General features: G+C 72.2%; 50 protein-coding genes (2 of these 50 running past the window's edge). 15 read left to right on the forward strand and 35 right to left on the reverse strand.

What is annotated here, in order from left to right; genetic code table 11:
* The 12 genes from murC to mraZ form a co-directional block, all read right to left on the reverse strand.
* A protein-coding gene (murC, locus tag AC4BGB_RS06110; RefSeq protein ID WP_490545684.1) for a UDP-N-acetylmuramate--L-alanine ligase crosses the window boundary here: on the reverse strand, positions 1–839 show its 5' portion. The gene continues 595 nt to the left of window position 1, outside the view; only the first 839 of its 1,434 coding nucleotides appear in the window; the start codon lies at positions 837–839; the stop codon falls past the left edge of the window.
* Positions 836–1,951, reverse strand: coding sequence for an undecaprenyldiphospho-muramoylpentapeptide beta-N-acetylglucosaminyltransferase (gene murG, locus AC4BGB_RS06115; RefSeq protein WP_490545686.1), 1,116 nt, complete (start codon positions 1,949–1,951; stop codon positions 836–838). The genes murC and murG overlap by 4 nt, the downstream gene beginning before the upstream one ends.
* Entirely contained in the window at positions 1,951–3,231 is a 1,281-nt protein-coding gene (ftsW, locus tag AC4BGB_RS06120) for a putative lipid II flippase FtsW (RefSeq protein ID WP_490545688.1), read from the reverse strand. The genes murG and ftsW overlap by 1 nt, the downstream gene beginning before the upstream one ends.
* Positions 3,232–3,249: 18 nt before the next feature.
* Positions 3,250–4,725, reverse strand: coding sequence for a UDP-N-acetylmuramoyl-L-alanine--D-glutamate ligase (murD, locus tag AC4BGB_RS06125; protein WP_490545690.1), 1,476 nt, complete (start codon positions 4,723–4,725; stop codon positions 3,250–3,252).
* Positions 4,707–5,777 carry a phospho-N-acetylmuramoyl-pentapeptide-transferase gene (gene mraY / locus AC4BGB_RS06130; protein WP_490545691.1) on the reverse strand — a complete coding sequence of 357 codons (1,071 nt, stop codon included), beginning with the start codon at positions 5,775–5,777 and terminating at the stop codon, positions 4,707–4,709. Before mraY ends, murD begins: the two co-directional genes overlap by 19 nt.
* Positions 5,774–7,186: a UDP-N-acetylmuramoyl-tripeptide--D-alanyl-D-alanine ligase gene (locus tag AC4BGB_RS06135; RefSeq protein ID WP_490545692.1), complete on the reverse strand. Its 1,413-nt coding sequence runs from the start codon at positions 7,184–7,186 to the stop codon at positions 5,774–5,776. Before AC4BGB_RS06135 ends, mraY begins: the two co-directional genes overlap by 4 nt.
* Positions 7,183–8,772: a UDP-N-acetylmuramoyl-L-alanyl-D-glutamate--2,6-diaminopimelate ligase gene (locus AC4BGB_RS06140; RefSeq protein WP_490545694.1), complete on the reverse strand. Its 1,590-nt coding sequence runs from the start codon at positions 8,770–8,772 to the stop codon at positions 7,183–7,185. Before AC4BGB_RS06140 ends, AC4BGB_RS06135 begins: the two co-directional genes overlap by 4 nt.
* A gap of 9 nt (positions 8,773–8,781) precedes the next feature.
* The gene (locus AC4BGB_RS06145; protein ID WP_490545695.1) at positions 8,782–10,533 is read right to left on the reverse strand and encodes a peptidoglycan D,D-transpeptidase FtsI family protein; all 1,752 of its coding nucleotides are present in this window, start codon (positions 10,531–10,533) and stop codon (positions 8,782–8,784) included.
* 65 nt (positions 10,534–10,598) lie between these two features.
* The gene (gene ftsL, locus AC4BGB_RS06150; protein WP_490545697.1) at positions 10,599–11,234 is read right to left on the reverse strand and encodes a cell division protein FtsL; all 636 of its coding nucleotides are present in this window, start codon (positions 11,232–11,234) and stop codon (positions 10,599–10,601) included.
* On the reverse strand, positions 11,231–12,199 hold the full coding sequence (rsmH, locus tag AC4BGB_RS06155; RefSeq protein ID WP_490545698.1) for a 16S rRNA (cytosine(1402)-N(4))-methyltransferase RsmH: 969 nt from the start codon (positions 12,197–12,199) through the stop codon (positions 11,231–11,233). Before rsmH ends, ftsL begins: the two co-directional genes overlap by 4 nt.
* 11 nt (positions 12,200–12,210) lie before the next feature.
* On the reverse strand, positions 12,211–12,345 hold the full coding sequence (locus tag AC4BGB_RS06160; RefSeq protein ID WP_490545700.1) for a hypothetical protein: 135 nt from the start codon (positions 12,343–12,345) through the stop codon (positions 12,211–12,213).
* Positions 12,346–12,588: 243 nt separating this feature from the next.
* The gene (gene mraZ / locus AC4BGB_RS06165) at positions 12,589–13,017 is read right to left on the reverse strand and encodes a division/cell wall cluster transcriptional repressor MraZ (RefSeq protein WP_490545702.1); all 429 of its coding nucleotides are present in this window, start codon (positions 13,015–13,017) and stop codon (positions 12,589–12,591) included.
* A gap of 360 nt (positions 13,018–13,377) precedes the next feature.
* Between mraZ and AC4BGB_RS06170 the strand changes: the two genes are divergently transcribed.
* The 3 genes from AC4BGB_RS06170 to AC4BGB_RS06180 are packed head-to-tail and all read left to right on the forward strand — an operon-like array spanning position 13,378 to position 17,897.
* Complete coding sequence (locus AC4BGB_RS06170) at positions 13,378–14,349, forward strand: AAA family ATPase (RefSeq protein WP_490546792.1); 972 nt, start codon at positions 13,378–13,380, stop codon at positions 14,347–14,349.
* A gap of 21 nt (positions 14,350–14,370) precedes the next feature.
* The gene (locus AC4BGB_RS06175; protein WP_490545704.1) at positions 14,371–15,582 is read left to right on the forward strand and encodes a DUF58 domain-containing protein; all 1,212 of its coding nucleotides are present in this window, start codon (positions 14,371–14,373) and stop codon (positions 15,580–15,582) included.
* The gene (locus AC4BGB_RS06180) at positions 15,579–17,897 is read left to right on the forward strand and encodes a transglutaminase TgpA family protein (protein WP_490545706.1); all 2,319 of its coding nucleotides are present in this window, start codon (positions 15,579–15,581) and stop codon (positions 17,895–17,897) included. Before AC4BGB_RS06175 ends, AC4BGB_RS06180 begins: the two co-directional genes overlap by 4 nt.
* 193 nt (positions 17,898–18,090) lie before the next feature.
* Here the strand turns inward: AC4BGB_RS06180 and AC4BGB_RS06185 are convergent, their stop codons facing one another.
* The 6 genes from AC4BGB_RS06185 to AC4BGB_RS06210 form a co-directional block, all read right to left on the reverse strand.
* The gene (locus AC4BGB_RS06185; RefSeq protein WP_490545708.1) at positions 18,091–18,567 is read right to left on the reverse strand and encodes an SCO2097 family morphological protein; all 477 of its coding nucleotides are present in this window, start codon (positions 18,565–18,567) and stop codon (positions 18,091–18,093) included.
* A 178-nt stretch (positions 18,568–18,745) separates the two neighbouring features.
* The gene (dinB, locus tag AC4BGB_RS06190) at positions 18,746–19,945 is read right to left on the reverse strand and encodes a DNA polymerase IV (protein WP_490545709.1); all 1,200 of its coding nucleotides are present in this window, start codon (positions 19,943–19,945) and stop codon (positions 18,746–18,748) included.
* Between the two features lie 18 nt (positions 19,946–19,963).
* Positions 19,964–20,701, reverse strand: a complete 738-nt coding sequence (locus AC4BGB_RS06195) for a methyltransferase (protein WP_490545711.1) — start codon at positions 20,699–20,701, stop codon at positions 19,964–19,966.
* A gap of 40 nt (positions 20,702–20,741) precedes the next feature.
* Entirely contained in the window at positions 20,742–24,461 is a 3,720-nt protein-coding gene (locus AC4BGB_RS06200; protein WP_490545713.1) for a DNA polymerase III subunit alpha, read from the reverse strand.
* Positions 24,462–24,470: 9 nt separating this feature from the next.
* Complete coding sequence (locus AC4BGB_RS06205) at positions 24,471–25,001, reverse strand: SAV_6107 family HEPN domain-containing protein (protein ID WP_490545714.1); 531 nt, start codon at positions 24,999–25,001, stop codon at positions 24,471–24,473.
* A gap of 28 nt (positions 25,002–25,029) precedes the next feature.
* Positions 25,030–25,425 carry a DUF6504 family protein gene (locus tag AC4BGB_RS06210; protein ID WP_490545716.1) on the reverse strand — a complete coding sequence of 132 codons (396 nt, stop codon included), beginning with the start codon at positions 25,423–25,425 and terminating at the stop codon, positions 25,030–25,032.
* 194 nt (positions 25,426–25,619) lie between these two features.
* Between AC4BGB_RS06210 and AC4BGB_RS06215 the strand changes: the two genes are divergently transcribed.
* The 3 genes from AC4BGB_RS06215 to AC4BGB_RS06225 are packed head-to-tail and all read left to right on the forward strand — an operon-like array spanning position 25,620 to position 27,857.
* A complete protein-coding gene (locus AC4BGB_RS06215) occupies positions 25,620–26,165 on the forward strand; it encodes a YbaK/EbsC family protein (RefSeq protein ID WP_490545718.1) in 546 nt (181 codons plus the stop codon).
* Complete coding sequence (locus AC4BGB_RS06220; RefSeq protein WP_490545720.1) at positions 26,165–26,524, forward strand: ArsC/Spx/MgsR family protein; 360 nt, start codon at positions 26,165–26,167, stop codon at positions 26,522–26,524. Before AC4BGB_RS06215 ends, AC4BGB_RS06220 begins: the two co-directional genes overlap by 1 nt.
* A 22-nt stretch (positions 26,525–26,546) precedes the next feature.
* Positions 26,547–27,857, forward strand: coding sequence for a phytoene desaturase family protein (locus tag AC4BGB_RS06225; RefSeq protein ID WP_490545722.1), 1,311 nt, complete (start codon positions 26,547–26,549; stop codon positions 27,855–27,857).
* Between the two features lie 16 nt (positions 27,858–27,873).
* On the opposite strand, the gene metF is transcribed toward AC4BGB_RS06225, so the two are convergent.
* Positions 27,874–28,761, reverse strand: coding sequence for a methylenetetrahydrofolate reductase [NAD(P)H] (gene metF, locus AC4BGB_RS06230; protein ID WP_490545724.1), 888 nt, complete (start codon positions 28,759–28,761; stop codon positions 27,874–27,876).
* A gap of 31 nt (positions 28,762–28,792) precedes the next feature.
* Here metF and AC4BGB_RS06235 point away from each other — a divergent pair, with 31 nt between their 5' ends.
* Positions 28,793–29,878 carry a polyprenyl synthetase family protein gene (locus AC4BGB_RS06235; protein ID WP_490545726.1) on the forward strand — a complete coding sequence of 362 codons (1,086 nt, stop codon included), beginning with the start codon at positions 28,793–28,795 and terminating at the stop codon, positions 29,876–29,878.
* Between the two features lie 89 nt (positions 29,879–29,967).
* On the opposite strand, the gene AC4BGB_RS06240 is transcribed toward AC4BGB_RS06235, so the two are convergent.
* Positions 29,968–30,339: an Rv2175c family DNA-binding protein gene (locus tag AC4BGB_RS06240; protein WP_490545728.1), complete on the reverse strand. Its 372-nt coding sequence runs from the start codon at positions 30,337–30,339 to the stop codon at positions 29,968–29,970.
* A gap of 6 nt (positions 30,340–30,345) precedes the next feature.
* On the opposite strand from AC4BGB_RS06240, the gene pknB reads away from it, so the two are divergent.
* Together pknB and AC4BGB_RS06250 are read left to right on the forward strand one after the other, a co-directional pair.
* Positions 30,346–32,418, forward strand: a complete 2,073-nt coding sequence (gene pknB / locus AC4BGB_RS06245; protein WP_490545730.1) for a Stk1 family PASTA domain-containing Ser/Thr kinase — start codon at positions 30,346–30,348, stop codon at positions 32,416–32,418.
* Positions 32,419–32,540: 122 nt separating this feature from the next.
* Complete coding sequence (locus AC4BGB_RS06250; protein ID WP_490545735.1) at positions 32,541–33,410, forward strand: lytic transglycosylase domain-containing protein; 870 nt, start codon at positions 32,541–32,543, stop codon at positions 33,408–33,410.
* Between the two features lie 73 nt (positions 33,411–33,483).
* On the opposite strand, the gene AC4BGB_RS06255 is transcribed toward AC4BGB_RS06250, so the two are convergent.
* Both AC4BGB_RS06255 and AC4BGB_RS06260 read right to left on the reverse strand, forming a co-directional pair.
* Complete coding sequence (locus AC4BGB_RS06255) at positions 33,484–34,494, reverse strand: threonine aldolase family protein (protein ID WP_490545737.1); 1,011 nt, start codon at positions 34,492–34,494, stop codon at positions 33,484–33,486.
* Complete coding sequence (locus AC4BGB_RS06260) at positions 34,491–35,144, reverse strand: TetR/AcrR family transcriptional regulator (RefSeq protein WP_490545742.1); 654 nt, start codon at positions 35,142–35,144, stop codon at positions 34,491–34,493. Before AC4BGB_RS06260 ends, AC4BGB_RS06255 begins: the two co-directional genes overlap by 4 nt.
* Positions 35,145–35,218: 74 nt before the next feature.
* Here AC4BGB_RS06260 and AC4BGB_RS06265 point away from each other — a divergent pair, with 74 nt between their 5' ends.
* Positions 35,219–36,040: an alpha/beta fold hydrolase gene (locus tag AC4BGB_RS06265; RefSeq protein WP_490545744.1), complete on the forward strand. Its 822-nt coding sequence runs from the start codon at positions 35,219–35,221 to the stop codon at positions 36,038–36,040.
* A gap of 193 nt (positions 36,041–36,233) precedes the next feature.
* Here AC4BGB_RS06265 and AC4BGB_RS06270 read toward each other — a convergent pair whose 3' ends face one another.
* The 4 genes from AC4BGB_RS06270 to AC4BGB_RS06285 form a co-directional block, all read right to left on the reverse strand.
* Complete coding sequence (locus tag AC4BGB_RS06270) at positions 36,234–36,626, reverse strand: pyridoxamine 5'-phosphate oxidase family protein (RefSeq protein WP_490545747.1); 393 nt, start codon at positions 36,624–36,626, stop codon at positions 36,234–36,236.
* 5 nt (positions 36,627–36,631) lie between these two features.
* Positions 36,632–37,972, reverse strand: coding sequence for a class II 3-deoxy-7-phosphoheptulonate synthase (locus AC4BGB_RS06275; protein ID WP_490545751.1), 1,341 nt, complete (start codon positions 37,970–37,972; stop codon positions 36,632–36,634).
* 43 nt (positions 37,973–38,015) lie between these two features.
* Complete coding sequence (locus AC4BGB_RS06280; protein WP_490545753.1) at positions 38,016–39,473, reverse strand: APC family permease; 1,458 nt, start codon at positions 39,471–39,473, stop codon at positions 38,016–38,018.
* 74 nt (positions 39,474–39,547) lie between these two features.
* On the reverse strand, positions 39,548–40,576 hold the full coding sequence (locus AC4BGB_RS06285; RefSeq protein ID WP_490545755.1) for a 6-phosphofructokinase: 1,029 nt from the start codon (positions 40,574–40,576) through the stop codon (positions 39,548–39,550).
* 96 nt (positions 40,577–40,672) lie between these two features.
* Between AC4BGB_RS06285 and glpK the strand changes: the two genes are divergently transcribed.
* The 3 genes from glpK to AC4BGB_RS06300 all read left to right on the forward strand — a co-directional run bounded on the left by glpK (position 40,673) and on the right by AC4BGB_RS06300 (position 45,820).
* Entirely contained in the window at positions 40,673–42,181 is a 1,509-nt protein-coding gene (glpK, locus tag AC4BGB_RS06290) for a glycerol kinase GlpK (protein ID WP_490545757.1), read from the forward strand.
* A 165-nt stretch (positions 42,182–42,346) separates the two neighbouring features.
* Positions 42,347–43,231 carry a universal stress protein gene (locus AC4BGB_RS06295; RefSeq protein ID WP_490545759.1) on the forward strand — a complete coding sequence of 295 codons (885 nt, stop codon included), beginning with the start codon at positions 42,347–42,349 and terminating at the stop codon, positions 43,229–43,231.
* Positions 43,232–43,249: 18 nt separating this feature from the next.
* Positions 43,250–45,820, forward strand: a complete 2,571-nt coding sequence (locus AC4BGB_RS06300) for a cation-translocating P-type ATPase (protein ID WP_490545761.1) — start codon at positions 43,250–43,252, stop codon at positions 45,818–45,820.
* A gap of 48 nt (positions 45,821–45,868) precedes the next feature.
* Here AC4BGB_RS06300 and AC4BGB_RS06305 read toward each other — a convergent pair whose 3' ends face one another.
* The 5 genes from AC4BGB_RS06305 to AC4BGB_RS06325 all read right to left on the reverse strand — a co-directional run bounded on the left by AC4BGB_RS06305 (position 45,869) and on the right by AC4BGB_RS06325 (position 50,761).
* Positions 45,869–47,038, reverse strand: a complete 1,170-nt coding sequence (locus AC4BGB_RS06305) for an LLM class flavin-dependent oxidoreductase (RefSeq protein ID WP_490545763.1) — start codon at positions 47,036–47,038, stop codon at positions 45,869–45,871.
* A gap of 26 nt (positions 47,039–47,064) precedes the next feature.
* Positions 47,065–48,102, reverse strand: coding sequence for an ABC transporter substrate-binding protein (locus AC4BGB_RS06310; protein WP_490545765.1), 1,038 nt, complete (start codon positions 48,100–48,102; stop codon positions 47,065–47,067).
* Positions 48,099–48,890, reverse strand: coding sequence for an ABC transporter ATP-binding protein (locus tag AC4BGB_RS06315; RefSeq protein WP_490545767.1), 792 nt, complete (start codon positions 48,888–48,890; stop codon positions 48,099–48,101). The genes AC4BGB_RS06310 and AC4BGB_RS06315 overlap by 4 nt, the downstream gene beginning before the upstream one ends.
* Positions 48,878–49,585 (reverse strand): ABC transporter permease, encoded by a 708-nt coding sequence (locus AC4BGB_RS06320; RefSeq protein WP_490545769.1) that lies wholly within the window; start codon positions 49,583–49,585, stop codon positions 48,878–48,880. The genes AC4BGB_RS06315 and AC4BGB_RS06320 overlap by 13 nt, the downstream gene beginning before the upstream one ends.
* A 264-nt stretch (positions 49,586–49,849) precedes the next feature.
* Positions 49,850–50,761, reverse strand: a complete 912-nt coding sequence (locus AC4BGB_RS06325; RefSeq protein ID WP_490545771.1) for a hypothetical protein — start codon at positions 50,759–50,761, stop codon at positions 49,850–49,852.
* Positions 50,762–50,951: 190 nt separating this feature from the next.
* Here AC4BGB_RS06325 and AC4BGB_RS06330 point away from each other — a divergent pair, with 190 nt between their 5' ends.
* Positions 50,952–51,872, forward strand: a complete 921-nt coding sequence (locus AC4BGB_RS06330; protein ID WP_490545773.1) for a hypothetical protein — start codon at positions 50,952–50,954, stop codon at positions 51,870–51,872.
* Here AC4BGB_RS06330 and AC4BGB_RS06335 read toward each other — a convergent pair.
* On the reverse strand, positions 51,765–52,811 hold the full coding sequence (locus AC4BGB_RS06335; protein WP_490545775.1) for an EamA family transporter: 1,047 nt from the start codon (positions 52,809–52,811) through the stop codon (positions 51,765–51,767). The two genes, AC4BGB_RS06330 and AC4BGB_RS06335, sit on opposite strands and share 108 nt — an antisense overlap.
* Positions 52,812–52,889: 78 nt before the next feature.
* Between AC4BGB_RS06335 and AC4BGB_RS06340 the strand changes: the two genes are divergently transcribed.
* Positions 52,890–53,444 carry a CGNR zinc finger domain-containing protein gene (locus AC4BGB_RS06340; RefSeq protein ID WP_490545777.1) on the forward strand — a complete coding sequence of 185 codons (555 nt, stop codon included), beginning with the start codon at positions 52,890–52,892 and terminating at the stop codon, positions 53,442–53,444.
* Between the two features lie 43 nt (positions 53,445–53,487).
* Here the strand turns inward: AC4BGB_RS06340 and pgsA are convergent, their stop codons facing one another.
* The 3 genes from pgsA to AC4BGB_RS06355 form a co-directional block, all read right to left on the reverse strand.
* Positions 53,488–54,132, reverse strand: a complete 645-nt coding sequence (pgsA, locus tag AC4BGB_RS06345) for a CDP-diacylglycerol--glycerol-3-phosphate 3-phosphatidyltransferase (RefSeq protein ID WP_490545778.1) — start codon at positions 54,130–54,132, stop codon at positions 53,488–53,490.
* Positions 54,132–55,580 (reverse strand): 30S ribosomal protein S12 methylthiotransferase RimO, encoded by a 1,449-nt coding sequence (gene rimO / locus AC4BGB_RS06350; protein ID WP_490545780.1) that lies wholly within the window; start codon positions 55,578–55,580, stop codon positions 54,132–54,134. The genes pgsA and rimO overlap by 1 nt, the downstream gene beginning before the upstream one ends.
* An 85-nt stretch (positions 55,581–55,665) precedes the next feature.
* Positions 55,666–56,470 carry the end of a helix-turn-helix domain-containing protein gene (locus AC4BGB_RS06355; RefSeq protein ID WP_490545782.1) on the reverse strand. It continues 974 nt past the right edge of the window, so only the last 805 of its 1,779 coding nucleotides appear in the window; the start codon falls outside the window, past its right edge; the stop codon is at positions 55,666–55,668.

Here is a 56,470-nt window from a genome sequence, read left to right on the forward strand (position 1 = left end):
CCCAGGCGGATGCCGCGGTCCACCACGGTGAACGTCGAGGTGGCCCCCTCGAACCGCACCTCCTGTGCCCGCACCTCGGCGTCGGAGCTCTCGCCCACGCGGACGACCGTGCGCCCACGGGCAACCGCGGTGCGGCCCAGCGCGTCGGCGCCGGGGTCGTCGGCGCACACGACCATGAACCCCTCGGGCGAGACCCGGTCGACGAAGGTGTCGAACGCGGCCCGGTAGTTCTCCTCGGTGCCGTAGTTGTCGAGGTGGTCGGCCTCGACGTTGGTGACCAGGGCCGCGTACGGCGAGTAGACGAGGAAGGCGCCGTCGCTCTCGTCGGCCTCGGCCACGAACAGCTCACCGCTGCCGTCGTGGGCGTTGGAGCCGGTCTCGTTCAGGTCTCCGCCGATCGCGAACGAGGGGTCCGCGCCGCAGTGCTGCAGCGCCACGGTGAGCAGCGAGGTGGTCGTGGTCTTGCCGTGGGTGCCCGCGACCGCCACCACCGTGCGTCCCTGCATCACCGACTCCAGGGCAGCCGAGCGCGGCAGCAGCCGGAGCCCGCGGCGGGTGGCCTCGACCACCTCCGGGTTCGTCTCCCGCACCGCGGTGGAGACCACGACGGTGTCGGCGGAGCCGAGGTTGGCCGCGTCGTGGCCCACGTGACACGTGGCCCCGAGCGCGCGCAGGGCCTCCAGCGTGCGGGACTCCTTGGCATCGCTGCCCGAGACCTCGATGCCCCGGGCGAGCATGATCCGGGCGATGCCGGAGAGCCCGGCGCCGCCGATGCCGACGAAGTGGACCCTGCCGAGCTGGTCGGCGGGCAGCAGGACGTCGGGGACGGGGACCCTCATCTGCGCGGCCCCCGCTCGGCGGCGGCCTGCAGGATCATCTCGGCCAGCTTGTCGTCGGCGTCCAGCGGGATCACGTCACGGGCGGCGGCCGACATCGCTGCCAGCCGGGCGGGGTCGGTGAGCAGGCCGGGGACCTCGCTGCGGACCCACTCGGGCGTCAGGGCCGCGTCGGAGACGAGCAGCCCGCCGCCGGCGTCGACCACCGGGCGGGCGTTGAGCGCCTGCTCGCCGTTGCCGATCGGCAGCGGGACGTAGATCGCGGGCAGGCCCACCCCGGAGACCTCGGTCACGGTGTTGCTCCCCGAGCGGCACAGCACCGCGTCGGCAGCGGCGTAGGCCAGGTCCATCCGGCTCACGAACGCCTCGATGACGTACGCCGGGCCGCCGGCCGTGACCTCGGGGGACGCCTCGCCCTTCGGCCCCACGATGTGCAGCACCTGCACCCCGGCGGCGGCGAACGCGGGCGCGGCCGCGGCCACCGACTGGTTCAGCCGGCGGGCCCCCTGGGAGCCGCCGGTGACCAGCAGCGTCGGCCGGTCGGAGGCCAGGCCGAAGAACTCACGGGCCTGGTCGCGCAGGGCCGCCCGGTCCAGGGTGCTGATCATCCGGCGTACGGGCAGCCCGAGGTAGCGGGCGTGCGGGAGGGCGGTGCCGGGGAAGCTGGTCGCGACGTGCTCGGTGAACCGGGCCCCGAGCTTGTTGGCGATCCCGGGGAGCGCGTTGCCCTCGTGGACCACGAGCGGGAGCCTGCGCTTGCGGGCGGCGAGGTAGGCCGGCACCGAGACGTAGCCGCCGAACCCGACCACCACGTCGGGACGGAGCCGGTCGACGACCTCCAGTGCCGCCAGCCGCGCTGCGCGCAGCCGGTTGGGGGTGGCCAGCAGGTCGCGGTTGACCCGTCGGGGCAGCGGCACCGGCGGGATCAGCTCGAGGGGGTAGCCCGCCTCGGGGACCACCCGCGTCTCCAGGCCCCGGGCCGTGCCGAGGGCGGTGATCTCGATGTCGGGGTGGATCCGGCGCAGGGCGTCGGCGGTGGCGAGCAGCGGCGAGGTGTGGCCGGCACTGCCGCCGCCGGCCAGCAGGACCCGCGGCGGAGACTGGTGGGGAACCATCAAGGACGCCTCGAGCGGGCGCTGCCCGCAGAGGTCGCACCCGGGAACGTGCCGCCGGGGCGGCCCTTGCCCCTGCGGGCCCCGTGCCGGGCCTGGAGAGCGGCGGCCGCCTCCGGCTCCGCACGCGCGAACCCGACGAGCAGGCCGAGCGCCACCAGCGAGGGCACCAGCGCGGAGCCGCCGTAGGAGACGAGCGGGAGCGGAATGCCGATCACGGGGAGCAACGTGAGCACCATGCCGACGTTGATGAGCATCTGGGACATCAGCCAGATGGTGACACCCGCGGTGAAGTAGCGGACGAAGGGGTCCTCGGTGTTGATCGCCAGCCGGATCGCGGCGTACGCGATCGCCCCGAACAGGACCAGCACCAGCAGGGTGCCGACCAGCCCGAGCTCCTCGCCGAGCACCGCGAAGATGAAGTCGGTGTGCGCCTCGGGGAGGCTGCCCCACTTCTGCTGGCTGGCGGAGAGGCCCTTGCCGAAGATGCCGCCGCTGGCCATCCCGAGCAGGCCGTGCCCGGCCTGCCAGCCCGAGCCCTGGAAGTCCTTGAACGGGTCGATGAAGCTCAGCAGCCGCTCGCGTCGCTCGGGGTTGGAGGCCGCGAGGTAGAACGCGACCACCCCCACCAGCGAGAGCGCGATGCCGAACAGCCGGGCGGGGAGGCCGACCACCCACAGCAGCCCGAGCAGCAGCGCGAACAGCACCAGCGCCGTGCCGAGGTCGCGCTGCACGACCACGAGCAGCGAGATCATCGCGACGACGGGCGCCACCGGGAGCAGCGCGTGCACCGGCTTGGCGAGCAGCCGCTCCTTCTTGGCGTAGACGTCGGCCGACCACAAGATGATGGAGAGCTTGGCGACCTCGGAGGGCTGGATCGTCAACGGGCCGAGCGCGAGCCAGTTGCGGTTGCCGTTGACCTCGAAGCCGAGGCTGGTCTGGGTCAGCGCGAGCAGCACCACCGCCAGCAGCACCGAGGGCCAGGCCAGGAGGCGCAGCAACCGGCGGTTCATCCGGCTGGCGACCCAGGCCGCGGGCAGGCCGATCATCACCCAGGTCAGCTGCTTGAGGAAGATGTGGTAGCTGCTGTCGTGGACCCGGTAGGAGTACACGCTGGAGGAGCTGAGCACCATCATCAGCCCGATCGCGAGCAGCATCGTGGCGCCGCCGAGCAGCAGGTAGTACGACGTCAGCGGCCGTTCCATGTTGGCGCGCAGCGCAGCGACCTTCTGGCCGATCCACCCGGTCCCGGAGGTGTTCCGCGTCTGACTCGTGACGCTCACAGTTCCTCCTCCTCGCCGTCAGTCCTGCCTGCGTTGCACCGCCGCCACGAAGGCATCACCGCGGGCGCCGTAATTGGCGAACATGTCCATGGAGGCGCATCCCGGTGCCAGCAGCACCGTGTCTCCGGGACGAGCCAGGCTCGCCGCCCCGGCGACGACGCGGTCCATGGGTTCTCCGTGTTCAGTCTCGCCGTCGGTCACTTCGATCACGGGCACATCGGGCGCGTGTCGCGAAAGCGCCGCCCGGATCACACCGGCGTCGCGACCGAGCAGCACCACTCCGCGCAGCCGGTCGCGGACGCGGACGACCAGGTCGTCGAAGCTCGCTCCCTTGGCCAGTCCCCCCGCGATCCAGACCACGTGCTCGTAGGCCTGGAGCGAGGCCAGTGCCGCGTGCGGGTTGGTGGCCTTGGAGTCGTCGACCCAGGTGACCTCGTCGAGCACGGCCACCTCGGCGATGCGGTGGCCGTCGGGGCGGAACTCCCGCAGCGCGCGGCGCACGGCGGCGGCGGAGACCCCGTGGGAGCGGGCGAGCGCGGCGGCCGCCAGCGCGTTGGCCACGTAGTGGGGGGCGTTGCTGGCGAGGTCCGCGAGCGTGGCGAGCTCGGCCGCGGAGTTCTCGCGGTCCTCCACGAACGCGCGGTCCGCGAGCATGTCGTCGACCAGGCCCACCATCCCGACCGCGGGGGTGCCCAGGGTGAACCCGATCGCCCGGGCCCCCTCGGTCACGTCCGCGTCCCGGACCAGCTGCTCGGTGACCGGGTCGGCGACGTTGTAGACGCAGGCGCGCTCGACGCCTTCGTAGATCCGGCCCTTGTCGGCGGCGTACGCCGTCATGCCGTCCTCGCCGGGGTACCAGTCGAGGTGGTCCTCCGCGACGTTGAGCACGGCGGCGGACTGCGCCTTCATCGAGGAGGTGTAGTGCAGCTGGAAGCTGGAGAGCTCCACGGCGAGGACGTCGTAGGGCTCCGGGTCCATCACGGCCTCCACGATCGGCAGGCCGACGTTGCCGCACGCCACGGTGCGCAGGCCGTCCGCGCGCAGCATCGCCTCGAGCATCTGCACGGTCGTGGTCTTGCCGTTGGTGCCGGTCACGGCCAGCCACGGCGCCGGGCGGGCCGGGTCGCGCAGCCGCCAGGCCAGCTCGACCTCGCCCCAGACCGGGATCTCGCGTTCCCGCGCCTGCGCGAGCAGCGGGGCCGAGGGTGACCAGCCGGGTGAGGTGACCACCAGGTCCACCTCGTCGGGCAGGGTCGCAGTCGACCCGGGTCCCAGCAGCACGGTGGCTCCCAGGCTGTTGAGCAGGTCGGCGCGCTCACGGCGGTCCCCCGCCTCGGACTCGTCGAGCGCGGTCACCTGGGCACCCAGGAAGGTCAGGTTGTCCGCGGCGGCGTACCCGGAGACCCCGAAGCCGGCCACCACGACCCGGACGCCGCTCCAGTCGCTGGTGCGGCCCAGGGAGTCGATCACCGTGGTCATACCCCGGCGACCCACTCCCCGTAGAAGACCCCGAGCCCGGCGGCGACGAAGATGCCGGCGATCAGCCAGAACCGGATCACCACGGTGATCTCCTCCCACCCGAGCATCTCGAAGTGGTGGTGCAGTGGTGCCATCCGGAACAGCCGTTTGCCCTTGGTGGCCTTGAAGTAGCCCACCTGGAGGATCACCGAGAGCGTCTGGATCACGAACAGCCCGCCGAGCAGGACCAGGAGGAGCTCGGTGCGGGTGAGCACGGCGAAGCCCGCGAGCGCCCCGCCGAGCGCGAGCGAGCCGGTGTCGCCCATGAAGATCTTGGCCGGGGACGCGTTCCACCACAGGAAGCCGAAACACGCCCCGGTGATGGCCGCCGCGACCACGGCGAGGTCGAGCGGGTCGCGCACGTCGTAGCACTTGGGCCCGGCGTCGCGGCCGCACCACTGGTTGTTCTGCCAGATGTTGACGATCGTGTAGGCCCCGAAGGTCATCACCGACGCCCCGGCGGCCAGCCCGTCGAGCCCGTCGGTGAGGTTCACCGCGTTGCTGGCACCGGCGATCATCACCCAGATGAACAGCACCAGCACGACCGAGGGCAGGACCAGGTCGCGCGGCTCCCGGATGAACGAGATCGCGTGCCCGGCGGGCGTCCGGAACCGGTCGTCCTCGAGCCAGGGTGAGATCGCGAGGGCGCCGAAGACCAGGGCCACGAACGTCTGTCCGATGAACTTGGCCCGGCTGCGCAGGCCGAGGCTGCGCTGCCGCGAGATCTTGATGTAGTCGTCGAGGAAGCCGACCGTGCCCAGCCCCACGAACAGGAAGAGCAGCAGCAGCGCCGAGGCGCTGGGCCTGTTCCCGGTGACGAAGGTCGCGATGAAGTAGCTGGCCACCGAGGCGAGGATGATCACCAGCCCGCCCATGGTGGGCGTGCCGCGCTTGGTGTGGTGCGTGGTCGGACCGTCGTCGCGGATCAGCTGGCCGTAGCCCCGCTCGGAGAGGACCCGGATGGCGTACCTGGTCCCGATCAGGGTGAGCACCAGGGACAGGCCGCCGGCCAGCAGGATCGCTCTCAACTCACCGACCCCCCTTCCGCCTCGATGAGCATGTCCGCGACCCGTTCCAGCCGCTCGCCCCGCGACGCCTTCACGAGGACGACGTCGGGACCCGCCACATTCTCGCGCAGCCACTCCGCGGCCTGTGCCGTGGTCTCCACCTGGCGCGTCGCCTCCCCCTCGCCACGGGCCTCGACGAGCGCCTCGTGGATGCCTCCGGCACCGGCTCCGACCACGACGACGACGTCGATGCCGAGCCTGTCGGCGAGCAGGCCGACCTGCCGGTGCTCCTCCTCGGCGTCGCCGCCGAGCTCGCGCATCTCCCCCAGCACCGCGACCGTGCGGCGCCCGGCCCCGCGGCCCATCCGGGCCAGGGTCTCCAGCGCGGCACGCATCGAGTCGGGGTTGGCGTTGTAGGCGTCGTTGAGCACGGCCAGGCCGTCGGCCCGCTCGTGCAGCTCCATTCGCCACTTCGAGAGCCGCTCGACGGCGCGCAGGGTGGTCGCCACCTCCGCGAGCGTGAGACCGGCCGCGAGCGCAGCGGCAGCCGCTGCGGCCGCATTCATCGCCTGGTGCTCGCCGAGCAGGCGCAGCGAGACGTGCTCGGAGTCTCCTCCGTGGACCAGGTCGAAGGACGCCCGGCCCAGGTCGTCGACCTCGACGCCCGCGAGCCGCACGTCGGCTCCCTCGGAGCGCCCGAAGCTCCACACCGTGGCCCGGGTGCGCGAGGTCATCGCGGACACGAACGGGTCGTCGAGGTTGAGCACCGCTGCCCCGGTGGGCGGCAGCGCCTCCACCACCTCGCCCTTGGCCAGGGCGATCCGCTCCTGGGAGCCGAACTCGCCGATGTGGGCCTTGCCCACGTTGAGCACCATCGAGATGTCGGGTGGGGCGATCGAGCACAGCTCGGCGAGGTGGCCCACTCCGCGCGCGCCCATCTCGAGGACGAGGAAGCGGGTGTGCTCGTCGGCGCGGAGCACGGTCAGCGGGAGGCCCAGCTCGTTGTTGAACGAGCCCGTGGTGGCCACCGTGGCACCGGCGGCCGCGAGCACCCGGGCCAGCATGTCCTTGACGGTCGTCTTGCCCTGGGATCCGGTGAGCGCGATCACCTGCAGCTGCGGACCGGCCTGGCGCAGCCGCACCAGCACCTCCCGGGCCAGCGCCTGGAGCGCGTGCTGCGCGTCGGTGACGAGCACCGTCGGCACGCCGGTCGCCCCGGTGCCGAGCACGGCCGCGGCACCGCCCCGGACAGCGCCGGGCGCGTAGTCGTGGCCGTCCACGTGTTCGCCGGCGAAGGCGACGAACAGGCCGCCGGGCTCGGGGGTCCGGCTGTCCAGGAAGGCGGGGCCGGTGACCTCGAGGTCCTCGGGACCGTCGACGACCTCGCCGCCGACGATCCGGGCGATCTCCCCCAGGGTGAGCCGGATCATCGCTCTCCCCCGGCGTGCGCGAGGGCCTGCAGCTCGGAGAGCAGCTCGGCACGGTCGTCGAAGGGGTGCACCACGCCGTCGATCTCCTGCCCGGTCTCGTGCCCCTTGCCCGCGATCACGACGGTGTCGCCCGCGGAGGCCATCGAGACGGCCTGCCGGATCGCCGTACGACGGTCGCCGATCTCGAGGATCTCGGCGGTGGTGCTGTCGCGGTCGACACCGGCGAGCACGGCGGCCCGGATGGCGGCGGGGTCCTCGCTGCGGGGGTTGTCGTCGGTGACGACGAGCACGTCGGCCAACCGGGCACCGATCTCGCCCATCAGTGGGCGCTTGCCCGTGTCCCGGTCGCCCCCGGCGCCGATCACCAGCACCAGCCGGCCTGCGGTCAGCGGCCGCAGCGCATTCAGCGCGGCCTCCACCGCGTCCGGCTTGTGCGCGTAGTCGACGACCGCGAGGAAGTCCTGGCCCGCGTCGACCGGCTCCAGCCGGCCGGGGACCCCGCCGCTGCGGGCGATCCCGTCCGCGACCAGCCGTGGGTCCAGGCCGGCCTCGCCGGCGAGCGCGATCGCGCACAGCGCGTTGGCCACGTTGAAGTCACCGGGCAACGGCACCGCGGCCTCGACCCGGTCGCCGTCGGGGGTGACCACGGTGAACCGTGAACCCGCCCGGCCGAGCTCGACCTCCTCCGCGCGCCAGTCCGCGGGCGCCCCGGAGGGCGAGAACGTGGCCATCGGCACGGTGGCCTCCTCCAGGAGCCGGCGACCGAAGGCGTCGTCGACGTTGGTCAGCCCGCGACGGGTCCGGGCGGGGGTGAACAGCGAGGCCTTCGCGGCGAAGTACTCCTCGACGTCGGCGTGGAAGTCGAGGTGGTCGCGGCCGAGGTTGAGGAACGCGGAGACGTCGAAGACCACTCCGGCGACCCGGCCCATCACCAGCGCGTGGCTGGAGACCTCCATGGTGCACACGCCGACCCCCTGCTCGACCATCACGGCGAACAGGGCGTGCAGGTCCGGTGCCTCCGGGGTGGTCAGGGCGGTCTTCACGTCGCGGCCGCCGATGCGGGTGCCCACGGTGCCGATCACGGCCGCGGGGATCCCGGCGGCGCCCAGCCCGCCCTCGAGGAGCCGGGTGGTGGTGGTCTTGCCCTGGGTGCCCGTGACCGCCAGCATCGTCAGCGACCGGGCCGGGTCGGCGTAGAGGTGGGCCCCCAGCACCCCGAGGACCGAGCGGGGGTCCTCGAGCACCACCAGGGGCACGCCGGCGTCCCCGATGAGCGCGGCGCCCTCGGCGTCGGTGAGCACGGCAACCGCCCCGGCGGCCACCGCGTCCGCGGCGAACCGCGCGCCGTGGGCCCGGCTGCCCGGGAGCGCGGCGTAGAGATCACCGGGCCGGACCCGCTGCGAGCTCAGGCACAGGCCGGTCACCGCGGTGTCCGCGCCGGGGTTCGCACTGTCGCCGCCACCGGTGCGGAGCTCGCCGCCGACCCAGTCGCTGACCTGGCGCAACGAGGTCCGCGGAGGACGCGCCGGACGGGTGAGATCGGTCGGACTCACGACGTGGTGTCGCGCGTCATGGGGTTCTGCCACCACTCGAGGCTATCGACCGGCCTGTGCGGCCCGTTCGGCCAGCACGGCCTGACGACCCCACATGGTGGGCAGCGTCGAGGGTGGCGTCGCGGTCGGAGGTACGGCGTACTTCTGCAGGACGTAGGTGAGCAGCTTGCGGAACACGGGGCCGGCCGTGCCGCCGCCGCTGGCGCCGGCCCGGGGGCCCTTGATCACGACGTAGACGGTGAAGCGGGGCTTGTCCGCCGGGGCGAAGCCGCCGAAGGAGACCGCCGTGCCGCCGTCGCGGTAGCAGTTGCACTCGCCCCCGGCCTGCTGGGCGGTGCCGGTCTTGCCGGCGACGCGGTAGCCCTCGATCCCGGCGCCCGGCGCGGTGCCGACCTCCGGGGTCGTGACGAGCTCCATCATCTCGGCCGTCTGGCGGGCGGCCTGCGGGCTCACCACGCGGCTGCGGGTGGTGGTGGCCGTGCCGACCGACTCCCCGTTGGCCGTGGACGCCTGCCCCTCGACCAGGCTGGGCGAGACCAGCTCGCCGCCGTTGGCCAGGGCGTTGACGGCCGAGGCCATCTGCAGGACGTTGACCGAGAGGCCCTGCCCGAACGCGATCTGGGCGCGGGTGAGCTCGGACCAGTTCTCGGCGGCCGGGAGCAGCGCGCGACTCTCGAACGGGATACCGACGCCGGTACGCCGCCCGAGGCCGAACTTGTCGAGGTAGGAGTGCATCTCCTGGGGCGTGAACTCCATCGCGGCGAGTGCCGTGCCGATGTTGGAGCTGCGGGCGATCACCCCGGCGAGAGTGAGGTTGAGCTGGCCGTGGTCGAACCAGTCGCCGATCGTGCGGTCGAGGACCGGGAGCTCCTTGGGCACCTTGATCTTGGTCGTGGGGCTCAGCTTGCCCGCGTCGATCAGGGCCGCGGCCGTGAGCACCTTCTCCACCGAGCCCGGCTCGTAGACGTCGCCGAGCGCCTTGCTGGTGAGCAGTCCCTTGCCCACCTTCGCCGGCTTGTTGGGGTCGTAGGTCGGGTAGTCGGCCAGGGCGAGCACCTCGCCGGTGCGCGAGTCCATCACCACGGCGGCGCCGGACTTGGCCTGGGCCTGCTCGACGGCCTGGCGGATCAGCCGCTGGCTGTACCACTGCACGTCGCGGTCGATGGTCAGCGCGAGGTCCTGGCCGTCGACCGGCTTGACCTGACTGTTCTCACCCAGCGGGAGGCGGTTGCCGCCGCCGACCTCGTAGGTCTCCTTGCCGTCCTTGCCGGCGAGCAGCTTGTCGAAGTTGAGCTCGAAGCCGGCCAGCGGGACGCCACCGTCGCCGACGAGGCCGACGAGGTTCGCCGCCACGTCTCCCGCCGGGTAGGTGCGCAGCGGGTCGGAACGGGTGTCGACGCCGGCGTACTCGTGCTTGCGCAGCTCCTCCATCACGCTGCTGGCCAGGGTGGAGGGGATCCGCCGGGCCACGTAGACGAACCGGGTCTTGTCGTCGGTCTTGGTCAGCTTGGCGAGCAGGTCGAAGTAGTCGAGGTCGAGCCGCTCAGCGAGGATCTTGGCGATCGCCTCGGCGTTCGGGGTGGTGCGCGTGGGGTCCGCGACGATCATCATCCCGGCCACCGACTCCGCGAGCGGGACGCCGTTGCGGTCCAGGATCCGTCCGCGCTTGGCAGGCAGGTCGATGGTGACCACCCCGGACTCGGCCGCACGCGCCGCGTAGGCCTTGGAGTCGATGCCCTGGAGCTGGAACAGGCGTGCCCCGAACAGCGAGAGCAGCATGGCGATCAGCACCATCCCGACCCTCAGCCGCAGTCGGGTCTCGCCACGCTGGTTGGCCGACCGAGCGCGCTGGGGAGGTGTCAACGAGATGCTCCGGAGTTGGCCTGGTTGTTGGCCTTCTTCCTATCGTTCTCGCGGGTCTCGTTGGTGGAGGCGCGAGGGGTGTCGCCCCGCGAAGTGCCCGCAGCGCCTACCTGGGCGGGCTGGGACACCTCGGGCCGGACGAAGATCTTCCTCGGCTTCAGGGAGTCGGGCAGCTCCGCGGGCATCGGGTTCACCCGGACCGCTCCGTCGAGGGTCGCCGGGGTCGGGGTGCCGAGCACGCGGCCGTCGGAGAGCTGCACGAACGCGGGCTGGGCCGGAGCCACCATCCCGAGCCGCTTCGCGGACACGGCGAGGCTCTGCGGGTCGCGCAGCCCGTCGAGGTCCATGTCCAGCGACTGCTTCTTGGCGGTGAGCTCGTTGACCTGGTTCTGCAGGGCGGTGGCCTTGAAGGAGGACTGCTGCATGTGGGTGTTGAACATCAGCAGGCCGACCACTCCCCCGGCCAGCATCAGCAGCACGAGCACGGCGAACGGCGTACGAGCGGCCTGGCTGCGGCCGAGCTGGCGGCGCGGCGGCACCACGGTCAGGCGGGCCCGCTCCACGGCCGCCTCGGCGAAGCGTGGGACCCGGTTGCGGGCGCCGGCCCTGGCAGAGTTGATCAAGGTGCTCATGCGGCGGTGACCCCCGGGTTGTTGTTGACGCGTTCGACGGCGCGCAGCCGGACGGAGGCTGCGCGCGGGTTGTCCTCGATCTCGGTGGCGGAGGCCTTCTCGGCCCCGCGGGTGAGGTTGCGCAGGGGCGGCTCGTGGCCGGCCGGTACGACGGGCAGGTCGTGGGGCACCCGCGAGGTGGTGCCCGCTGCGAAGGCCTGCTTGACCAGCCGGTCCTCGAGCGACTGGTAGCTCTCCACCACGACGCGCCCGCCGACGCCGACGGAGGCGATCGCTGCGGGGATCGCGCGCCGCAGGGTGCCGAGCTCGTCGTTGACCTCGATCCGCAGCGCCTGGAAGGTGCGCTTCGCCGGGTGCCCGCCCGTACGCCGGGCCGGGGCCGGGATCGTGTCGCGGAGCAGCTCCACGAGCCGCGCGGAGCGGGTGAACGGCTCGGTCTCGCGGGCCTGCACGATCGCGCGGGCGATCTGGCGGGAGAACTTCTCCTCGCCGTAGCTGCGCAGGATCCGGGCGAGCTCCTTGGCGGGGTAGGTGTTCAGCACGTCGGCGGCCGTGGGGCCCTGGGTGTCGTCCATCCGCATGTCCAGCGGAGCGTCCTCGGCGTAGGCGAAGCCGCGCTCACGGACGTCGAGCTGCATCGAGGAGACGCCGAGGTCGAACAGGATGCCGTCGGCGGCGGGGATCCCCAGCTCCTCGAGCACGTCGGGGATCTCGTCGTACACCGCGTGCACCAGGGTGGTCCGGCCCTCGAACCGGGCGAGGCGGCCGCCGGCGAGCTCGAGGGCGTGCTCGTCGCGGTCGATGCCGACCAGGCGTGCCTCGGGGCACGCGTCGAGCACCGCCTCGGAGTGGCCGCCGAGGCCGAGCGTCGCGTCGACGAAGACGGCGCCCGGGTGCTGGAGCGCGGGCGCCAGCAGGGCGACGACCCGGTCGAGGAGCACCGGGACGTGGGCGGGAGTGGTCATGGCGAGGGGCTCTAGTTCCCGAGCCGGACGACGAGCATCAGGAGCAGTGCGAGGCCGCAGGAGGCGACGGCGGAGAAGAGCATCACGGCGAGCGAGTCGCGCACCTCGTGCCTGACCCGACGGGAGGGTGTGACGGTGCTGCTCATGAGATTCGACCCCTAGGTTGCCCTGCTCGTGCTGCGTGACTGCTGGATGCGGTGGTGCGGTGGTGCTTCTCGGGATCGCAGGGCCAGGTTCCCGTCCGCTCGACCCCCGCTTGGAGGGGCGACCCATCTGACACCGGGGAAGGTGCGTCAGAGGGGTCAGTGGGAGGAGCGGACGCGAGCCTCGCCCTGCGATCACCGTTGTTGAGTTGTCCGTGCTGTGCGTCGGGACCGGGGTCCCTTCCTCTAGAAGCCGGGGAAGATCTCTTCCTGGAGGTTGGCGAAGGCCTGTTCCTGGTCGGCGGTGTAGGTGGCCCACGAGCTCGGCTCCCAGACCTCGATGCGGTCGAAGACCCCGATCACCACGGCGTCACGGTCGAGGCCGGCGTACTGCCGCAGCTCGGGGGTGATGGTGACCCGGCCCTGCTTGTCGGGGACCTGCTCGGAGGCCAGCGCGAAGAGCATCCGGCCGTAGGCGCGCAGGCGGGCGTCGGTCTGCGAGGCGTTGCGGAACTTCTCGCTGAACGCGTCGAAGTCGGCCTTGGTGCGGATGTCGAGGGCGCGTTCTTGACCTCTGGTGATCACCAGGCCCTCCTTCATCTCGTCTCGGAACTTCGCCGGGAGGATCACGCGGCCCTTGTCGTCGAGCTTCGGGGTGTAGGTGCCGGAGAACATCTGCTGCTCCCCTCACCCCTGCTCTGTGAACCCGTTGACCGCCAGGTCCCTCCACTTCGCACCACTTTACTCCACATCCCTCCACACGCAACCACTTTCCCGCCACTTGCCTCCCCTTTTCGCCAGCAAATGCGCCCCACCGTCACCGCGCCCGGGCCGGGCGCCGGCGCCACCGGCCCGAAACGGGGAGCCGCTCGTCGTACCCGCCCGCCGCGCTTGTGTGGTGCTATGGGCTTCACTTGGGAGAGGCGTCCCTCAGGCGGTGGTGGGGCGAAGTGGTGAGAGGTGGAGCCAGACGTGTTCGGAGCGGGAACGCAGAGCCCTGCGCAGGCAGGGCAGGACGCGTCGGGCGGCACCGAGATCGACGAGGTGCGCACGGTCGCCGAGCGCATCTCGGACAACGTCGCTCGCGTCATCGAGGGCAAGCCCGAGATCGCCCGGTCGGCACTGGTGGTGCTGCTCGCCGGCGGCCACCTGCTGATCGAGGACGTCCCCGGCGTCGGCAAGACGATGCTGAGCAAGGCCCTGGCCCGCTCCATCGACTGCAGCGTCCGCCGGATCCAGTTCACCCCCGACCTGCTGCCCTCCGACGTCACCGGCGTCTCGGTCTTCAACCAGGACACCCGGCAGTTCGAGTTCCGACCGGGCGGGATCTTCGCCAACGTGGTGGTCGGCGACGAGATCAACCGGGCCAGCCCAAAGACGCAGGCAGCGATGCTGGAGTGCATGGAGGAGGCCCAGGTCACCGTGGACGGGACCACCTACTCCCTCGAGTCCCCGTTCATGGTCATCGCCACCCAGAACCCCATCGAGATGGAGGGGACCTATGCCCTCCCGGAGGCCCAGCGCGATCGGTTCATGGTGCGGCTCTCCATGGGCTACCCGGTGGAGTCCGCGGAGATCGCGATGCTCTCCGCGCGTGACGGGACCAGTCCCCTCGAGGACCTCGAGCCCGTCACCGACGCCGCCGAGGTGCGCAAGCTCATCGAGGTCGCCAGCAGCGTGCACGTCTCCGAGACCGTCCAGCGCTACGCGGTCGCCCTGAGCACCGCGACCCGGCGCTCCCCCCACCTCCGGCTCGGCGCCTCGCCGCGGGCCACCCTGCACCTGGTCCGCGCCTCGAAGGCGTGGGCGGCGATGCAGGGTCGCCAGTACGTGCTGCCCGACGACGTGCGCGACCTCGCCCCGCAGGTGCTGCCGCACCGGCTGGTCCCCACCCTGGAGGCCACGATGAGCGGGCGGCGTACCACCGAGGTCGTCGAGCAGGTGCTCGCGCAGGTTCCGGTCCCCCACGCCTCCGGCCGGGTCACGCCGGACAGCGTTCGGCCCTGACGAGTCCGAGGAGCAGCGGCGTTGCGCAACCTGACCGTGCAGGGACGGTGCTTCCTCGCAGCCGGCGCCGCCGCGGTCGTGTGCGGCATCCAGATCGGCGAGCGTGACTTCGTCCGGATCGGCCTGCTCGCCCTGCTCGTCCCCGTCCTGACCTGGCTGCTCCTGCGGCACCGCGAGCGCCGGCTGTGGGTACGCCGCGCGCTCAGCGCCCTCCAGGTCGAGGCCGGCACCACCGCCCACGTCGAGGTGGAGGTGGGCACCACCGGCCGACGCACCGGGCTGCTCCTCGTCGAGGAGGAGCTCCCCGCCGCGCTGGGCGGGCCGCAGCGGTTCCTGGTCGACCCGCTGGGAGCAGGCGAACACACCACGCTGCGCTACCAGGTGAACACCGACCAGCGCGGCCGCTACCTGCTCGGGCCGCTGCGGGTGCGGGTGGCCGACCCGATCGGGATGGTCGACCTCGGCCAGACCCTTCCCTCCACCGCCTCCCTCCTGGTCACCCCCCACACCGAGCCGCTGCCGCGCGTGCCGTTGGCCGGCGCCTGGGCCGGGGCCGGTGAGAACCGGACGCGCGACCTCGTCGGGGGCGGCAGCCCCGACGTGACCACCCGGGAGTACCGGCTCGGCGACGACCTGCGCCGGATCCACTGGCCGACCAGCGCGCGCACCGACCAGCTGATGGTGCGCCGCGAGGAGCAGCAGTGGCAGTCGCGGTGCACGCTGCTGATCGACAACAGGCGGAGCTCGCACCGGGGCCAGGGGGCTGCCTCCTCGCTGGAGACGGCGGTCGGTACGGCGGCCTCGATCGTGCGTCATCTGGTCGGGATGGACTTCGAGGTCCGGCTGGTCACCGCGAGCGACGAGCCCGCCTACCGCGGGTGGCACCAGGGGGCCCGCGGGGCCACACTCCCCCAGCAGCTCGAGCGGCTCGCGCTGCTCGGCCCGGCTCGCGCCGAGCGGCTGTCCACCGGGTGGGCCGACGAGTCGCGCCAGGGCGGGATGGTGCTCGCCGTGCTCGGTGACCTCGGCGACGCGGACCGCGAGCTCCTCTCCAGCCTGGCCCGGACGGGTTCCTCCCCGGCGTACGCCGTGGTGCTAGATGTCTCCACCTGGGGCGGCGGGAGCAGCAGCGGGCCGCCGGCGACCGCTGCCCTGCGTGAGACGGGCTGGAAGGCCACCACGCTGGAGCGCGGCGCGCCACTGGCCACCTCCTGGCTGGAGCTGGCGCGATGAGCCGCTCCCCCTTCACCAGGCGCTGGGTCATCGGTCCCCCGGTGCTGGGGCTGCTGGCCGGCTGGACGGCGCTGCTGTCCTGGAGCGGGATGGTGAGCGAGCCGTCCCGGTTCCTGGTGCCGACGCTGTTCGCGGGCCTGGTGCTGGCACTGGCGGGAAGCGTCCTGCGCGCGCTGGGCGTGGCCGCCTACGCCGTGGTGATGGCCCAGTTGGTGCTGGCGCTGGTCTCGCTCAACGTGGCGGTCGCGTCCGGCCAGTCGGTGCTCGGCCTGATCCCGACCGAGAGGTCCGTGCGGAGCACGTCGTACGCCGTCTACAACGGTGCCGCGACGTTGAACACCTACGGCGCTCCGGTGGAGGTCAACCCGATCGCCACCGCTGCGATGCTCACCGCCTGCGGCCTGGCCGTGATCTTCTCCATCGACGTGCTGGCGATCAGCCTGCGCCGTCCGGCGCTGGTCGCGCTGCCGCTGCTGGTGGCCCTGAGCGTGCCCGTGACGATCATGACCGACGCCCTGGCGGTGCCGGTCTTCGTCGCCGTGGCGGTGCTGTTCCTGTGGCTGCTCGCCGCGCAGTTCCCCGACCGACTGCGCAGGTGGGGCAACGGCGGGTCGGCCCGGGTGCCGGACGGCCCGGCTCCGGTGAGCAGCCGGGCGGAGGTCCGCACCGGCACCGGCACGGCGACGCTGTGGCAGGTCTCGGCCGCCGCCGTCCTGCTCGCCCTGTTCGCCGCCCCGCTCGTCCCCGTCGCCGACCTGCTCAGCCGCACGCCCGCCGACAGCCTCGGGAACGGGCTCGGCGACGGACGCGGCTACCAGCTGGCGGTGAACCCGTTCATCCGGATGCGGCGCGACCTCGTGGTGAAGACGAACACGCCCCTGGTCTATGCCGAGACGAAGTCGCGGACGACCGGCTACCTGCGCACGACCGTGCTCGACGACTTCACCAGCAGCGCCTGGCGGCCCTCGCCCCGCGAGCTCCCCAGCGAGAACGACGCCGACGGCACCTTCCCGAACCCGCCCGGGCTCGCTCCCTCCGTCGACGGGGTCGAGGACGAGTGGAAGCTCCAGCTCGCGCCCCGGTTCAGCACGATGTGGCTCCCGCTGCCCTACCCGATCCGCAACCTGGACGTGCCCGGGCTGTGGCGCTACGACGACCGCACCCTCGACGTCGCCTTCCTCAGCCGCGGCAGCACCTCGCAGCTGGAGTACCGCGCCACCGCCTTCACCCCCACCATCACCGCCGAGCTGCTCGACGCGGGAGGCAGTGCGCCGAACAGCGTCCGGGAGCCGATGACCGAGGTGCCCGAGGACCTCCCCGACGTGATCGCCGAGCGGGCTCGTGAGGTGACCCGTGGGGCCGAGGGCGACTTCGCCAAGGCGGTGGCGCTGCAGGACTGGTTCCGCGAGGGCGGGGGCTTCCGCTACTCCCTCGAGCAGCGGAGCGGCTCGGGGATGGACCTGCTGGCTGCCTTCGTCACCAACGACCGGGTCGGGTACTGCGAGCAGTTCGCCGCGGCGATGGCCGCGATGGGGCGCACCCTGGGGATCCCGAGCAGGGTCGTGGTCGGGTTCCTGGACGGCACCACCGAGCCGGACGGGCGCATCCTCTACACCAGTGACGACCGGCATGCGTGGCCGGAGATGTACTTCTCCGGGGCCGGGTGGGTCAGGTTCGAGCCGACGCCCAGCCAGCGCGCCGGCGCCACCCCGTCGTGGACCCGACAGGCCCTCCCGGCGGTCGCGCCCTCGGTCGCCCCCGGCGACCAGGCTCCGCGGGACCAGGCACCTGCCCCCGCGCAGGCGGCAGACGACGACTCTGCGAGCGATGGGAAGGGACGCAGCCTGCCGGTGTGGCCGCTGGTGGCCCTGGCCGTCGTGGTGGTCCTGGGCCTGGGGCCGGGCCTGGCACGCCGGACCCAGCGGACCCGCCGGCTCGGCGCCTCGGACCCGACGCACCTGGCCGAGGGGGCCTGGTCCGAGCTGCGGGCAACGGCTCTCGACCTGGGCCTGGAGTGGCCCGAGCAGCGATCGCCCCGGGAGCAGGCGCGCAGCGTGGCCGGACAGGTCCCCGTCCGCGACGAGGATCGGCACGCCCTGGAGGACCTGCTGGTCCGGGTGGAGCGGGGACGCTACGACCGCGGCGGGGCCCCGGGATCGGGCGGGGGGTCCGGCGGGAGCGTCGATGCGCAGCTGCGCGACCACACCGTGGAGACGGTGGGTTCGTGGCGACGGGCGATGGTGAGCAGCGTCGACCGGCGGCGCGGCTGGCGCGGCCGGCTCTGGCCCAGCTCCCTGCTGCGGCGCGAGCGCTGATCGACCGGGCTGATGGCGCCGTGCTGATGCTCCAGCTTCCGGACTCAGGGCTCGGGGGCTCAGGGTCGGGACGGGCTCGTCCTGATCGGCCGATGTCGGGCCCCACGTGCTCAGGCCCGGGAGGCCGCTGTCATGGTCGCGGGGACCTGGTTGGGCCCCTCATGGTCGGGGGCCAGGGATGATCGGATCGGGCTCAGTAGCCCTCGTGCCGCCGGCGCTCCCAGCGCTGCTCCATGCGCTGCATGAAGGTCCCGTGCTTGGGTCCCCGGCCACCGCCGCGGCGCTGCTTGGTGGGACGCATCTTGCGGGAGCGGCCACCCTCGATCACCTCGAAGCGGTGCGGGTTGTCGTCGAAGTCGAAGAGCTGGTCCTCACCGGTCTGGGCCTGCGCCGGCACTGCGTGTCGCCCGCGCCAGGTGGCCAGGCCGATGGTGGCGGAGGCGAGCATCACCACGAAGCCGAGCACCCCCAGCCAGATCTGTGCACTGATGGTGCCGCCCATCATCATCGCGACACCGAGCACGAAAACACCGCCGGCTGCGGCGGTGCGCATTCGCGCGACTCGCTGGAGGGTGCTGCCCCTCAACGTCGAGGCGAACTTGGGGTCCTCCTGCGCGAGCGCATGCTCCATCTGCTCAAGCAGGCGGAGCTCCTCTTCGGAGAGCGGCACGGCTTCCTCCCGAACTGATCTGGTCCCTGCTTTGAGTCTAGGCAGGCTCCCCACAACTCGGTAGCCGGGTTCGGAAAATGTTGATCGCGATTTCGTCGTCGCGGGGTTGCCGACCGGCGCTGGGGCCGCTGCCCGAGCACTGTCCGGGGCACCTTGGAGGGCGGTCTCAGGGCCGGTCTCAGGGGCGGTCACCGAGCAGGAGCGTGGCTCGGCGTACGGCGCCGCCACCGAAGCGGAGCGCAGCCGCGTCGGCCGCCCGGTCGGCCTCCTCCCAGCCGCGCTCTCTCGCTCCGAGGACGAGCTGGCGCTGCACCTGATCGCGTGGGACCAGGCCCTCGACGCGTACGCCCACCAGGCGGATCCGGGCACGCTGCAGGCCGAGTGCGTCGAACAGCGCCGCCGCGGTGGCATGGATCTCACCGGTGCCGTCGGTGGCATCGGCCAATGTCCGGGAGCGGGTGATCGTGGTGAAGTCGGCGAACCGCACCTTCAACGTGACCGTGCGCCCCGCGACCCCGGCGGCCCGCATCCTGGACGTCACCTTGGTCGCCAGCCGCAGGAGCTCGCGCAGCACCACGGCCCGGTCGTCGGTGTCCCGGCCGAAGGTCTCGTCCGCCCCCATGCTCTTGTCGGGGTCCTGGGTCACCCGGCGCGGGGTGAGCGTGCGCCGGTCGGTGCCCCACGCCAGGTGGTGGATCTGGGTGCCGGCCGCCACGCCGATGCCGCGCTGCAGGGTGGTCAACGGCGTGTGGGCGACGTCGCCGACGGTGCGCAGGCCGAGGCGGTACAGCTGCTCGCGGGTCTTCTCCCCCACCCCGTAGAGCTCGCCCACGTCGAGAGGGTGCAGGAACCGGGTGACCTGGCGCGGCGGGACCACCAGCACCCCGTCCGGCTTGGCGCGGCGACTGGCCAGCTTGGCCACCGAGACCGAACCGGCCAGGCCGACCGAGCAGGTGATCCGCTGCTCGTCGGCCACCCGGGCCCGGATGTGCTCGGCGATCTGCACGGGACTGCCCAGCCTGCGCACCGATCCGGAGACGTCGAGGAACGCCTCGTCCATGGAGATCGCCTCCACCACCGGGGTGACCTGCCGGAAGATCTCCATCACCGAGGCGGAGACCGCTTCGAAGTCGGCGTAGTCGGGGGCAATCACCACCGCGTCGGGACACATCCGCCGGGCCCGGGTCATCGGGAGCGCCGAGTGGACGCCGTACCTGCGGGCCGGGTAGTTCGCGGCCAGCACCACCCCGCGGTGTCCTCCGCCCACGATCACCGGCAGGTCGGCCAGCTCGGGGCGGTCCCGGATCGCCACCGAGGCGTAGAAGGCGTCCATGTCGACGTGGAGGATCGGGCAGTCGAGGGAGGGGTCTCGGGTCATGAGGGCCCCCGGCGGGGGTCAGCGGGTGGCGACGAGGTGGAGCTGGCTGGCCAGGGTGAGGTACTCGGGGCGTTCGGAGACTGCGCGCTCGAGCTCGAGCAGGGCTGCGCTGGCGCCGGGCTCGAGGTCCAGGAGGGTGGAGGGGACCAGGTCGGTGAAGACGCGGATGCCGTGGCTGCTGCGGATGCCGAAGCCGGCACCTTCGAGGAGGCTGGTGATCTCCTCGACGGTGAAGCGGTGCTCGTTGGCGCGGGCGTCTCCGGCCGGGCGGTCGGGATCGCCCTCGAGCAGGCGCATGGCCTGGGTGAAGTGGCCGGCCATCGCGCGGGCCAGCACGGCGGCGTGCCGCTGGCTGACCACCAGGGAGAGGGATCCGCCGGGGCGCAGCACCGAGGCGATCTCCCGCAGCCCGGTCTCGGGGTCCTCGAGCAGGCCCAGCACACCGTGGCACAGCACCAGGTCGACGCCGCCCTCGGGCGCGAGCTCGCGCAGGGTGCCCAGGTCGCCCTGGAGACCGGTGACCCGGTCGGCGACGTCCTGCTCGTCGGCGCGACGAGCCAGCGCAGCGAGGGCGTCGGGGCTGGGGTCGATGACGGTGACCCGGTTGCCCTGGGCGGCAACCCGGACCGCGAACCCGCCGGTGCCACCTCCGATGTCGAGGACCTGCTGCTCGCCAGTGCCCTCGAGGAGGGCGTGGACGGCGTCCCAGACCACCGCGGTGCGGGCAGCGGTACGTCGTTCGAGGGGGCGTTCCATGAGCGCCAGCCTAGGGGGTGAGGTCCTGGAGGCCGGGAGGTCATCCGGCGCTCCCCGGGCTGCGGTGCCACAGCTTGCGGGCCACGTCACCGGTGAGGGTGCCCGGGGCCCCGGTCTGGGTACCGCTCTTGATGCCGGTCTTGATGTCGGTACCGGCGGGCTTGATGTCGGCGTACGGCGACATCCGGAAACCGCTGGTGTGCACCATCACCCGGCTCGGGCCCTGGGTGGACCCAGCGGACCCGGCGCCGAACCCGGCGGGCACCCGGTCGATCTCGGCGTGGACGGCCGCCATCCCCTCGGCGAGCCAGAGGTCGTGCAGCTTCCCGAGGTCCCAGGCACCGGTCGCCCGCAGCGAGACGCCCCGGCGGCCCGTGCGGCGCAGCTCTCCACGGACCACGAGCAGCCAGGAGCCGAAGACGGTGGCGGCGTAGGGCCCCTGGGCGTCCTCGAAGAAGGTCGCGTCCACCGGGCCGGTGGCGTCGTCGAGGGTCAGGAAGATGACCCGGCGGCCCGAGCGGATCGGCGGGGTCTGGGTGGCCACCTTCACCCCGGCGACCAGCAGCTCGCTGCGGCTGCGGGCGGAGAGCAGGCCGGAGGAGCGGGTGATGCCCAGCCGGTCGAGGAACTCGGCGTGGAAGTCGATCACGTGCTTGCTGGCATCGAGACCGAGGATGTCGAGCTCGGCCCGGACCCGGTCCCCCTCGGTCATCTCCGGCAGTCCGCTGGGGATGCCGGCGCCGGAGACCTCGTCCCCGAGGTCGAGGGTCAGCTGGAAGGAGGCGTCGCCCTCGCGTGCGGCGCCGTTCTGTGCCCGGTCCGGGGACCCGCCTCGGGCCCCGGGCCGGGACAGTCCGCGGGCCCGCTTCGTGCCCGCCCGGTCGGAGGCACGCCGCAGCCGGTCGAGGTCGCTGACCTCGAGCAGCAGGTCACGCCTGGTCAGCCGGCCGCGACGGCCGGCCCCGCTCCCGCCGATGCCGTAGATGCTGTCGAAGGCGCCGGCCTGCACCAGGCGCTCGACGACCGGCCGCGCGACGTGGGTGCGTTGCCAGAAGTCGGTCAGCGAGGCGTACGGCGCACCCTCCCGGGCGGCCACGATCCGGCTCACCTCGCCGTCGTTGATGCCCCGCACCTCCTCGAGTGCGATCCGGATGCCCCACCCCTCGCCGGTCTCCTCCACGACGTACGCCGCCTCGCTGGCGTTGACGTCGAGGCCGAGCACGGCGATGCCGAGCTGGCGGGCGTCGTCGAGGATCAGCCGCTTGGGGTACATCCCGGGGTCGTGGGTCAGGACACCGGAGAGGAAGTGGGCCGGGTAGTGCGCCTTGAGCCAGGCCGACTGGTAGGTCGGCAGCGCGAACGCGGCGGCGTGGGCCTTGCAGAACCCGAACGAGGCGAACGCCTCGATCACCTTCCAGATCTCCTCCACCACCGGCAGCGGGTAGCCGCGGCCGAGTGCCCGCGGGTAGAACCAGGTCTTCGTCTCGGCCATGCCGTCCCGATCGCCGAGGGCACGGCGCCACTCGTCGCCCTCGGCGTAGCTGCAGCCCGCGAACTCGGCGATGATCTCGATCACCTGCTCGTGGTAGACCACCACGCCGCGGGTGCCCTCCAGGATCGGGCGCAGGTCGTCGTGGAGGTAGCTGGCGCTCCGCCAGCCGTTCTTGACCTCGAGGTAGGGCGTGATCATGTCGCTCTTGACCGGTCCCGGCCGGAACAGCGAGATGTCGGCGATGATGTCGGAGAACTTCTCGATCCCGGACTTGCCGACCAGCTCGCGCTGCCCGGGCGACTCGATCTGGAAGACGCCCAGGGTCTTGGCCGAGGAGATCAGCGAGTAGGTGGTGGGGTCGTCGAAGGGCACCTGCACCTCGTCGTCGAGATCGATGGCGCGGCCCGAGGTCCGCTCGATCTCTCCCACCGCGTGCGCCATCGCCGACTGCATCCGGATGCCGAGCACGTCGAGCTTGAGCAGCCCGAGGTCCTCGACGTCCTCCTTGTCGAACTGGCTCATCGGGTAGCCCAGGGAGCTCTGCTCCACCGGGGTGCGGTCCAGCAGGGTGCGGTCGGAGAGCAGCACCCCGCACGGGTGCATCGCGATGTGCCGGGGCAGCCCGTCGAGGCTCTCCACCAGCCGGAAGAACATGTCGAAGGTGCCCCACTCCCCGGCCGCCGCCTCCCGCGCCATCCCGGTGGAGCGCAGCTCGGGCAGGTCGCGCAGCGCCATCCGCGCGTCACGTGCGCGGATGTGCGGGAACGCCTTGGCGATGGCGTCGATCTCCCCCATCGGCATGCCGAGCGCCGCCCCCACGTCGCGGATCGCGTGCCGCACCTTGTAGGTGTCCATCATCGAGACGGTCGCGCACCGGTCGGTGCCGAAGCGCTCGAGGATCGCGTCATAGACCTCGAGCCGGCGGGCCGACTCCACGTCGATGTCGATGTCGGGCAGCGAGCGGCGCAGCGGGGAGAGGAACCGCTCCATCAGCAGGCCGTGCCGGATCGGGTCCACCCCGGAGATGCCGAGCAGGTAGTTGACCAGGCTGCCCGCGCCCGAGCCGCGCGCCGCGCTCCGGATGCCGAGCTCGCGGATCATCGTGGTCACGTCCCCGACGGTGAGGAAGTACGACGCGAAGCCCAGCTGGCCAATCGTCTGCAGCTCGTCGTCGAGCCGCTTCCAGATCCGCTGCCGCGGTGCCGAGCCGTAGCGCCACCCGACCGCGGCCTCGCACCGGGCCCGCAGCTCGAGGTCGACGGAAGCCGCGCCACCACTGCCTGCGGCGACCTCGAACTCGGGGAAGTGCACCTCCCCGATCCCGAGGTCGTCGCGCGGGTCGAGCACGCACTGGTCGGCGAGCGCGCGGGTCCGGGCGAGCAGCTCGGTGGCGCCGCGGGAGCCGTGCTCCCCCAGCCCGGCGAAGCGGCAGATCTCCTCGGCCACCTCGTGCATCTGCTTGCCCGACTTCAAGAAGCCCTCGGCGTTGGCGCGGTCGAGATGACGGACGTCCATCGGCACCAGCCGGCGCGCGGCGTCGAGCACGTCGATCGTGGGGGCATCGAGCCGATCGGCGTAGCGGACCGCGTTGGAGAGCACGGCCGGGACCCGGGCCGCGCCGGCCAGGCCGGCCATCCGGGCGGCGTGCGGGGAGGAGCCGGGACCGGACCCCTGGATCCGGTGGGAGACGACCTCGACCACGACCTGCTCGGTGCCGACCAGGTCGAGCCAGTGGCGCAGCACGGCACTGCCGAGGTCGTCGCGACGCAGCGTGGCCGCCCGCCCCAGCTCCGAGGCCGGTCCGAGCAGCACCCGCACGTCACGACCTGCGACGTGCTCGGCCACCAGCTCGGGGGTGCACACCGGGGTCCCGCGCTCACCTGACTGGTGGGTCGCCGAGACCAGCCGGCACAGCGCCGCCCAGCCGCTCCTGCCACCGGCCAGGAAGGTGACCCGGGGCAGCCGGGCGTCGCGGAACGCACCACCGCGGGTCGGGGTCCGGGTGGGGATCCGGGCCGGGGCCGGCCTGCCGGTCGGGTCAGGTGTGCTCGGGGAGAAGGCCAGGTCGACGCCGAGGACCGGCCGGATCCCCGCCGCGACCGCGGCCTTGACGAACCGGACCGCGCCGTAGGTGCCGTCGCGGTCGGTCAGCGCGAGCGTGTCCATCTCCTGCTCGGCCGCCCGTTCCACCAGGACGTGGGGGTGCGAGGCGCCGTACTGCAGGGAGTAGCCCGAGGCGACGTGGAGGTGAACGAAGGGATCAGCCACGAAGCGCTCTCAGGCGACCCGGATCGGGGCGTGCTCGGTCAGTCCCAGCGAGGTCTCCACCAGGGCCAGGAACCGGTCGGCGTCACGGACCAGGTCGTCGGCCTCACGCTCGGTGACCGCCCGGCGCGAGCCGGCTTCGGCAGCGGCGCGCTTGCCGGCGCCCGCGGCGAAGAAGGCGGCCCACTCGGCGAGCTCGGGAGCCACCTCCGCGAGCAGGACCCACGCGTTCTTCTGCGGGCGTCGCCGCGACGAGATCGCGGGCTGGGCGCGGGCGGCCAGGAGGGCGGCGGTGGCACGCAGCGCGGAGACGTGGGCCAGGGCGTAGCGCTCCGGCACGTCGGTGCTGGCGATCGCCTCGCGCAGCGACTCCGCTGCCCGCTCCAGGTAGGAGTGCGTGGCGGCGCTCAGGAAGTGGGGCGGCGCCGCGAGCCCGGGGTGGGCTGCGGGGTGGGCTGCTGGGTGGGCTGCGGGGTGGGCTGCGGGGCTGGTCGCCCGGGTGGTTGCCGGGGTGGCTCTCGGAGCGGTCATCTGCTGGGTCATCTCGTTGTCCTCTCGATCCGTCGATCCGTCAGTCCATGGCCCGGACGAGCTGCCAGCTGCCCTCGGACCAGCTGAAGACCAGGTCGAAGACGCCGAAGCCGGGGTCCTGCCCAGGAGGCTGTCCGGGTGAGTGCTGGGCGGCGACCCTCCCCCTGGCTGCTGCCACCCGCCACACCTCGCGCTCCCGGAGGAGGTCGGTGTCGAGTGCCCCGGAAGTCGGGCCGGAAGTCGGGCCGGAAGTCGGGCCGGAAGTCGGGCCGGAAGTCGGGCCGGAGGTCGCCGGGCGGCTGGCCCACCAGGCACCGGTCTCCACCCAGTGCGCCACCACCTCGCGCACCTGCCACAGCCGCCCCCGCCACAGGAACTGGTCGGGGTCCTCGTCTGCGCCCTTGTGCACCTCAACCGGGTCGTCGTAACGCCGCACCGTCTGCTCCTCACTGTCCGCAGCTGTTCGACCCGCTGTCAGTGCCCTGGCGGAGGATGGGGGTCGAGGTCACCCTCCGCCAGGACTTGTTCGAACAGATGTTCGAACAAGTCCAAAGGTACACCTCCCCTCCGACAACCCGTCAAGAGCCGATCCGTGGCGGCGCCCCACGACCGGGCCGGTACGTTGCCCCCATGACCGAACGACCAGTCGAGCTCCCGGCCGAGATCCCCGGCGAACAGGGCCGGCCCGTGGGCGAGCACGCCGCCATCACCAGGTTCCGCGCCGAGCTCGCCCGCCGCGGCGGGCGCGGGCGGATCGTCGTGCTCCCCGACTCCGTGCACACCGCCCAGCTCGCCGCCGACGCCCTCGGCTGCGAGGTCGGGGCGATCGCCAACAGCCTGCTGTTCGCGGTGCCTGATGGCGCTGAGGGCGAGGACGAGCCGCTGCTGCTCCTGACCAGCGGGGCGCACCGCGTCGACACCGACAAGGTCGCCGCCGAGCTCGGTCTGCCCGCGCTGCGGCGTGCCAAGCCCGACTTCGTCCGCCGGCACACCGGCCAGGTCATCGGCGGCGTCTCCCCCTTCGACCATCCCGCGCCGGTGCGCACCTACCTCGACCCCTGGCTGCGCCGGCACGAGGAGATCTGGGCGGCCGCGGGCCACCCAGCCGCGGTGTTCTCCACCACCTTCGAGGAGCTGCAGCAGCTGACCGGTGCCGACGAGCTGGAGGTGGAGTGATGGAGATCTGGATCAACCCGGCCTGCACCAAGTGCCGGGTCGCCAAGTCCGAGCTGGACACGGCCGGACTGGACTACACCGAGCGGCGCTACCTCGAGGACCTGCCGACCCCGGCCGAGCTCGCCGACGTGCTGTCCCGGATGGGACTGGAGCCCTGGGACCTCGCCCGGCCCAAGGAGACCAAGGAGGCCGGCATCGACCTCCCCCGCGACGCCTCCCACCGCGACGACTGGATCGCGGCGATGGTGGCGAACCCACGCACGATCCAGCGCCCGATCATCACCCTCGACGACGGGACGACGGTGGTCGCCCGGGACACCGAGACCCTGGCCGAGGTCGTCCGGCGCGCCGGGGGCTGACCCGGCCCGTAGGGTGACCGCCATGTCAGCAGTCGTGGTGGTCGGAGGCGGGTTCGGCGGGATGGCGAGCGCCGCACGACTGGCCAAGATCGGCCACCAGGTCACCCTGGTCGAGGCCTCCGGCAAGCTCGGCGGCGCCCTGGGCTACGTCGAGCAGGACGGGTTCCGCTGGGACTCCGGGCCCACGCACACGCTGCTGCCGGCCGTGCTGCGCGACCTGTTCCGCAAGTCGGGTCGGGCGCTGGAGAAGGAGATCGACCTGGTCCCGGTCGAGCCCGTGGCGCGGCACATGTTCGACGACGACGACGACACCTTCCTCGACCTTCCCGGAGGCAGCCGGGCCGCCCAGATGGAGGCCGTCGAGAAGTCCCTCGGCCCGGGAGCGGGCGCGCAGTGGGCGACGTACGTCGACGCGTTCGCCGACGACTGGGAGACGCTGCGCCGCGACTGGCTCGAGCGCCCCTACTCCCCCGACCTCGCCAGCAAGCACGCCAAGGCGCTGCTCACCACCAGGCTGAGCCTGCACAAGCTGACCCAGAAGGCGTTCAAGGACGAGCGGCTGCGCCAGGTGGCGACGTACCCGATGACGCTCGAGGGCCACGACCTGCGCAACGTGCCCGCCTGGATGGGGATGTGGACCTACGTCGAGCAGAACTTCGGCGCCTGGACCGTCCCCGGCGGGATGGGCTCGCTGGCCGACGCGCTCGCCGCGCGGCTGAGGACCCGCGGGGTCACGGTGCTCCTCGACTCGCCCGCACTCGACCTGGAGATCTCCGGCGGCCGCGCCGTGGGCGTCCGCACCGCGCAGGGCATCCTGGCGGCCGACCACGTGGTCTGCGCGATCGACCCCCGCAGGCTCCCCGCGGTGGCGCCGCTGGTCCAGCGCACGATGCCGGTGATCCCGCCGGTGACCTGCCACATCGGCCTGGTCGGCGAGGTGCCGGACCTGCCCGCCGAGGTGGTGCTGCACGGCGACCCGATGGTGGTGGTGCGCACCGGCGGCCAGGCACCGGAGGGCGCGCACGCCTGGACGCTGCTCGGGCGGGGCCAGCTCGCCGAGGACATCGTCACCGCCATGCACCGCAGCGGCCTGCGGGTCCGCGACCAGGTCGAGACCCGCGTCGACCTCTCGCCGCGCCAGCAGGTCGAGCAGTGGCACGGCTCGCCGTACGGCGTGCTCTGGCAGGGCCGCAACACCGTCACCCGCCGGCTGGGCCCCACCACCCCCGTTCCGGGGCTGCTGATGGCCGGGGCGCACGCCACACCGGGCGCAGGGCTGCCCTCGGTCGGGCTCTCCGCCGCCCTGGTCGCCCAGGTGATCGGACCCGCCTGAGCGGCGGGCCCGGGCCTCAGGCCTGGACGGAGAGCGCCGCGAAGATCTCGCGGGTCGCCTTGGAGCGGTTCAGCGTGTAGAAGTGCAGGCCCGGCGCGCCCTGCTCCAGCAGCACGTCGCACAGCTCGGTGGCGATCGCGATGCCCTCCGCGCGTACGGCGGCCGGGTCGTCCTTGAGCGGCTCCAGCCGGGTCATCACCTCGTCGGGGATCTCCCGGCCCGAGAGCTCCACCATCTTCGCCATCGAGCGGAAGTTCAGGATCGGCATGATGCCGGGCACGATCGGGAAGTCGACGCCGACCGCCTGCGCCCGCTCGACCAACCCGAGGTAGTCAGAGGCGCGCAGCACCATCTCGGTCACGGCGAACTCGGCGCCCGCGTCGTACTTGGCCTTGAGCACGGCCACGTCGTCGTCCAGCGACGCGGAGTCTCGGTGGCCCTCCGGGAACGCCGCGACCCCGATGGAGAGGTCGCTGACCCGGCGCAGGTGCGCGACGAGGTCGGAGGCGTACTCGATGCCGCCCTCGGTGGAGACCCAGTCCGACCCGGGACCACCGGGCGGGTCGCCGCGCAGGGCGAGCACGTTGCGCACCCCGGAGTCGACCAGCGCCTGCACGATCCGGTCGAGCTCCTCGGTGGTGTGCCCCACGCAGGTCAGGTGGGCCATCGGCAGCATCGAGGTCTCGTGGGCGATCCGGCGGGTGATCGCGACGGTCCGGTCGCGCGTCGTACCCCCGGCGCCGTAGGTGACCGAGACGAACGTCGGCCGCAGCGGCTCCAGCTCGCTGATCGAGCGCCACAGCACCTCTTCGCCGGCCTCGTCCTTGGGCGGGAAGAACTCGAAGGAGAAGGAGCGCCCGTCCTGCCGGAGCAGGTTCCCGATGCGTCCAGAGCCCTCATTCATGGGTTCGAGAATACGGGTCTACGCTCGCCGGGTGACCTTGCATCACCAACCGTGGGACGCCCGCTGGGACTCCGCCCGCTTCCGCGACGACGTCGAGTCCACCCTCCAGGAGTTCGTCAGCACCCGTGCTGCCTGGCTGGACCGCCTGGGCCCGGACGCCCAGCGGCTGGTCGAGCACGCGCGGGTCAGCGTCTCGGGCGGGAAGCGGCTCCGGGCCGCGTTCTGCTGGTGGGGGCACCAGGCCGTCCGGGAGCCGGAGGACCGCGCCGCCCTGGTGCGCGCGTGCGCGTCCCTCGAGCTGCTCCACGCGAGCGCGCTGGTCCACGACGACTACATGGACGCCTCCGACGTACGCCGTGGCCGGCCCGCGACCCACCGCGCCTTCGAGCAGCTCCACCGCGACCAGGGGTGGGCGACCAGCCCTGAGCAGTACGGCGCCTCCGCCGCGATCCTGATGGGCGACCTGCTGCTCAGCTGGTCCGACGAGCTGCTGCGCACCTGCGGCCTGCCCGCCGACCGGGTGCTGGACGCGCTGGGCTACTTCGACCTCACCCGCAGCGAGGTCGTCACCGGGCAGTTCCTCGACGTCTCCGCGCAGGCGCGGGGATCGGCCGACGTGGAGACCGCGATGACGGTGCTGCGCTACAAGTCGGCGAAGTACTCCATCGAGCGGCCGCTGCACATCGGCGCCGCCCTGGCCGGGGCCAGCCCGGAGATGATCACCCAGCTCACCCGGTTCGGCCTGCCCCTCGGTGAGGCGTTCCAGCTCCGCGACGACCTGCTCGGCGTCTTCGGCGACCCCGAGCTCACCGGCAAGCCCGCCGGCGACGACCTGATCGAGGGCAAGCGCACCGTGCTGATCGCGCTCGCGCTCGACACGCTGCCGGCCGCCGACGCGAAGGTCCTCGACGCCGGCCTGGGCACCGCCCTCGACCCGGGCCAGGTGGAGCACCTGTGCCGCCTGATCGACCAGTCCGGGGCCCGCGAGCAGGTCGAGGCCGTGATCACCCAGCTCACCGAGCGGTCACTCTCCGCCCTCGCCGCAGCCGACATCACCGAGCGCGCCCGCGGCGTACTCGCCGGCCTGGCCGCCGACGCCACCCAGCGCGCCGTCTGACCTCATCGCGGCCCGCTGGGCTCTGGCTCAGCGAGACGTTTCTGCCCGCTCGACGCCGTACGGCGAGACGTTTGTACCCGCTCGACGCGCTAGAGCGCGAGGGCCTGGGCTCGGCGCTTCACCTCGGAGCCGCGGTTCTCGCGGAGGGCGTCGATGGGGCGGCCGGGGAGGGTCTCGTCGGGGGTGAACAGCCAGGTCAGCTTCTCGCGGTCGTCCCAGCCGCCGTCGGAGAACAGGGTCAGCAGGCCCGGCACGCCCTTGACGATCTCGCCGTCCATGATCAGCTCGGCGGGGATCTGCTGGCCCGCGCCAGGGGTCGGTACGGCGGCAGCGAGCTGGTGCTCGCGGATCCACTGCCGGATCTTGCTCACGCTCACGTGCAGCTCGGCGGCGGCCGCCTTCCAGTCGAGCCAGTCGGTGATCAGCGTTGCCAGGTCGTCCTCGGGGGTGTTGTCACTCACCTGCACATGCTCCCATCACGCCCAATCACCCGGCCCACCTACCGGGTCTGGGCGCCCGGAGCGCCTAAACTCCCGGGGCAGTCGGGTCTCTTCCCCAGCCCGGCGCAGGAGGAGACCGTGGACCGCAGCGCCGATGCCTTGACCGGGCGCGTCCTGGACGGCCGGTACCGCGTCGGCCCCCGGATCGCCCGCGGCGGCATGGCCACCGTCTACGAGGCCACCGACCTGCGCCTGGACCGCACGGTGGCGGTCAAGGTGATGCACGAGGGGCTGGCCGACGACGACGAGTTCGTACGACGCTTCCAGCGCGAGGCGCGCTCCGCGGCCCGCCTGTCCCACCACAACGTGGTCGCCGTCTTCGACACCGGCGACGACAACGGCACCTTGTTCCTGGTGATGGAGTACGTCCCCGGCCGGACCATGCGCGACCTGATCCGCACCGAGGCGCCGATGTCGCCGGGCAGGGCCCTGGCCGTGATCGAGCCCGTCCTGGCCGCGCTCGCCGCCGCCCACGACGCCGGCATCCTGCACCGCGACGTCAAGCCCGAGAACGTGCTGCTGGCCGACGACGGCCGGGTCAAGGTCGCCGACTTCGGCCTCGCCCGCGCGATCAACTCCGAGACCCAGCACACGGCCACGGGCGGGGTGCTGATCGGCACCGTGTCCTACCTCTCCCCCGAGCTGGTGGTCAACGGCAAGGCCGACGCCCGCGCCGACGTCTACGCCGCCGGGGTGCTCATCTACGAGATGCTCACCGGGCACAAGCCCCACCAGGCGGCCAGCCCGATCCAGGTCGCCTACAAGCACGTCCACGAGGACATCCCCGCGCCGTCGGCCTCCACGCCCGGCATCCCGCCGTACGTCGACGCGCTGGTCGCCCGGGCCACGGCCCGCGACACCGCCCTGCGGCCCGCCGACGCACGCGTGCTGCTCCACCAGGTACGCCGCGTCCGCAACGCGCTCGACCACGGCGTCGTCGAGGATCCCGACCTGGTGGACGACCTCGTCCCGACGGTGCCGGTGGGCGGCATCCGCACCCCCACCGGCGAGCTCCCGGCGCAGATCATCGAGGCGCACGACCTGAGCAGCCTGCAGGACGAGGACGACGACCGCGACGCGCTGCTCCTCGCCACGGCTCCCCCCGGCAACCAGCGCCCCGTGCGCAGCGACCCTGCCCCCGTACGCCCTGCGCAGCGCTCCCGCCGCGGGCCGGCGCTGCTCGCGGTCGTGGTCACGCTCGCGGTCCTCGCGGCCCTGGGCGGGTGGTACCTCGGGGTCGCCCGCTACACCTCCACCCCCGGTGTGGTGAACACCAGCGAGGCCGCCGCCCGGGTCAAGCTCCACCAGGCCGGGCTCTCGATGGAGGTCACCGACGAGGCCTTCCACGAGACCGTCGCCAAGGGCGCGGTGATCTCCACCGACCCCGACCCGGGCGAGCGCGTCCGCAAGGACGGCACCGTGGGTGCGGTCATCTCGCTGGGCCCCGAGCGCCACGACGTGCCCGACGTCGCCGGGAAGAGCCTCGACGAGGCGCAGCGCGCCCTGGACGACTCGAAGCTGCAGTACGGCGACTCGATCGAGCGCTTCCACGAGAAGGTCCCCGCAGGCCGGGCGATCGGGACCGACCCCGCGAGCGGCACGTCGTTGCGGCGCAACGCCGCCGTCGACGTGATCATGAGCAAGGGCCCGCGGCCGATCACGATCCCGATCATGGTGGGCAAGCCCCTCCCCGCCGCGAAGACCGCCCTGGAGAAGCTGGGCTTCAAGGTGGGCGCCTCCGAGGCCAACGACGACACCGTCCCCACCGGCCGGATCATCTCGCAGAACCCCGCCGAGGGCACCGGCAAGAAGGGCGACACGATCTCGTTGGTGGTCTCCAAGGGCCCGGTGATGGTGCAGGTGCCCGACGTGGTCTCGATGGGCTTCGAGGCCGCCAAGCAGCGCCTGGAGGCGGCCGGCTTCAAGGTGACCTCGCGCGAGGCGAGCCTCTACATCGGGGTCAGGTACGTCGTGGCCACCGATCCCGCGCCCGGGACGATGGCGCCCAAGGGCAGCGTCGTCGTGGTCAGCATCGTCTGAGCCGGATCTCCGCGACGTCTGGGCGGCTCACCCGGCGCGCCGCCACGCCTGCAACATCAGCAACTTCAGTCACTTCCGTCACACTGGTAACGTGCTTGGCTTCGCCCGCAGACGGAGGAAACATGTCACTTCCCCGACGCAGAGCACGATCCCTGGTGGCCACGCTGGCCGGCACCGTGACGGCAGCCGCGCTGCTTCCCGCGGCGCCTGCCCAGGCCCAGCCGATGACGCAGGCCCGCGCCTCGGCGCAGGCACCCGCGGCACTGCCCCAGTGGCAGCCGTGGCCCGGCCACCCCGACCGCGCGATCAGGCGGCACGTGGTGGGTCCCGGCGACACGGCGACCGGCCTCGCGGTGCGCTACCGAGCGTGGACCGCCGAGCTGGTCCGGTTGAACGGCCTCGGGCCCCGCGGGGTGCTCAGGCAGGGCCAGGTCCTGAAGATCCCGGTGGTGCTCTCCGCCGTACGCCGTGACGGCGGAGCCGTGCCCACCGGCAAGGTCCGGGAGAAGGCGAAGCCGAAACCCGCCTGGCTCCAGATGCACCAAGCCCGGCCGGCCGGGCGGGGCTGGCTGCACGCCGACCTGTCGCGCCAGCAGGTCCGCCGGCTCGTCGTACGCACGGCCCGGCAGCAGGGTGTGCCCCCCAAGCTCGCGCTCGCCGTCGCCTGGCAGGAGTCGGGCTGGCAGCAACGCCGGGTCTCCAGCGCCGGCGCGCTGGGCGTGATGCAGGTGATGCCGGACACCGGCCGCTGGATGCGCTGGTACGTCGGCCGGCCCCTGCGGCTGCGCGACACCCACGACAACGTGCTCGCGGGGGTGACCGCCCTGCGCGTGCTCCGCGACTCCACCAAGCGCGACAACAACGCGATCGCGGCGTACTACCAGGGCCTCGGCGCCGTACGCCGCATCGGCCTCTTCGACGACACGGTCGCCTACGTGAAGTCGGTGCGCGCCCACGAGCGCCAGATCACCCGGACCGGCAGCCCCGCGTAGGGACCGCCCCGCCGGGATAGTCCGAGACGTTTCCGTTGCCAGATGTCCGTTTCGACGACGGATTGGTCTCGGACTATCCGGAAATGGCGGCGATCAGGCGGGTGAGCACCTTGGCGGCCTGCTCCACGGCGGCGCGGTCGACGTCGAGGTGGGTGAGCATCCGGACGCGGCGGGGGCCGACGGCTCCGATCAGGACGCCCTCCTCGCGGGCCGCGGCGACCAGCTGGATCGCGTCGGGGACGTCCACGACCACGATGTTGGTCTCGGTCAGGGCCGGGTCGCCGCCGCAGGCCTCGGCGAGGAGGCGGGCGTGCTCGTGGTCCTCGGCCATGCGCTCGAGGTTGTGGTCCAGCGCGTAGAGACCGGCCGCGGCGAGCACGCCGACCTGGCGCATGCCGCCGCCTATCCGCTTGCGCAGCACGCGCGCCTCGGCGATCTGGTCGGCACTGCCCAGCACCAGGGAGCCGATCGGCGCGCCGAGCCCCTTCGAGAGGCACACCGCCATCGTGTCCGTGATCGCGCCGTACGCCGCCAGCGGGACGCCGTGGGCCACGTGGGCGTTCCAGATCCGGGCACCGTCCATGTGCACCGCGCAACCGGCCTCGTCGGCGAAGGCGCGCAGCGCCTCGAGGTCCTCGATCGGCAGCACGGTGCCGCCGGCGAAGTTGTGGGTGTTCTCCACGGAGATCGCGGTGGTGCGCACGAAGAACGACCCCATGTCGGGGGCGTACATCGACCTGATCGTGTCCAGGTCGACCTGCCCCTCAGGGTGGACCCAGGTCCGGCTGGTCAGCCCGGTGAACGCACCGTGCGCGCCGAGCTCGGCGCGCAGGATGTGCGCCCGGGACTCGCACAGCACCTCCTGGCCGGGGCCGACCAGGAGCGCGAGCGCGATCACGTTCGCCATCGAGCCGGTGGGGGTGAACAGCGCGGCCTCGTGGCCGAACAGCTCCGCGACCCGCTCCTGGAGCAGCCCCACCGTGGGGTCCTCGCCGTAGACGTCGTCGCCCACCTCGGCCTCAGCCATGGCGCGGCGCATGCCCTCGCTGGGGCGGGTGACGGTGTCCGAGCGCAGGTCGATCATGGGTCGAGCCTAGAAGGCGGGCGGCTGCCTTGGGCCTCCGGAGCAGATCCGGTGTCGTCCGGACCCTGCTGAGGACGTGGTGGTCGAGGCGCCAGCAGCGGGCTGATCAGCTCGACGAGCGCCAACCGCGTCTGTTCGGGGTCCAGACGAGCGTCGAGGCGCAGGATCCGCCAGGTGGTCGCGTCACACGCCGCCGTGACCTGCGCCAGTCGGCGATCACGGGTGAGCGCGTCCCCATCGTCGTCGAGGTGCCGCTCGAAGGTGCGGCGGCACCAGGACAGGTGGTAGGCGCGGCCGTCCGCCACCGCCTGGGCCAGGCCCTCGATCATGCCGGCCTCCGCGTAGACCTTGAGGATGAGCGCTCCGTAGGTCTCGTAGTGCGTGACCAGGTCCGCAACGATCCCGGCTGGGTCCTCCGAGGCGCCGGCCTCACGCGAGGCCACAATGCGCGCCAGCTCACGCTCGACGGTGGCGCGCATCAGACCCGCCTTGCTCCCGAACCGGCGGATCACGGTCTGGGTAGTCACGCCGGCGTCGGCCGCGACGTCGTCGAGGCGCACCTCGTCGTACGGCAGCCGGCCGAACCGCCGCAGCATCGCGTCGACGATGCGCGTACCCGTCTCCTCGGCGGCAGCGGCGCGCGCCGTCATGGTATAGACCCGATCTTTCATGTTAGTTAGACTAACATCAATTATTCTGGACTCCACGAAACGAAAGGCACGACATGACCACCACTTCGCCCTCCGAGCGGACGGTCGCCGTCTCGACCCGTCTCGGTGCCCTGCACGTCCGCACGCTCGGCACGGGCCGGACAACCGTCCTGTGGCCGTCGATGTTCGTCGACAGCCACACCTGGGACCTGATGCTGCCGCACCTGGCTCCCGATCGGCGCTACCTGCTGGTGGACGGGCCCGGCCTGGGTCTGAGCGAGCCGCTGAGCCGCGAGAGCGACATCGCCGAGGCGGCTGACGCGGCGGTCGACCTCTTGGCCGGCCTGTCGATCACCGAGCCCGTCGACTGGGTGGGCAACGCCTTCGGAGGACACGTCGGTTTCAAGCTCGCGACCCGACCCGGCCTGCTGCGCAGCCTGGTGGCGGTCAGCTCCCCCACGGAGCCGATCACTGCCGCGCTCCGCCGCCGCATCCTCCTGCTTCGCCCCCTCTTGCGGACGGTCGGCGCCGTTGGTCCCGTCCGGAGCGCGGTCCTGGACGCGATGCTCACCGAGACCTCGCAGGCGGACGACGCCCTCCGGCGCACGGTCGTGGACAGCCTGGGGCGCCCGACCCGCGCCAGCATGTCGAAAGCGCTCGGCTCCTTCATCCTCAACCGCGTCGACGTCACGGACGAGCTCGGCGACATCTGCGTCCCGAGCCTGTTCGTCGCCTCGGACGACCGCGGGGACTGGAGCCCTCAGGACGCCGCGGCAGCCGCCGACCGCGCCCCGGACGCTCGAGTTGCAACGGTCACCGGAGCCCGCACCCTGATCCCGCTCGAGCAGCCGGAGGCGTTGGCCGCACTACTGCAGAGCTTCTGGGACCAGCTGTGAGCCAGCCGCGCTAGCGAGCGACGGGTGGACATCACCGTTCCCGGCCCCCGCGTCCTCGTCGGGGCGGTATCCGTGGCGCCGAGGCCCGCACGGGGCCGTTCACCACGGCGCGCACCTCACCAGATGGTCTCGACTGACCGCTCGCGTACCTCGATGCTCGACCGGCGGTCCCCACCACTCGACCACCGACGGATCACACGTTGCCGATGGCGCTGGTGATCGTGATCCGCAGGGCCACCCGGTCGGGGTTCTCCCGTGGCTGGCGGTAGCGCTCGGCGTAGCGGCGTACGGCCTCGGCGACGGAGCCCGGGTCGTCGAGGACCTCGGCCGTGCCCTCGATCGTGGACCACCGCGCGCCGTCGACCTGGCACGCCGCGACCCGGGGGTCGCTCCCGGCGCGGAGGTTGGCGACCTTCTGCGAGGTCCCCGAGGTGATCGCCCAGGCGACACCGGCCTCCACGTCCACCACCACGCCCATCGGTACGACGTGCGGGGACCCGTCACGGCGCAGGGTGGTCACGGTGCACAGGTGCCGCTCCCGCCAGAACGCCAGGTGGTCCCCGGCGAGCTGGCGGACCCGGGGCACGCGGCTCAGGCCTTGCGGAGCATCTCGGCGACCAGGAACGACAGCTCGAGGGACTGGACCCGGTTCAGGCGGGGGTCGCAGACCGACTCGTAGCGGTTGCCCAGGTCGACCTCGAGCAGCTCCTCGCCACCGCCGACGCACTCGGTGACGTCGTCACCGGTGAGCTCGACGTGCAGGCCGCCGGGCCACGTGCCGACCGCGCGGTGCACGTCGAAGAAGCCCTGGACCTCCTCGATCACGTCGTCGAACGCGCGGGTCTTGTAGCCCGAGGACGCCTCGAAGGTGTTGCCGTGCATCGGGTCGCAGACCCAGGCCACCTCGACGCCGGCCGCGTGCACCTTCTCCAGCAGCGGAGGCAGGTGGGTGCGGATCTTGCCCGCACCCATCCGGGTGATGAACGTGAGCCGCCCGGGCTCGTTGGCCGGGTTGAGCTTGGCGGCCAGCGCGATCGCGTCGTCGGCGCTCGTGGTGGGACCGAGCTTGACCCCGATCGGGTTCTGGATGTGGCTGAGCAGCTCCACGTGGGCGCCGTCGAGCTGGCGGGTGCGCTCACCGATCCACACGAAGTGGCTGGAGACGTCGTAGGGCAGCTGGGTGCGGCTGTCGGTGCGGGTCAGGGCGTGCTCGTACTCCAGCACCAGCGCCTCGTGACTGGAGTGGAAGTCGACGCGGTGGAACTCGTCCGGGTCGGCGCCGATGGCCGACATGAAATTCAGCGCGCGGTCGATCTCGGCGGCCACCTGCTCGTACTTGCGGCCCGCCTCGGAGCCGCGGACGAAGTCGGTGTTCCAGGTGTGCACCTGGCGCAGGTCGGCGTACCCACCGGTGGTGAAGGCGCGCACGAGGTTCAGGGTCGCCGCGGAGGCGTGGTAGACCTCGACGAGGCGCTGCGGGTCGTGGCGGCGGGACTCCTCGGTGAACGCGAAGCCGTTGACGGCGTCACCGCGGTACGCCGGCAGCGTCACGCCGTCGCGGGTCTCGAAGTCCGAGGAGCGCGGCTTGGCGTACTGGCCGGCCAGCCGTCCGAGCTTCACGACCGGCACCGACGCGGCGTAGGTGAGCACGACGGCCATCTGGAGCAGGACGCGCAGCTTGTTGCGGGTGTTGTCGGCGGTCACTCCGGCGAAGGTCTCGGCGCAGTCACCACCCTGGAGCAGGAACGCCTCGCCGCGGGTGACCGCGGCGAGCTTCTCCTTCAGCGCGTCGCACTCTCCCGCGAACACGAGCGGTGGCATGCTGCGCAGCCGCGTGACGGCTGCCTCGACCGCTGCGGGGTCGGCGTAGGTGGGCTGCTGAGCGGGACCCATGGCGTGCAGCGTCGCCAGGTCGGGAACTGATTCGGACACCACGCCAGACTACGTGGCCTGTGGGCTCCGGTCCGAACCGCGGTCACCCCTCCAGCTTGCCGACGTCCTTGAACTCGCCGCCGCCCTGGCCCGAGGCGCGGTTGAGCCCCAGGGTCACCAGCCACAGCACCACTCCGAGGACGAGCAGCCCGCCGGCGATCTGGTACTGGATCCAGTCGTCGCGGTCACGCGCCCACGGGCCGACCAGGAACAGGCAGGCGACCGCGGCGACGAGCGGCGTCGGCCCGGGCGCGCGGAAGGCGCCCTCGGCACCCGGCTCGCGCCGCAGCACCAGGCAGGCGATGTTCACCACGGCGAACACGCACAGCAGCAGCAGGCCGGTGGTGCCGGCCAGCGAGGCGATCACGTCGTTCTCGGCCATCAGGGTCACCACCACGATCACGCACAGCGCGAGCACCGTGGAGAACGCGATCCCGGCCCACGGCGTACGCCGCCCGGGGAGGACCTTGCCCAGCACCCGGGGCAGCACCCGCTGGTTGGCCATCCCGTAGAGCAGCCGGCTCGCCATCAGCATGTTGATCAGGGCGGTGTTGGCCACGGCGAACACGGTCAGGAACGGGAAGACCTTGTCGATCGGGAAGTTCGGCGCCCCGGTCTTGACGACCTCGAGCAGCACCTTGCCCTCGTCGTTGACCACGCTCTCGATCCGGCCCTCGGGGATCACGGCGATCACCGAGATCGCGACGAGGATGTAGCAGACCACCGCGATCCCCAGCGCGGTGAGCATGATCCTGGGGAAGACCTTCACCGGGTCCTTGGTCTCCTCGACCATGTTGACCGAGTCCTCGAAGCCCACCATCGCGAAGAAGGCGACGGCCGTGGCGACCGTCACGGCCAGGAACATCCCGCGCTCGCTGCCGGAGTTGAACACCACGATCCGGCCGAGGTCGGCGTTGCCCTGGGCCATCACGTAGAAGCCGACCCCGATCACGATCGCCAGCGCGATGATCTCGATCAGGGTCAGCAGCACGTTGAACTTCACGCTCTCGCCGACCCCGCGCAGGTTGATCACCGCGAGGACCAGCATGAACAGCAGCGCGACCACCAGCACGGGCGTGGTGCCTCCCGGCACCTCCATCCCGATGCCCTCCAGGCCCGCGAGCAGGTTGGTCGCCAGCAGGTTGGAGGAGGTCGACGCGCTGGTGATGCCCGAGCAGATCACCCCGAAGGCCACCAGGAACGTCACGAAGTGCAGGCCGAAGGCCTTGTGCGCGTACAGCGCCGCGCCGGCCGCCTGGGGATGGTTGGTGACCAGCTCCAGGTAGGACAGCGCGGTCAGGGTGGCCACCCCGAACGCCACCAGGAACGGCACCCACACGATGCCGCCCACCTCGAGCGCCATCTCCCCGGTCACCGCGTAGATGCCCGCGCCCAGGATGTCGCCGACGATGAACAGCAGCAGGAGCTTGGGGCCCATGACCCGCTTGAGGCCCTCGTCCTGCTCGGTGAGGTCGTCGTGCTCCGAGGTGCTTGGCGACATTGCTTCCTCCAGGGTGGGGAGTTCCTTCGCCTAATCGTGGACCACGCCCGGCCTCACTGCGAGCGTGGCGCGCCTCAGCCGAAGAAGACCTCGGCCTCGGCGTACTCCTCGGGCTTGACCAGCTTGAGCTCGGCGGTGCCCTCGGCGAGCGGCACCCGCACGATGTCGGTGCCGCGCAGGGCCATCATCTTGCCGTAGTCCTGGTCGGCGACGGAGGTGATCGCCTGGAGGCCGAAGCGGGTGGCCAGCCACCGGTCGAACGCGGTCGGGGTGCCGCCGCGCTGCACGTGGCCCAGGACCACGGCGCGGGCCTCCTTGCCGGTGCGGTCCTCGATCTCCTTGGCGAGCCGGTCGCCGATGCCGCCGAGCCGCACGTGGCCGAACGCGTCCTTCTCGCCGCTGATCAGGGTCATGTCGCCGCCCTCGACCGGCGTCGCCCCCTCGGAGACGACGATGATCGGCGCGTAGTGCGACTCGAACCGCTTCTCGACGTACCCGCACACCTTCTCGATGTCGAAGGGCTGCTCGGGGATGAGTACGACGTTCGCCCCTCCCGCGATGCCGGCGTGCAGCGCGATCCAGCCCGCGTGCCGGCCCATCACCTCGACGACCAGGACGCGGTGGTGCGACTCCGCGGTGGTGTGCAGCCGGTCGATCGCCTCCATCGCGATGTTCACGGCCGTGTCGAAGCCGAAGGTGAAGTCGGTCCCGGAGAGGTCGTTGTCGATCGTCTTGGGCACCCCGACGACGTTGACGCCGAGGTCGGCGAGCTTGGTGGCCACGCCGAGCGTGTCCTCGCCGCCGATGGCGATCAGGGCGTCCACGCCGTTGGCGGCGAGGTTGTCCTTGATCTTCTCGACCCCGCCGTCGATCTTGAACGGGTTGGTGCGCGAGGACTTCAAGATGGTCCCGCCGCGGGGCAGCACACCGCGCACCTGGTCGACCCCGAGCTCGGTGGTGAGGTTCTCCAGCGGACCACGCCACCCGTCGAGGAAGCCGACGAACTCGAAGCCGTACTCCTTGACGCCCTTGCGGACGATGGCCCGGATCACAGCGTTCAGTCCGGGGCAGTCGCCCCCACCTGTGAGCACTCCGACGCGCATGTTCTCTCCCTCTGCTGGAATTGGATCGTTCAACATCCAACCTCTATCCGGCTCGGTCGTCCACCCCGGCACCGGGTCCCCCTAATGTCAGGGTCCATGAGCGGAACGAACAGTGCCACAGCCGTCCTCGCCATCGATGCCGGCACCACCGGGGTGACCGTCCTCGTGGTCACCGCGGACGGGCGGATCATGGCCCGCGGCTACCAGGAGTTCCGGCAGCACTTCCCCCGCCCGGGCTGGGTCGAGCACGCACCCGAGGAGATCTGGCAGGCGACCCTGGAGGCCACCCGGGACTGCCTCAAGGCGTGGGACGGGACCCCGAGCGACCTCTCCGGCATCGGGATCACCAACCAGCGCGAGACCGTGCTGCTCTGGGACCGCGAGACTCTGGGCTCCCCGCGGCGCGCGATCGTGTGGCAGGACCGGCGTACCGCCGACATCTGCCGCCGGATGCGCGAGGAGGGCCACGAGGAGCGCGTCACCGAGCTCACCGGCCTGCGCCTGGACCCCTACTTCTCCGGAACCAAGCTGGTCTGGCTCGCCGAGAACGAGCCGAACACCTGGGCCCTGGTCGGCGACGGCCGCTACGCGATCGGCACCATCGACTCCTACCTGATCGCCCGGATGACCCGCGGCACCTGGCACGTCACCGACGTCTCCAACGCCTGCCGCACGCTGCTGTTCGACCTCGAGACCGGGGACTGGTCCGAGGAGCTGTGCCGGCTCTTCGGCGTCCCGATGGACGCGCTGCCCGAGATCGTGCCCAACTGGGGCGAGCTGGCACGCACCGACCCGAAGAGCTACCTCGACCTCGACCTGCCCATCTCCGGCATCGCCGGCGACCAGCAGTCGGCGCTGTTCGGCCAGACCTGCTTCGACGTGGGCGACTCCAAGTGCACCTACGGCACCGGTTCGTTCATCCTGACCAACACCGGGAGCGAGGTGATCCGCTCCGACGCGGGGCTGCTCTCCACCGCGGCGTGGCGCTCCCCCGCCGGTGAGACCACCTACGCGCTGGAGGGGGCGATCTTCGTCACCGGCGCGGCGGTGCAGTGGCTGCGCGACGGCCTCCAGATCGTCGGGTCCGCGGCCGAGACGGCCGCGATCGCCTCCACGGTGGAGACCACCGACGGCGTGGTGTTCGTCCCGGCGCTGACCGGGCTGGGCGCGCCCCACTGGGACCCGCACGCGCGAGGCACGATCCTGGGCATCACCCGGGGTACGACGCGCGCGCACCTGGTCCGGGCCACGCTGGAGGCGATCGCCTTCGAGGTGCGCGACGTCACCGACACGATGCCGACGAAGCTCACCTCGCTGATGGTCGACGGCGGCGCCGCCGCGAACGACCTGCTCTGCCAGTTCCAGGCCGACCTGCTCGGCGTGCCCGTGCAGCGGCCGGAGATCGTCGACACCACCGCTCTCGGCGCCGCCTTCATGGCCGGGCTCGGCACCGGGGTCTGGGACTCGACGGAGGACCTGCGCGAGACCTGGCACCTGGACCGGGAGTTCGGCCCCGACGAGTCCGCGGAGGCCCGGGAGCGCACCGACGCCTCCTACGCCCTGTGGCGCAAGGGCGTGGAACGCGCCAAGGACTGGGCGCAGTAGCCACTCGCGCGCTCCACCGCGCCGGCTCCATGGAACGGCGACCCGGCAGTGCGGGCCTAGGGCCTTTGGTCCCGGCACGCCACTGCATTCCGCCCTACTCCCGCCGCGTCCTCCGGGCGAGAGTGGAACTGAGTCGCACGGGTCCCTCACAGAGCTGGAGCGAGCATGAGCCTCACTGCGGGATCCATCGTCGTCGGCGTCGACGGCTCCAGTGCCTCCGACCAGGCCCTCGCCTGGGCCGCCAGGCGGGCCGGCGCCGAGAACCGGGTCCTGTCGGTGGTGCACGCCGTGCCGCCGACCACGCCGGTGCTGCTCGATCCGGCCGGCCACAACCCGCGGGAGGCCCGCGACCTGTCCCTGCGGCAGAAGGGCCAGGGGGTCCTCGCCGCCGCCCGTGAGCAGGTGTTCCAGGTGGCGCCCGACGTCACCGTCGAGGAGCTGTGCCTGGTCGACGACCCCCGCGAGGCGCTGGTCGAGATCTCAGCCACGGCCCGGACCATGGTGCTCGGGTCGCGCGGGCGGGGGCGGATGAAGAGCCTGCTCCTCGGTTCCACGGCCGTTGCCGTCGTACGCCATGCGAGGTGCCCGGTGATCGTGCACCGCCCCCGCCCCCCGGGCACCGCGACCCAGCGCCACGGGATCGCCGTGGGCGCCGACGCCACACCGGACTCCCTGCCCGTGCTGGAGTTCGCCTTCCGCGAGGCCTCCATCGAGAAGCTGCCCCTGACCGTCGTGCACAGCTTCTGGTACTTCGAGGCAGCACCCACCGCGCTCGGCGACGACTCCTCGGTCGTGGGGCAGCGGCGTCGCGCGCTGGCGGAGTCGCTGGCGGGGTTCGGGGAGAGGTACCCGGACGTGAGCGTCTACACCGAGATCGACCAGGGGATGCCGGAGCGGTTCCTGCTGGGGCTCGCCGAGAGCATGGACATGCTGATCGTCGGCGCCCACCACGGCAGCCGCGCGGAGCAGTTCATGTTCGGCTCCGTCTCGGTGTGGCTGGTCGAGCACGCCCGCTGCCCCGTCGGGGTCGTCCCGCTGTCGGTGGGCTGACCCGTATGGGTTGGTGACATGGCACCCTCCGGCTTGTCCACCGCCGAGGCCACCCGGCTGCTGAGCGAGGTCGGGCCCAACGAGGTCGCCCAGCGGGGACGGGTCTCGGTGTGGTCCAGCATCGGCGTCCAGCTCCGCGACCCGCTGATCCTGGTGCTCCTCGGGGCCTGCGTGCTGACCGTGTTCATCGGGGACCTCACCGACGCGGCCGTCATCGTGGTCGTGGTCGTGGTGAACACCACCGTGGGCGTCTACCAGGAGCTCAAGGCCGACCGCGCGATCACCGCACTGGCGGCCATGTCGGCCCCCTCGGTCCGGGTACGCCGCGACGGGGTGGAGGTCTCGCTGCCCAGCGCCGACCTCGTCCCCGGTGACGTGATCGCCCTGGGCGAGGGAGACATCGTGCCGGCGGACTCCGAGGTGCTCGAGGCCTCGTCGCTGCTCATCGACGAGGCGGCGCTGACCGGCGAGTCGGTCGCGGTGGGCAAGGGCGTCGGCGACCCCCTCTCCTCGGGCACCGTGGTGGTCAAGGGGCGGGTCTCGGCACACGTCACCGCGACCGGTCCCTCCAGCGCGATGGGCAGGATCGCCGCGCTGATGGACTCCCGGGTCCAGGTGACGCCGCTCCAGCAGCGGCTCGCCGGGCTGGGGCGCGTCCTGGCGATCACCGCCGTGGCGCTGTGCGGGGTCGTCCTGGTGATCGGCGTGCTCAACGACCGGTCGCTGGAGCTGATGCTCGTCACCGCCGTCAGCCTCGCGGTCGCCGCGGTCCCGGAGTCGCTGCCGGCGGTCGTCACGCTGAGCCTCGCGCTGGGGGCGAGCCGGATGGCGGCACGCAGCGCGGTGGTACGCCGGCTCCCGGCCGTCGAGACCCTCGGGTCGGTCACCGTGCTCAGCACCGACAAGACCGGCACGCTGACGCAGGCGGTGATGGTGGTCGAGCAGCTGTGGACCCCCGAGCACACCGTGCGCGTCACCGGGGACGGGTACGCACCGGTCGGGGAGCTGCGCCCCGAGGGGACGACGCAGGACCCGGCCGGCCTCGCCGACGTACGCGACCTGCTCCTGGCCGGCACCCTGTGCAACGACGCCGCCCTCGTTCCGCCGGCCGAACCCGGCGGCCAGTGGTCCGGGTTGGGCGACCCCACCGAGGTCGCGCTTGTCACCGCCGGCGCCAAGGCCGGGATCGACAAGGCGCAGGCCGAGGCGGAGTACCCGCGGGAGGCGGAGGTCCCGTTCGACAGCGCGACCCAGCAGATGACCACCGTCCACCGCACCCCCGGCGACCGCCTCCTCGTGGTCACCAAGGGATCTGTCGAGGCACTCCACGAGCGCCACGGCCGGTTCGGTCGCGGAGACGAGTGGAGCAGCGCCCTGGCCCGGGCCGCGGAGCTCTCGTCGCAGGGCTTCCGGGTGCTCGCCCTGACCTCCGCGGAGAGCGCCGACGCCTCCTGGGAGGACGCCGAGCACCGGCTGCTGGGCCTGGTGGCGATGGAGGACCCCCCGAAGCCGGCCGCACGCTCCACGATCGCGGCCTGCCGGGCGGCCGGCATCCTGCCGGTCCTGATCACCGGCGACCACCCCGCGACCGCAGGTGCGGTCGCACGCCAGGTCGGTGTGCTGAGCGAGGCGGAGGCGGCCCAGCACGACGCGGTGGTGACCGGTGCCCAGATCGCGGCGGGCGAGGTCCCCGACCTCACCGCCGTGCGGGTCTTCGCCCGGACCAACCCCGAGCAGAAGCTCGACATCGTCCAGGCCTGGCGCGACCGCGGGGCCATCGTGGCGATGACCGGGGACGGGGTCAACGACGGTCCCGCGCTACGCCGCTCGGACATCGGCGTCGCGATGGGGCACCGCGGCACCGAGGTGGCCCGGCAGGCCGCCGACCTGGTCCTGGCCGACGACGACCTCAGCACCGTGGTGGCAGCCGTCGAGGAGGGACGCCGGGTCTACGCCAACATCCGGGGCTTCCTCGTCTTCGGGCTCTCGGGCGGCGCGGCGGAGATCCTGGTGATGCTCCTGGGACCGGCCGTGGGCCTCGGGGTGCCGCTGCTCGCGGCGCAGATCCTGTGGATCAACCTGCTCACCCACGGGGTCACCGGAGTCGCCATGGGGGCCGAGCCCGCCGAGCCCGACCTGATGGCGCGTCCCCCGCGCCCACCCGACCAGAGCGTGCTCGGCGATGGACTGTGGCAGCGCGTCCTGGCCCTGGCGGTCATCTTGTCGGTGACCAGCCTGGCGGTGGGGGTCTGGGCGCGGGAGGCCGACAAGCCCTGGCAGTCGATGGTGTTCCTGTCGCTGGTCGCCGTCCAGCTGGGGGTGGCGATGGGGCTGCGGCCCAAGCAGCTGACCCGCGAGAACCCGCTGCTGCCGGTCACCGTGGCCGGGTCGCTGGTGCTGGCCTTCGTCGGCCTCTACGTGCCGGTCTTCCAGACCTTCCTGGGGACCGAGGCGCTGTCCCTGCCCGACGTGGCCGTGGCGACCGGGACGATCGTGGTGGGGTGGGCGGCCGCGATGCTCATGCGCCGGCTGTTCCAGAGCAACGACCGCACCCCGACCGGCGACCACGTCGCGGTGGCGGCCCCGTGACGGAGGCGGTCACGGGGCCGGCCCGGGCACCACACCTGGGCATCACACCTAGGCAGAGGCCAGTCGCCGCCCGGGCGCCACGTCGTCGCCGTAGATCCCCTTGGCGCGCAGGATCGGCTTGACCCCCTCGGCGAACCAGTACGCCTCCTCGACGTGCGGGTAGCCGGACAGGATGAACTCGTCGATGCCGATCCGGTGGTACTCCTCGAGCCGGTCCGCGACCTCCTGGTGCGAGCCCACGAGCGCCGTACCCGCTCCACCACGGACCAGGCCGACGCCGGACCACAGGTTCGGGGCGATCTCCAGGTCGTGGACCGAGGCGAACGTGCTGCGCCCGCCGTGCAGGGAGCGCATCCGCTGCTGGCCGGTGGACTCGCTCGCGGCCAGGGCCGCCTGCGCCTGCTCGATGGTGGCCGGGTCGATCCCGTCGAGGAGCCACTGCGCCTCCTGCCAGGCGCGCTCGCTGGTGTCGCGCGACAGCGTGTGGATCCGCAGCCCGAAGCGGATCTCGCGCCCCTGCTCGGCGGCCAGCCCGCGGATCCAGCGGACCTTCTCCTCGACCTGCTCGAGCGGCTCCCCCCAGGTCAGGTAGACGTCCGCGTGCTTCGCCACGACCGGTCCCGCCGGCGCGGAGGACCCGCCGAAGTAGATCTCGGGCACCGGGTCGAGGCTGCCGCGGACCTCGGCGGCCTCGATGTCGTAGTGCTCGCCGGAGAAGTCGAAGGGACCCTGGGTCCACGCACCCTTGACCACCGAGAGGAACTCGTCGGTACGGGCGTAGCGCTCGGCCTTGGAGAGGTGGTCACCGAACCGCTTCTGCTCCACCGGCTCACCGCCGGTGACCACGTTGAGCAGCAGCCTGCCACCGGAGATCCGCTGGAACGTCGCGGCCATCTGCGCGGACAGGGTCGGCGAGGTCACCCCGGGCCGGAACGCCACCAGGAACTTCAGGTTGCGGGTCTCGCGGATCAGGGCCGAGGTGACCAGCCAGGCGTCCTCGCACCACGTACCGGTCGGGGTGAGCACCCCCTCGTAGCCCAGCTGGTCGGCGGTGCGCGCGACCGAGGCGAGGTACTCGATGTCGGGCTCGCGGAAGACGTTGGCGGTGCCGAGTCCGTCGACGGGGAGACCCACGCCCTGGGGAACGCTGTGGCCGCCGCCGACGAGGCTGCGGGCGTCTCCGGTCGTGGGCAGGAACCAGTGCAGCTTGATGCTCATGTGTGACCTCCGGTTGAAGTGGGCGCTCAGGCCGCGGGGACTGCTGCGCTGTTGAAGTCGTCGGAGAAGAAGTCCCCGACGTCGAACTTGCTGGGGAGCAGGCCTGCCTCGACGAAGGCGTCGGCCATCTCCTGCTCCGAGGCGATGACTGCGTCGTCGATGGGGGTGGGCTCCGCCGTACGACGATCCACCGCCCGGCGGGTGACCGCCTGGGACAGGCCGGTCTCCTCCGCCCAGACCTTCGCCCACGCGTCGCGGTTCGTGTTGCTCCACACCTGCGCCTTCGCGATCCGCCCCAGGTAGTCCTCGAGCGCCTTGCTGGTCGCCTTGTCCTCCAGTGCGTCGGGGTTGGCAGCCTGGAACGCCAGCCCGTTGACCAGCCCGCCGCCGTCGACGAGGACCCGGGCGTCGGACTCCAGCTCGGCCTGCGAGGTGTAGGGGTCCCAGATCGCCCACGCGTCCACGTGCCGGTTGCTGAACGCGGCCAGTGCGTCGGCGGGCTGGAGCGCCTTGACCTCGATGTCGTCGTAGGCCAGTCCTGCCTTGTCGAGCTGGGCGAGGAGGTTGAAGTTGGCCGAGCTGCCCTCGGCCACGGCGACCTTCTTGCCCTTGAGATCCGCGATGCTCTTGATCGGGGAGTCCTTGCGGACCACGATCGCGTCCCCCTCGGCTCCCATCGTCGCTGCGTAGACCACCGAGATCTTGCTCTTGGCCGCCGCCGCGAACAGCGGCGGCGTGTTGCCCACGGCGCCGACGTCGATGGCGCCCGCGTTCAGCGCCTCCAGCAGCGGCGGGCCCGAGGTGAAGGACTTCCACTCGATCTCGTAGGGAAGGTCGTCGAGCGCGCCGGCTGCGGTGAGCAGCGCCTCGGAACCGCCCTTCTGGTCCCCCACTGTCAGGGTCACCTTGGCGAGATCGACGCTGCCGTCGTCCCGGACCGCCTCCTCGTTCGCGTTGCCCGAGCCGCAGCCGGCGAGCGCGAGCGTGGCGACCAGGGCCAGTGTCAGGGCCCCGGTGAAACGGCCGGTGCGGCCGCTGGTGGCGGGTGGGGTCGGGTTCCTCATGCTGCTCCGCTCGTGTCGAAGTGGTGGGCGACGTCGTGGTCCTCGCGGTGCTGCGACTCGCCGGTGGCCGTGACGCCGAGCGCGCCGAGCACCTCCACGCGCAGGGTCGCGATCAGGTGGTGCTCGGGCGTGCGGGCGGAGCGCGGAAGGGCGACCTGCCACTCGTGGGCGATGGTGCCGGAGTCGAGCACCAGCACCCGGTCGGCCAGCGCCAGCGCCTCGTCCACGTCGTGGGTGACCAGCAGGATCGCGGGCCGGTGGCGTTCCCACAGCGCGGTGACCAGGGTGTGCATCTCCATCCGGGTGAGGGCGTCGAGAGCGCTGAACGGCTCGTCGAGCAGCAGGAGGTCGGGCTCGCTGACCAGGGCGCGTGCCAGCGAGACCCGCTGCGCCTGCCCGCCGGAGAGCTGGCCCGGCCAGGCGTCGGCCTTCTCGGAGAGGCTGACCTCCGCGAGCGCATCGCGGACCCGGCCCGGCCGGTCCTGGCTGGTGACCGTGTTCAGCACGGCCAGCCCGACGTTCTCCTGCACCTTGCGCCAGGGCAGCAGCCGGGGCTCCTGGAAGGACACGGTCGCGCGCCCGGTGACCGACACCTCCTCACGCGGGCTCCGGTCGAGTCCCGCCAGGCTGCGCAGCAGCGTGGACTTGCCGGAGCCACTGCGGCCGAGGAGCGCGACGAACTCGCCGCGGCGCACGGTGAGGTCGACCCCGCGCAGCACGGTGGTGGTGCCGAAGGAGCGGTGGTGACCGCGGACCTCGGCGACGGTGTTGCCGGTCAGGAGCGCCATGCCAGCGCCTTCCTCTCGATGAGTCGGACAAGGGAGTCGGTGGCCAGGCCCAGCACGCTGTACACGGCCAGGCCCACCACGATCACGTCGGTCTGGAGGAACTCGCGGGCGTGGTTGATCATGTAGCCGAGGCCGGAGTCGGCACTGACCGTCTCCGCCACGATCAGGGAGAGCCAGGCAACTCCCAGGCTCTGCCGCAGCCCGACCAGGGCCTGCGGGAGCGCGCCGGGGATGACCACGTGGCGCAGCCGCTGGGCGTGGCTGAGACCCATGGTCACGGCGGCCTCGACCATCTTGCGGTCGATGCTCCGGATGCCGGCGAACGTGTTCAGGTAGAGCGGGAACGCGACCCCCATGGCGATCAGCGCGATCTTCGGCGCCTCGCCGATCCCCATCCAGACGATGAACAGCGGGATCAGGCCGAAGTGCGGAAGGGTGCGCAGCATCTGCATCGGCGGGTCGACGGCGTCCTCCCCCATCCGGCTGAGCCCGGCGATCACCGCGAGCACCAGCCCGATGGCGGCCCCGATGGCGAACCCGGCCAGCACGCGTTGCACCGAGGTCGCCGTGGCGGCGCCGAGGGTCCCGTCGAGGGTGAGCTCGGCGGCTCGGGTGGCGATCTGTGCCGGGGAGGCGATCTTCTGCTCGGGGATGGTTCCCGCGCTGGAGAGGGCCTGCCAGGTCAGCAGGATCACGGCCGGACTCACCCAGCGCCGCAGCCACGAGACCCGGCCGCGTCCCGGATGGGGCCGGGGCTTCGGGCGGGGATTCGGCCCCGAATCCGGCCCCGAATCCGGCCCGGACAGGATCTGCGCCCTCGAGAGTGCGGAGGCCGCGAGCTGCGGGGTGGGCACCGGGGAGGTCATGACCCGACCTTGCCAACTCAAGACATGTAAGTCAAGTTATTCACTAGACTTATTCGTAAAAGACGTGTCCCTCGCTCGCCGGGGTTGCGGGCGTCATCGCTTCGCCTCCAGGCGGACGAGCTCGGCCTGGGCAGTGTCCCGCGTCCGCTGGGCCTCCTCGAGCACGTCGTGCGCGTCCTGGCGCGCCTCTCCCACCTCCTCGAGCTCGTCGTCGACCTGGTCGACGCCGTCCTCGAGCTCGGCGAGCTTGCGACGGAGCTCCTCGGCCTCGCCCTGCAGCTGCAGGCGACGGGCGTTCAGCGCCTCGACCGACTCGTCGATCTCGGCCAGCTCGTGCTCGGCTGCCCGCACCTGCTCCTCGGCCTCCTCGAGCGCCTCCTGCGCGGCGGCCAGCCTGACGCCGTCGTCGGGTACGACGCGCAGCGCCACCGGCGTTGCCGACCCCTCCTCCTCGTCGCCTCCCTCGAGCGGAACGGCCTCGACCTCGAGCCGGTCCGGCAGGGCGACCACCGAGTCCACGTCGAGATCGGAGACCCCCGTGGAGGTGAACGCGGTCAGCACCCGCCCGGTGCGCACCACCCGGGCCGCCTCCGGGTCGAGCATGGCCGCGTTCAGCATCCCCTCGACCTGATCGACCACCGGTGCGGTCAGTCGCACCCCGGCCTCGCGTGCGAGCGACCGCGCGGTCGAGGCGAGCGCGGTGGTCAGCTGGCGACGCTGCCGGGTCAGGGCACGCAGCTCGTCACCGTCGAGTGCCTGCGCCGCGGCCCGCAGGGAGTCGGCGAGCTCGAGCACGTGGCCGATCTGGGCGCTCTCCCGGCGTACGAGGAGGTTGATCGCCCAGGCCGCCACCGAGGGCTTGCGCAGCTTCTTGACCTGCGCGGCCAGCGCCTTGTCCCCGCACGCCTTCGCCTCGGCGTTGCGTGCCTCGGTGAACCGGTCCGGCGAGGCGGCGTAGAGCCGGTCGGCGACCTCGGCGAGGTCGGGCGGCTCGGGCGTGGTCATGGGCTGACGCTAGCGGCTCGCGCCGGGCCCTCGCGCGAGTTCCCGGACCGACAAACCTCTGAAGAGTGGTCTAGTCCGACAGAGACGATTTATCGGTCGAATAGCCACAAGTACGGCTGTCCGCAGCAAACTGTTCCCGCGGCGAGACCACCCGCCGCGCACCGCCTTTCAAGCAAACCGGGGGACGAGAATGCGACACCGCAACGAGCAGGAGCAGGACCGCCAGGCCGACGTGGCGAGCGCCGAGGGCAGCACCCTCATCCGGCGTACCCGCCCGGGCCTGCCGGCGCCGAGCGGACCGGGCAAGCACCGCGCTCCGGGCGCACCTCTGCCGCTGATCCCGTTCCAGAAGCGTCCCGCCAACGACGTGACTGCCGAACCGACGGCCCCGGCCGCACCGGCGGCACCGGCCTCGTTCGCACCCACACCGGCCTCGTTCGCGCCGGCCCCGGTCGCCCCGGCCCCGATCACCCCGGCCCCGATCGCACCGACGCCGTTCGCACCGAGGCAGTTCGCACCGACCCGGGCGCCCCAGCAGGCGCCCGCCCAGGATTCGGCCCGGGATTCGGGGCAGGATTCGGGGCAGGCTTTCGGTGGCCACGTCGGCCAGCACGCCGCCGAGCGGCAGGAGACGCAGCCCGCGGTCCCGCAGTCGGGTCAGTGGAGGGCCAGCCACCTGCCGCGGACCCTGGCCGCGGTCGCACTGGGGTTCTCGGTGCTGGGCACTGCCGCGCTCGGCGTCCGGTACGCCCAGACCAGCACCCCCGACCACCTGGTCTCGCTGGTCGTCGGCCTGGCCGTGGTCGTGGTCCTGTGGGGCGTGCTGATCGCGAGCACCCCTCAGGCCGTCAGCCTCGACGGGTCCGTGCTCACGATCCACAACCTCGGCGGGCTCGAGCGCTTCGACCTCGCCGACGCGCTCCAGGCGGTCGACGTCGTGGGCAACCCGCGCACGTCGTACTGGGCCGTGCTGCTCCACCGGGCGAACGGGACGACCCTGGTGCTACGGCACAACGACGTCGTCGCGACCGAGCTCGACCCGATCGTCCGGCACTACCGCATGGTCGCCGACCGTCGTTTCGCCGAGCGTCAGGCCCGGTTCAACCGCTAGCGGCGGCTCGGTCCCGCGGCCGCTGGGACTCCCCTGCTCCTCGGAGCGCACCACCACCACGCCGGCCAGGATGAACAGGCCGCCGACCAGCTGGACCGGCCGGGGCAGCTCCGAGAGCAGCAGCCAGGCGCACAGCACGGTGAACATGACCTCCGAGAGGCCCACGAACGAGGCGAGCTTGGCGCCGAGCAGCCGGTTAGCGACGATCCCGGTGAGGTACGGCGTCACCGTGGCCACGGCGGCCAGCTCCACCACCGAGGCCCACCAGGGCAGCGACCAGCCGGAGAACTGCGCGGGGGCGCTCCCGAAGGTCATCGGCAGCACCCCGGTCAGCCCGAGCACGGCGAAGGCGAGCGTCGCGACGACCATCCCGCCACCGGCCAGCACGAGCGGCGGGAACGGCTGCGCGGCAGTGTGGCTCGACAGCAGGAAGTACGACGCCAGCCCCATCGCCGCGAACAGGCCCCAGGCCACCCCGACCGGGTGCACCCGGACGCCGCCGAACACGTCGAGCACCAGGGCGAGGCCCACCAGCGCCAGGACGATGCCCATCAGCGTGGCCTTCCCCGGCAGCCGCCGCGCCACCAGGCACTGCCAGGCCACGACCAGCACCAGGCCGAGGTACTCCAGCATCAGCGCCACCCCGACCGAGAGGTGCTGGACGGCGTAGAAGAACCCGACCTGCGGGACCGCGACCCCGGCCAGCCCGAACGCGACCAGCTGCTTCCAGCCGCGGCGCAGCAGGTGCCAGCGGCCGCCGAGCGCGTACAGCGTCGGCACCAGGAGCAGCAGCGCCGCACCGGCGATGCGCAGGAAGACCACCGAGCCGGGCGTCCAGCCGGTTTCGAGGAGCGACTTGGCGAAGGGGCCGGAGGTGGCGAAGGTGGCTGCGGAGACCAGCGCGATCACGATGCCGACCCCGGTACTGCGCGTGGACATGTGGGACCGCCTGTCAGGACCAAAACGTGGGGACACTCGTTACCGCTACTCTAGGGAGATGAGACGTCAGGAGTCAAAGTGACTTTTGCCCATGACACCGAGATCGCGCTCTCGGCCGCCGCGGCCCTGGTCAACACCGGTCCCGGGCGCGGGTCGGGCGAGGACACGCTCGGCAGCCCGGCGGACCTGATGCGGTTTCTCGAGGAGCAGGGCTGGTCCGGCGGTCGGGCCGGCGACCTCGCCGAGCTCGACGAGGTCCGCCGGCTGCGCCCGCGGCTGCGCGGGCTGTGGGGGCTCGAGGAGTCGTCCCTGGTGCCCGCGGTCAACGAGATCCTCGACCAGGCGCAGGCGCTCCCCCAGCTCGTCGACCACGACGGCATCGGCTGGCACATCCACGCGGTGCCGCAGGACGCGCCGCTGGCCACGCGGATGCTGGTGGAGGCGGCGATGGCGTTCATCGACGTGATCCGCAGCGACGAGCTCGACCGCCTGAAGACCTGCGCGGCCGACGACTGCGACGACCTCGTCGTGGACCTCTCGCGCAACCGGTCACGCCGGTTCTGCGAGTCGGGCTGCGGCAACCGCGTGAACGTCCGCGCCTACCGCGACCGTCAGCGAGCCGAGGGCGACTGACGCGGACGCCCCGGGTACCGCGGCCGGCGACCCAAGGCGACCGTCAGCGAGCCGAGGGCGACTGACGCGGTGCGGCGGCCGGCGACCCGCGCCGGTGCCGGACGGCGTCGCGGGCGAACTCGACGCCGGAGGTGATCGTCAGCACCACGGCGATGGCCATCGCGACCGCGGCGACCCACCAGAGCAGGTCTCCGGGGACCTCGAGCACGCCGGTCAGGTGTCCGAAGGGAGCCACGAACCCCGCCAGGGCGACCACCTGCATCACGGTCTTGACCTTGCCGCTCTGCTTGGCCGGCATCACCACGTCGCGGGCGATCGAGAGCCGGGCGAAGGTGACCGCCCACTCGCGGGTGAGCACGACCACCGTGATCGTCCACCACAGCCAGGCCGGCCCGAAGTCGTGGATCACGGCCAGGCCGATGAAGGCCATCCCGGTCATCGCCTTGTCGGCGATGGGGTCGGCGATCTTGCCGAAGTTGGTGATCAGGTTGTGCTTGCGGGCGATGTCCCCGTCGACCTTGTCGGTGATCATCGCGACCACGAACAGCACGAAGGCGACCCAGCGCCACAGCATGCTGTCGCCGCCGTCGTGCAGCAGCGCCCAGCCGAAGAAGGGCACCATCACGATGCGCAGGGTCGTCAGGGCGTTCGGGACGTTCCAGTTGCTCACCCGGGCCGGCTCGCTCATCACACCTCCTCAGCCATCGCGACGAGGTCGACCCCGTCGGAGGCGATGACTCGCGCCGCGATCATGTCACCGACCCGGACCCGGGGAGAGACGGACTCCAGGGTGGTGGACCCGTCGACCTCCGGCCCCTGGTGCGCGGCGCGGCCCTCGGCAACGAGCTCGCCGGTCTCCTCGTCGTGGTCCAGGGACTCCACGAGCACCACCACCTGCTCACCGATGCGCTCCTCGGCCCGCTGGGCGGTCAGCTCCTCGGCCAGCGCCGTGACGTGGGCGACCCGCTCGGCGATCTCGTCCTCGTCCAGCTTGCCCTCGAAGCCCTCCGCCTCGGTCCCGTCCTCGTCGGAGTAGCCGAAGATCCCGATCGCGTCGAGCCGGGCCTCGCTGAGGAAGTCGCACAGGACCTCGAGGTCGTGCTCGGTCTCGCCGGGGAACCCGACGATGAAGTTGGAGCGCGCTCCCGCCTCGGGCGCCTGCGCGCGGGCCTGCTCGAGGAGACCGAGGAACTGCTCGGAGTCGCCGAAGCGGCGCATGCGCCGCAGCACCGGGTTGGAGGCGTGCTGGAAGGACAGGTCGAAGTAGGCGGCGACCCCAGGGGTGCTCGCGATCGCGGTCACCAGGCCCGGCCGGGTCTCGGCGGGCTGGAGGTAGGAGACCCGCACCCGCTCGACCCCGTCGAGCGCGGCCAGCTCGGGCAGCATCGTCTCGAGGAGCCGGAGGTCGCCGAGGTCCTTGCCGTACGACGTGGAGTTCTCGCTGACCAGGAACAGCTCGCGGGCGCCCTGCTCGGCCAGCCAGCGCCCCTCGGCGAGGACGTCGGAGGGACGCCGGGAGACGAACGAGCCGCGGAACATCGGGATGGCGCAGAACGTGCACCGCCGGTCGCAGCCCGAGGCGAGCTTCAGCGGGGCCATCGGGCCGGCGTCCAGGCGCCTGCGCTCGCCGTGACCGGGCTGGTACGCCGCGGCCCCGGCGCGCTCGGCCGGGGAGATCGGCAGCAGCTTGCGGCGGTCCTGCGGGGTGTGCGGGTGCTGGGTGTCCCCCGCGAGGATCGAGCGCAGCCGCCCGGCGATGTCGGGGTAGGCGTCGAAGCCGAGGACCGCGTCGGCCTCGGGCAGCGAGGTGGCCAGCTCGGCGCCGTACCGCTCGGCCAGGCAGCCCACCGCGACGACGGCCTTGGTGGTGGCCGCCTCCCCGTCGGCGCCCTTGAGGTCGGCGGCCGCGAGCAGCGTGTCCACCGAGTCCTTCTTGGCCGCCTCGACGAAGCCGCAGGTGTTCACCACCACCGTCTCGGCGTCCGCGGGGTCCTCGACGAGCAGGAAGCCCCCGGCCTCGAGACGTCCGGCGAGCTCCTCGGAGTCCACCTCGTTGCGGGCGCAGCCCAACGTCACCATCGCAACGGTGGTCGGGGGCAGGGATGGACTGGTCAGGGAGTCAGCAGATGCATTCATGGGCCGTTCGAGTATGACGGACAGGCCGCCACATCACGAAAAGCGCAGGCTGGGTCGCTCGGAGCGAACGTCCCGGCGCACCGCCTCAGCCGAACTCCTTGCTCGCAGCCGCCTGCGAGTCGCCGACGGCACCCTTCGGCTTGCCGAGGAAGGACACCTTCACGGCCTCCCCCACGCTTGCGGTCACGTCGAACGGAGCCAGTCCGATGACCTGCTGGCGCTGGCCGTCGGCGAGCTTGCCGGCCCACAGGATCCGTCCGTCACGGTCCCGGATCACCACCTGGGGGCTCTTGCCCTTGGCCGCGACCTCGAGGGTCGCCAGGGTCATCTTCGGAGCCTTCTCCGTCTCGGACGTGGCCAGGCCGGCCGCGTCCACGACGTTGGGCGCCGGGCTGACGAGCTCCTGCGGGGTGTCGTTGAAGACCCGGGCCATCCCCCAGATGCTGGCCAGGGCCAGCACGCTCGCGGCGAGCAGGCTCCACCGCGGTCCGGTGTAGGTGCTGCGTACGCCGCCGCCGATGCCGGTGGCCAGCTCCGCCTCGAAGACCTGCTTGGCCTCGATCTCGGGACGGGCGTAGTGCTCGTCGTAGAGGTCGAGCAGCTGCTGCGGGTCGAGACCGAAGATCCGCGCGAGCGTGCGCAGGTGGCCGCGGGCGTAGAAGTCCCCGCCGCAGGCCTCGAAGTCGTCGATCTCGATGCACTCCAGCACGTGCGGCCGGATCCTGGTGCGCTCGCTGAGGCCGTCGATGCTCAGCCGGGTGCGGTGGCGCGCGGCCGCGATGATCGGGCCGATCATCGCGTTCTCGGCCGGCCGCGGGGCGGCGGCTGCGGTGTAGTCGTCCACCTTCGCCACCACGACGGGGCTCTGCGCGGAGCGCTGGGAGGGGATG

The organism is Nocardioides sp. Z30_9 (genome assembly GCF_058215735.1).

Excerpts from the sequence above, each read along its gene's own strand:
- murG (WP_490545686.1), bottom strand. The coding sequence starts at position 1,951 with ATGGTTCCCCACCAGTCTCCGCCGCGGGTCCTGCTGGCCGGCGGCGGC.
- AC4BGB_RS06135 (WP_490545692.1), bottom strand. The coding sequence starts at position 7,186 with ATGATCCGGCTCACCCTGGGGGAGATCGCCCGGATCGTCGGCGGCGAG.
- AC4BGB_RS06145 (WP_490545695.1), bottom strand. The coding sequence starts at position 10,533 with ATGGTGCTGATCGCCATGCTGCTCTCGCTGTTCGGGGCACGCCTGTTC.
- ftsL (WP_490545697.1), bottom strand. The coding sequence starts at position 11,234 with ATGAGCACCTTGATCAACTCTGCCAGGGCCGGCGCCCGCAACCGGGTC.
- rsmH (WP_490545698.1), bottom strand. The coding sequence starts at position 12,199 with ATGACCACTCCCGCCCACGTCCCGGTGCTCCTCGACCGGGTCGTCGCC.
- AC4BGB_RS06160 (WP_490545700.1), bottom strand. The coding sequence starts at position 12,345 with ATGAGCAGCACCGTCACACCCTCCCGTCGGGTCAGGCACGAGGTGCGC.
- mraZ (WP_490545702.1), bottom strand. The coding sequence starts at position 13,017 with ATGTTCTCCGGCACCTACACCCCGAAGCTCGACGACAAGGGCCGCGTG.
- AC4BGB_RS06180 (WP_490545706.1), top strand. The coding sequence starts at position 15,579 with ATGAGCCGCTCCCCCTTCACCAGGCGCTGGGTCATCGGTCCCCCGGTG.
- dinB (WP_490545709.1), bottom strand. The coding sequence starts at position 19,945 with ATGACCCGAGACCCCTCCCTCGACTGCCCGATCCTCCACGTCGACATG.
- AC4BGB_RS06195 (WP_490545711.1), bottom strand. The coding sequence starts at position 20,701 with ATGGAACGCCCCCTCGAACGACGTACCGCTGCCCGCACCGCGGTGGTC.
- AC4BGB_RS06205 (WP_490545714.1), bottom strand. The coding sequence starts at position 25,001 with ATGACCCAGCAGATGACCGCTCCGAGAGCCACCCCGGCAACCACCCGG.
- AC4BGB_RS06215 (WP_490545718.1), top strand. The coding sequence starts at position 25,620 with ATGACCGAACGACCAGTCGAGCTCCCGGCCGAGATCCCCGGCGAACAG.
- AC4BGB_RS06220 (WP_490545720.1), top strand. The coding sequence starts at position 26,165 with ATGGAGATCTGGATCAACCCGGCCTGCACCAAGTGCCGGGTCGCCAAG.
- AC4BGB_RS06225 (WP_490545722.1), top strand. The coding sequence starts at position 26,547 with ATGTCAGCAGTCGTGGTGGTCGGAGGCGGGTTCGGCGGGATGGCGAGC.
- metF (WP_490545724.1), bottom strand. The coding sequence starts at position 28,761 with ATGAATGAGGGCTCTGGACGCATCGGGAACCTGCTCCGGCAGGACGGG.
- pknB (WP_490545730.1), top strand. The coding sequence starts at position 30,346 with ATGCTCCCATCACGCCCAATCACCCGGCCCACCTACCGGGTCTGGGCG.
- AC4BGB_RS06250 (WP_490545735.1), top strand. The coding sequence starts at position 32,541 with ATGTCACTTCCCCGACGCAGAGCACGATCCCTGGTGGCCACGCTGGCC.
- AC4BGB_RS06255 (WP_490545737.1), bottom strand. The coding sequence starts at position 34,494 with ATGATCGACCTGCGCTCGGACACCGTCACCCGCCCCAGCGAGGGCATG.
- AC4BGB_RS06260 (WP_490545742.1), bottom strand. The coding sequence starts at position 35,144 with ATGACGGCGCGCGCCGCTGCCGCCGAGGAGACGGGTACGCGCATCGTC.
- AC4BGB_RS06265 (WP_490545744.1), top strand. The coding sequence starts at position 35,219 with ATGACCACCACTTCGCCCTCCGAGCGGACGGTCGCCGTCTCGACCCGT.
- AC4BGB_RS06280 (WP_490545753.1), bottom strand. The coding sequence starts at position 39,473 with ATGTCGCCAAGCACCTCGGAGCACGACGACCTCACCGAGCAGGACGAG.
- AC4BGB_RS06285 (WP_490545755.1), bottom strand. The coding sequence starts at position 40,576 with ATGCGCGTCGGAGTGCTCACAGGTGGGGGCGACTGCCCCGGACTGAAC.
- glpK (WP_490545757.1), top strand. The coding sequence starts at position 40,673 with ATGAGCGGAACGAACAGTGCCACAGCCGTCCTCGCCATCGATGCCGGC.
- AC4BGB_RS06295 (WP_490545759.1), top strand. The coding sequence starts at position 42,347 with ATGAGCCTCACTGCGGGATCCATCGTCGTCGGCGTCGACGGCTCCAGT.
- AC4BGB_RS06300 (WP_490545761.1), top strand. The coding sequence starts at position 43,250 with ATGGCACCCTCCGGCTTGTCCACCGCCGAGGCCACCCGGCTGCTGAGC.
- AC4BGB_RS06305 (WP_490545763.1), bottom strand. The coding sequence starts at position 47,038 with ATGAGCATCAAGCTGCACTGGTTCCTGCCCACGACCGGAGACGCCCGC.
- AC4BGB_RS06310 (WP_490545765.1), bottom strand. The coding sequence starts at position 48,102 with ATGAGGAACCCGACCCCACCCGCCACCAGCGGCCGCACCGGCCGTTTC.
- AC4BGB_RS06315 (WP_490545767.1), bottom strand. The coding sequence starts at position 48,890 with ATGGCGCTCCTGACCGGCAACACCGTCGCCGAGGTCCGCGGTCACCAC.
- AC4BGB_RS06325 (WP_490545771.1), bottom strand. The coding sequence starts at position 50,761 with ATGACCACGCCCGAGCCGCCCGACCTCGCCGAGGTCGCCGACCGGCTC.
- AC4BGB_RS06330 (WP_490545773.1), top strand. The coding sequence starts at position 50,952 with ATGCGACACCGCAACGAGCAGGAGCAGGACCGCCAGGCCGACGTGGCG.
- AC4BGB_RS06335 (WP_490545775.1), bottom strand. The coding sequence starts at position 52,811 with ATGTCCACGCGCAGTACCGGGGTCGGCATCGTGATCGCGCTGGTCTCC.
- pgsA (WP_490545778.1), bottom strand. The coding sequence starts at position 54,132 with ATGAGCGAGCCGGCCCGGGTGAGCAACTGGAACGTCCCGAACGCCCTG.
- rimO (WP_490545780.1), bottom strand. The coding sequence starts at position 55,580 with ATGAATGCATCTGCTGACTCCCTGACCAGTCCATCCCTGCCCCCGACC.